The following is a 55,280-nucleotide window of genomic DNA, read 5'->3' on the forward strand; positions in this document are numbered from 1 at the left end:
ATCCATTACTTTTATAAACAGTAAAATTGTTTTAAAACCCTTGTGTTTTATGGAATTTAAGCATATAAACCTTGATTACCTGAAGGAAATGTCAGGTGGTGACAGGAATATGATAAAGGAGATGATTGATATCTACGCAAGTGAGATTCCTGGCTATCTGGAAAGGATGAACCGATATCTTGAGACAGGCGATGCGGAAGCACTTGGAAGACTTGCCCATAAAGCAAAAGCTTCGGCCCAGATAATGGGTGCAAAAAAGATTGCAGAAGACCTCAGGGAGCTGGAAAATATTGCCAGTGAGGGACGAAACAAGGATCTTTACGCCGGTATTGTTGAAAGCATCACCAGGCAGTTCACACTTTCCATAGATGAACTAAAGAAAGTCGCCGAAACGTTATAAACCCCTATATACTATATTTCTCAGGATATAATTCAGCAGGGTGCTCAGGATAAATGGCCGTTAAAACACTTTTTAATCAGACATTATGCTTAAACCTGAGTTAACAGGCGGGGTAATTGTTTACTCCTTTGAGCCGGAAGGAAAGCTCAATGCCGAAATCGCAGAAAATGTCAGGACCGAACTTAGCGCCCGTTTTGATGAACCGGGAACATTGATGATACTTGACCTTGGCAACATATCATATGTTGACAGCCTGGGCTTCAGTTCCCTTCTCTCAGTTATGAGAAAGGCGCGCAGCAGTTCGGGTGTATTCAGGCTCTGTAACATCAAACCCGATGTCATGAGAATATTCAGGTTGCTCCGGCTTCAGAATGTTTTTTATATCTGCGACACCCGTGATGAATGCCTGAAAAGCTTTGAACAGTCACAATAACCCCTTATTTATTTTGCATGTCGGCAACAGGGTTACCTGTCGCCGCTGTTCATGAAAAGCAGTTTATCCTCCTCAGCATCGATTATAAGCTTCTGGTCCCTGTCAATTTTCCCTGCAACTATCTGCCGTGACAATTCATTGAGTATCTGTTTCTGCATCACCCTTCTGACAGGCCTTGCCCCATACTGGGGATCATAACCGAGCCGGGTAAGAAGATCAACAGCCCTTTCTGTAATTTCAGCTTCCACATTGTTTGTCCGCAGCATATTTTTTACGTTTTCGAACTGAAGCTGCACTATCTGTCGGACCTCATCCTGCGAAAGTTGCTTAAACATGATTATATCGTCAACGCGGTTCAGGAACTCGGGCCTTATAGTCCGCCGCAACAGCGCAAACACCTCTTTCCTTGTTTTCTCGAACATCTCCTCCCTGTCCATGCCATTCAGTTTGTCGTAATTGGCCTGAATGATCTCCGATCCGGCATTTGAGGTCATTATTATTATGGTGTTCCTGAAATTAACCACTCTGCCCTTATTATCTGTCAGCCTTCCATCATCAAGCACCTGGAGAAGAATATTGAACACATCAGGGTGCGCCTTTTCGATCTCATCGAGCAGCACTACCGAATAAGGCTTTCTCCTGACTGCTTCCGTCAGCTGTCCCCCCTCATCATAACCTACATATCCTGGTGGTGCGCCGATGAGCCTTGATACGGAATGTCTCTCCTGGTATTCAGACATATCTATCCGGGTCATCAGGTTCTCATCATCAAAAAGAAATTCGGCCAACGCTCTTGCCAGCTCCGTTTTACCCACGCCCGTAGACCCAAGGAATATAAACGAACCTACTGGTCTTTTTGAATCCTGTAACCCTGCCCTGCTTCTCCTGACAGCATCGGAAACTGCCTGAATAGCCTCATCCTGACCCACAACACGCTTGTGAAGCTCTGTTTCGAGTGAGAGCAGTTTTTCCCTTTCACTTTGCAACATACGGCTGACCGGTATGCCGGTCCATCTTGCCACTATCTCGGCTATATCCTCCGAATCAACCTCCTCCCTGATCAGGGCATCCTCCCCCTGCAATTTCCTCAGTTCGCTGTTCAGCTCAGCAATATTTTCCTCAGCTTCCTTGATCCGGCCATATCTCAGCTCGGCCACTTTTCCGTAATCGCCCTGTCTTTCAGCCTGGACCGCTTCCAGTTTCATATTCTCTATGGCTTCCTTGTATTTCTGGATCCCGCTTATCAGCTTTCGTTCATTCTCCCATGCCGCCCTGAGTCGATTTCTCTCTTCACTCAGATTGGCGAGCGTAGCAGAAAGCTCCGATGCTTTGGCCTTGTTCCCCTCACGCTTGATTGCTTCCTTTTCAATCTCAACCTGTTTTATACTTCTCTCGATCTCATCTATATTTTCAGGTACTGAATTCATCTCAAGCCGCAGTTTTGATGCAGCTTCATCAATCAGGTCTATTGCCTTATCGGGCAGGAACCTTTCGGTTATATACCTGTGCGAGAGCTCCACGGCCGAAATAATTGCATCATCCCTGATCCTGACCTTGTGGTGCGCCTCATATCTCTCCTTAAGCCCCCTCAAAATAGAAATTGCACTGATAACATCCGGTTCATCTACAATAACTAACTGAAACCTTCTTTCAAGTGCCTTATCCTTTTCAAAATACTTCTGGTACTCATTCAAAGTGGTGGCACCAATCGCCCGGAGTTCACCTCGCGCGAGTGCAGGTTTGAGGATATTCGCCGCATCCATTGCACCCTCGCTCTTCCCGGCACCTACAAGGGTATGGATCTCATCAATGAACATGACAATTTCACCCGCCGCTGCAACAACTTCCTTAACCACTGACTTAAGCCGCTCTTCAAACTCTCCCTTGTATTTTGCTCCAGCTATCAGGGCTCCCATGTCAAGTGAGTAGACCTGCTTGGTTTTCAGGTTGTCGGGCACATCACCATCCACGATCCTGTGGGCAAGTCCTTCTGCAATTGCTGTTTTACCTACACCTGGTTCACCTATAAGGATTGGATTGTTTTTGGTCCGCCTGGACAATATCTGCAATATTCGCCTAATCTCATCATCCCTTCCAATAACAGGGTCGAGTCTGCCGGCACGTGCCATCTCATTAAGATTAATAGCAAAACGGTTAAGAGCGTTGAAGCTGTTTTCGGCGGACTGGCTGGTGGCTTTGGCACCCTTTCTGAGTTCATCGATGGCCTTCTTAAGATCAGCTGCAGTTATTCCGCTGTCCTTCATCAGCTGAGAAACCTGGTCGCCGGTCATAAATAACCCCATAAGCAAATGCTCAATCGAAACATATTCATCACCGGCATCCCGGGACCCGGCCATTGCTTTCTGCAAAGCAGAAGATGCTCCGGAAGACAGGTACTGATCACCGCCTGAAACTTTAGGATAAGATTCAATGATGCTGTCTACTACCCTCGCAAAATTTGCCGTATTTACGTTTAGTTTCTTGAGTATGAATCCGGTTACATGCTCATCTGCATTTAACAGGGCCTTCATTATATGCCCCGTCTCAACCGCCTGATGACTGTACCCGGCAGCAATAGAGAATGCCTGCTGAAGGGCTTCCTGCGATTTTATCGTGAATTTGTTCAAGTCCATATCTGCTCCGGTAATTTGATAATATTTGTACTTTATTAACCTGCTTTATGGTCCATCAAAATCATTGCCGGTCTATAAAACAGATCAACATCATGTCATTATGACGCCCTGCGCCCCTCCTGCTATGTCAATATGTCACCTTTAGGTGCGTATTTGAAGCGGGGTGAAACCCGGTGATCCTGCCCGGACAGTATATTCCTGTTAAACAATCAGTCGTTCTGCCCTGGCCAGATCAGATCAGGTCAGATCGGATCAGGTCAGGTCAGGCCTAAAGCTGGAGAGGGTTTTCACGCCATCTGCCATAGCGAAGATAGATCCACGACAGGACAAATATCAGCCCGGCATAAATAAACTCAACGGTCCAGACCACTGCAACAGGGAACCTGAATACATTTGAGAAGGCATAAGCTGCAACCAGGTATACCCCTATAACAGCCATTTCGATAACCAGGGCCACCCTCGTCCGGCCCGTACCTGAAACAGCATTGACAAATACCATGGCAAATGCAAAACAGATCACTGTTCCGCATACAACGTAAAGAGCAGGGAGGGAGTTGGCTATAAGAATCTGATCATCTGTATAGATACTGAGGATACTTTCAGGCAGCAATACGATTACCACAACAAACAGCAAGACCATCATGAAACAAAGTCCGGATATACGGAAGACCAGACGCAGTACCTCATCCTCCTGCCCCCGGCCGATCAGAAAACTCACCATGGTATTTGATGCAGCAGAGAAACCCCATATTGGTATCATAAGTATGACATAAACACTTCTGATAATGTTTGAGACCGCCAGTTCGGTTTCCCCCATCTTCTCGACAAAAACAAAAAACGCAAACCAGACTGCAAGAGAAATGACATTCTGGACCATTACCGGAAATGAGATTCCGGTAAGCCGCAGCCACAGGTGCCTGTTAAACCCCTTGAAGCTAAATAGTCCGTACCTTCGGGTGTCTGAAAAAGCAACCGTATATATGATCATGAAACCTAAAACCGACACCTCTGAAAGCACAGATGCCAGTGCTGCCCCTTTTATGCCCATTGCCGGGAAGCCCATGTTCCCGAAGATCAGCAACCAGTCCAGAATAATGTTTACAACTGCCATAAAGGTAGTTGACCAGGTGATCACACGGGTTCGTGCGGTACCAATAAAAAACGCATTGAGCCCCATGTTTATGAAAGCAAAAAAGATCCCCCATGAACGAATCTGGACATAATCTTCAGTCAACACCTGGATCCTGGGCGAAATGATGATAGCCGAAAAAAAGGAGGGTGCCAGAGACTTTATCAGACCAAAAACAAGAACTGACAGAATAAAAAGTGTGACTATGGAGTGCTCAACAACAATCCCCGTGCGGCTTTCCCTGTGCTCTCCCGCCCTTCTGGCTATCATGATCTGGGTACCAAGACCCAGACCATATCCGAACATTATGATAACAAGATAAAATACGCCACCTATTGCAGCAGCACCCAGTTCTGCTTCACCAAGCCGTCCAAGGAATGCAGTATCAATGACATTTATGAAATTCTGCGCGACACTTCCGAGGATAATCGGATAGGCTATATTCCAGATCTTCCTGTTTGAGATCAGTTCAGCCAACGCCTTTCACGAGTTATCTGAATCCCTTTTCAACCCTGTCATAAAACTCATTCTGAAGCTCAAGGGTTTTTTCATCATTTTTTATAACCCTCAGATTTCTTACAATGGTTTCAACCTGGTGATCTGTAATGAGCTTACCCAGCTCATAGGATCCGGCAGACCCTTCCCCGGCGTAATGATTTGGATAGCTGGCATACCACCATATCCCTGTATACAGGTCAGGCAGGTTCAGTCTTGCCTGGTTCTTACCCGATTCATCATCAGCACGTTCCTGCAGCACAAGATCAGGACGAAGGTAGAGAAGCGTTGAAGTCTCACGCTCCCCTGCATGTCCGTCATATGAGGGGTCTGATTTGCGCATCTGCCTTATCTTTTCATTGATTTCAGGATCAGCAGAGGGTGTGTGCAGGTAAACAGCAAAATCGCGTCTTTTTTCAAGCTGGGCCTGCAAAAAGTACCTTATAAAATTATTATTGCCTCCGTGACCGTTAAGTATCAGGATCCTCTTAAACCCGTTCCGGGCTATCTCGTCGACCGTTGCCTGGAGAAGCGACCACATAAGATCGCTTGGAATGGTGAATGTTCCGGGCTGATGCATGGCCTCATAGACCTGTCCGTAAATGAACTCGGGGAATACGACGGCATATTCGATATTTGCAGCACGTTCGGCCCATTCACGAGCGTGAATTATGTCAGAGCCCATAGGTGCATGCGGACCGTGCTTCTCGAGTACTCCCATCGGCAGGATACATGTATACCCTGATTTTTTAAGAGCTTCATCCCAGTCACTGGTAACAAGCTCCTCCCATTTTACAGGCAGGTTCTGGGCTCCTGCTGAAAATACAGCCAGAAGCAGTAAAAACGCTGATAGTCTCATGATAAAAGAATTTGGTTAGTATTAAACTTCGCTGGAACCTGCAATATAATAATTGGACAGGGATCATCCAAGAGGTATGCAACAACAATTAAACTGTACTGAGAATAACTGCATTATTCACAGGCACGTTGGATTTAAAGAATTTATTATCTATTTTTATTGCCATATGGCAGAATATTGAATAAACCAATAATCCACCTCCATCCTCAATTATGAGTCAGCAAATTCTGAGAGCTTTAATGCAGCTTTTCGCTATCATTGCCCGTCCTGAAAGCAACAAGAAGGAAAGGATATCTGTGGTTGAGTCTTTTTTGAAAAGACAGCTCAGCAAAGAACTTGTTGATGAATACCTGACGGTGTTTGAAAACTACTATGAAATCCATCAGGAAAAGGCTGGGGGAGAGATTAAAAAGAAAAAACGCACCTCATCAAGCTCGGTAAGGGTTCTGGTCATATGCACAAAGATCAACGAAGAGCTTAATCAGCGCCAGAAGATAATCGTATTTGTAAATCTCCTGGAATTTGTCAAAAGCGACAGCGAAGTAATTAGTGACCAGGAGTTTGAATTTCTTGATACGGTAGCTCTCTCATTCAATATCTCAGGCGATGAGTACGAAAACATAAAGAATTTCGTACTCAAGCCTTTCGAGGATATACCAAGATCCGGCAGTATACTGGTAGTTGACGGGAACAGGGATTTTTCCTGCGGGGAGACCCGGCACATATACCGGGAGGCAATTGAAGGGCAGATAAGGGTGCTTTCGGTTGCTGAGGTCAGCATGTACCTGGTAAGGTATATCGGTGAAAGCGAAATGTACCTCAATTCGCAACTGATCCAGCAGGACAAAGTCTATGTATTTGACAGCGGCACTTCTATCCGTAACCCAAGGATAAAACCGGTATACTTCAGCGACGTGGTGAGCACATTCAGCCCCCATCTCACCGAAAGCAAACTAATTTTTGAGGCCCGGAATATCGAGTACCGTTTCAGGGGCGGCAATATTGGCCTGCAAAGACTTTCATTCACTGAAGAGTCGGGACGAATGATAGGCATAATGGGATCAAGCGGCTCAGGAAAATCGACGCTGTTAAACGTCCTGAACGGCAGCCTGATGCCATACAGGGGCGAAGTACTGGTCAACAATATCGATATTCACCGTGAAAAGGGGGAGATAGAGGGGCTTATCGGACATGTGTCCCAGGATGACCTCCTTATCGAAGAACTTACCGTATACCAGAATCTTTATTATAATGCAAAGCTTTGTTTCGACCATTATACCGAAGAAGAAACTGTAACAGCGGTAAACAGCCTGCTTCAGCAACTGGGACTGTACGAGGCACGACACATCCAGGTAGGCAGTCCGCTTAACAAGAAAATAAGCGGGGGACAAAGGAAGCGCCTGAACATAGCTCTTGAGCTTATCCGTGAACCGGCAATCCTGTTCCTTGACGAACCGACCTCAGGCCTCTCCTCAAGGGATTCAGAGAACATACTTGACCTTTTAAAGGAGCTTGCACTTAAAGGCAAGCTGATATTCGTTGTGCTTCATCAGCCCTCTTCGGATATTTTCAAGATGTTCGATAATCTCCTGATACTTGATACCGGCGGATTTCTAATATATAACGGCGACCCTGTTGATGCAATAATCTATTTCAAATCGCACGTGCAGCATGCAAACTGGAATGAAAGTGAGTGCCATGCCTGCGGAAATGTAAATCCTGAACAACTCTTCAATATCATTGAAACCAATGTGCTGGATGAATTCGGCAAGCAGACACATTCACGGAAGATTTCTCCATGGGAATGGGCCTATTACCAGCTTCAGTACAGCCTGAAAAATGAAAAAACACTGCCGTCCCATATTGGGCTGCCGGAGGTGTCATTCAGGATACCGGACAAGTTCCGGCAATTTCTTGTATTTGTAAAAAGGGATCTGTTATCCAAGATAGCGAACCGGCAATACATGTTCATCAATTTTCTGGAAGCACCGGTTCTCGCTTTCCTGCTCTCTTTTATCATTAAGTACCGTGATGTTAATGTGGCAACAACATCCGGCTACACATTTGCAGGCAACCTCAATGTGCCGGTGTACATCTTCATGTCGGTCATCGTTGCCATTTTCATAGGACTTACAGTAAGTGCCGAGGAGATTATCAAAGACAGGAAGATTTTGAAAAGGGAGGCTTTCCTCAACCTGAGCTGGTCAAGCTACCTCTCCTCCAAAATAGTCGTCCTGTTTGGCATATCTGCAATTCAGGCCCTTTTGTTTGTACTTGTCGGCAACTCGATAATAGAGATACGGGGCATGTATTTTGAATACTGGCTTGTCCTTTTCAGTGCCTGGTGCTTCTCCAACGTCATGGGACTGATCATATCAGACAGTTTCAAAACAGTTGTGACCATTTATATACTTATACCGTTTTTGGTAATCCCCCAGCTCATTCTGAGCGGTATTATAGTGAAATTTGAGGAGCTGAACCCATCCATTTCTTCACCCAGCCAAATTCCCCTTTACGGTGAGATAATTACAGCAAGATGGGCATATGAGGCACTTGCTGTCCACCAGTTCACGAACAACCCATTTGAATATGAGTTCTATCCTTACAACAAGGCGATGAGCAGGGCCGAATACATGAACAATTTCTGGCTGAGGAACCTGCAGAACAAGCTCGATTTCTGCAAAAGAAACCTTGGTAACCCGTCAGCAAGCGAAAGGATGGAAGCGAACTTCAGGTTGCTGGTAAACGAACTGAGCCGGGAACAGGAAAGAAACCGGCAGATCGAAGCTGGAGCAGATTTCAGAAACTATCCCGGTACGATCCCCGACAAAGAGTTTATTGAAAAGGCAGATGAATACCTTGCACTTCTCAACCGATATTATATACACCTTTATAACAGTGCCAATAACGAAAAGGACAGGATAATCACAGAGTATCACCAGACTGATGAAGGCAGGGAACAGTTCCTGGAAAGAAGGAACAGGTATCATAACGAGACGCTGAGTGACCTGGTAAGAAATTCACGGGAAGTTACCCGTATCATCGAATACAATTACAGGCTTCACCAGCGGATCGATCCCGTATACAGGGACCCGGAAGGGCGCTTTATAAAGGCACACTTCTATTCACCGGAAAAACGTGTTTTCGGCAACACATATGGAACACTGTGGGTAAACACTGCTGTTATATGGATCATGACTGTAATTCTGTTCCTGGCACTCTATTTCAGGTTGCTGAAGAAAATGCTGGAATGGTTTGAGGATCAACCCGGGATAATGAAAAAACTGAAGGGGGTAAAAGCCTGACTTATAGTATAAAAAAACCGGCTCCTCCGGGAACCGGTCAACAATATCGATGCAGTAAAAGATAGTTCGTGCTGAAATCAGTCCTCTACCTCGATCATCTTGAAAGGTATTCTTATTATAGATTCATAATCTTCACCTGCTTCAAGCATATCTTCATCATCCTCCTCGTAATACCAGTTAACCAAAACCTCATTTTTGGCCTTGTGTATTGCCTCAAGCTTCTTGAATACATCCAGTATGCATTTGGATGAACTGGTGTTGAAATATTCAAGGTGGATATTAACCTGTGTCTTTTCAGCCGGGACTCCAGCATATTGCTCAAGCCAATCCACAAGAGGCTTGTAAAACTCGACCGAGTTTTCCGGTATTGACCTTCCTTTAATTTCTACCAGTCCCTGTTTTGCATCAAATCTTACCGATGGAGTTTTCGGCGTACCTTCAATAATAATGGGTTCCATTCTCTATTCTAATTTAAATATTAGTTTTTACTTTCGGAAATAAAGACGTTGAGATTAAAAAAATCAAACTCATCATTATAATTATGGAAAATATATTCCAGTTTATTTCCTGTTTTCTTGGCAATATCTATCAGTCCGAGTCCCCCTCCACCCTTGGCTGAAAGTTTCTGGTGGTTCAGAACAAACTTGTACATATCCTTCAACTCCTCCTTTGAAAGGGAATTAATCTTATCTATTTTCTCCTTAAGTTGCTTGACCTTAGCGGTGCGGACAAAATTGCCGGTTGAAATCCTGTACATTCCCTTTTCCTTAGCAACAACCAGAACACCAAACCTGGCATCAAATTCATCCCTGATCTTGTCTGGTATATCATCAATATGGTGAAAAAGGTTCTGAAGACTCTCGACAAGTACGTTGTAAATCTTCTTCTTAACTGCAGAAGCAGTGTTTACATCATCCAGCTTTGACTCTATAACCTCAAGCACATTGGTAATCAGCTCAGTGGTAATGCTCCCCTTATATGCGAGAAGCACATCGCCTTCATTCATTTTTTTATAACTTTCCTGTAAATTGAAACTCATAAAAGGCTTATGCTTTGAAAGTCAATAACTGAAAATCCTTTGGCCGAACAAATATAACAAAACTACAGCTTTTATTTCAAAAAATAGAGACATTAAAAATATATAATTATTCTCAATAACCAAGTTATTTTTTCCCCTGCATGCAAAAAATCACTTTTGCTTTTTACTGCCTTCATAAAGTGAATATTTAACGAACCTGCATTCCAGGGGGCCATTGAAGAGGATTATCCTGCGTTCGGGCCTGAGGCCAACATGCTTCAATGCTTCAAGGTTGCTGCTCAATATCCATGCTTCATAACCTGCAAACCTCTTCTTCAGTGTATCTCCGACAACCATGTGAAAGGCCTTTGCATTTTCCTGCATTATCCTTTCTCCGTAAGGGGGATTGGTAATGATAACACCGCCGCCGGCCGGAGGCTCGAGGTCTTCGAATGCCGAGATCCTGAAAATGGTCTTTCTTCCCAGAAACGCATTTTTGGCATTATCCCTGGCTATAGCTAATGATGTAGCAGAATAATCTGAGCCTATGATAACAGGAGGAACATCAGGTTCGGCCCGGTCTTCGTTGTATATTTTTTCAAACAATTCCCTTTCAAAACCGGGCCATTTTTCAAATGCAAATTTCTTCCGATAGACCCCGGGAGGAATATTCCAGGCTATCATTGCCGCCTCTATGGGTATGGTGCCGGAGCCGCACATCGGGTCAATAAAGTTTGATTTACGGTCCCATCCGGAGAGAAGCACAAGTCCGGCCGCCAGGACCTCATTTATCGGGGCAGGACCGGTACCGGTGCGGTAACCCCTTTTATGCAAGGATTCACCCGAAGAGTCGAGCGAAAGGTTGCACCTGTCATCAGAGATATGCAGATTAATTCTTATATCAGGATCATCTGTATCAACATCAGGTCTTTCCCCCGTCCGGTCACGGAACTGATCGACAATGGCGTCTTTTACCCTGAGCGCAATATATTTGGAATGGTTGAACCACCTGGAAGAAAGAGTGCCATCAATTGCAAAGGTACTCCCCCTGGGAATAATGAGAGACCAGTCTGTCCTGCCAGCTTCCCGGTAAAGCTCATCTTCGTTCCTTGCCGTGAATGAGGCGAAAGGTTTAAGCACCCTCAGAGCTGTTCGTGCCAGGAAGTTGGCCCGGTAAAGGGTTTCCAAATTACCCCGGAACATGACCACGCGGGTGCCTTTCCTTACAGATATGCCGCCAAGACCCTTTATTTCATCTGCCAGCACATCTTCGAGGCCCCTGAAAGTCTTGGCAATAATTTCAAAACAGCCATTTCCGGCAGGAGGGAAGACCCCCTCATTGTTACTCATATTTACCACTTATTTTTATTTATATAATCGCTGATAATCTGAACAGCCATCTCAAGCCTCTGCTCATTCTTCCCTGACACAAGTCGCCATGGAGCTCCAATAGCCTCAATTTCTAAGATATACCTCTCAAGAAGATGTTTCCTCATCTCTCCCCCGTTTTCCCTGACTCCGTCAGGCACCCAGGGAATATCGGTATTGCATACCAGGAACAGGTCCGCGCCTGAATTCTTTATTGCATCATCGAGCCAGTCCGGGTATCTATTATAAACCACCATAAACCATACCTTGGTAACCTCAAGGTGGGTGTCATAGAAAAGAATTTGATCAGCCCGGCCTGCATATTCCTTTTCGCGCCTGATCTGCTCTCTGGCTATATGCACGACATCTTCATATGTGTATTGCCTCTGCAGGCTCATAACATATTCGCGTGCATATTCAGGTATCCAGCAGGTATTGAAAAATGAGGCAAGGCCTTCAGCAAGTATTGTCTTTCCGGTGGATTCGGGACCGGTAATAATTATTTTGAGAACCGGTTTCACAAATATCAGTTATCAGCCGACTGGAGTCCGTTACGAATGATCGTCTGGTAAGAACGGCGATTGGTAATTATATCAACAGCCTTAAGAAAAACATTGTCTCTCGAATTGGATATCTCAAAATACTCACTCATAGTCCATAGATCCCTGGCAATGAGAGCCTTGATTTGATTGGAAATAAGTTCATACGACTTTTCAAGATCCTTTTCATTCAGTGCAACACCCTCCTTTTCTCCATATTCTACAAACTTCACCATCAGCGGGCCTGCAGCATCAAAATTCTCTTTGTAACTTCTGAAATCGGGATAATCTGCCCTTAACTGATCCCTGTTACGGTCTACATATTCCAGTATGAATCTGTTGAAGATACCACTGCGAACCAGGTCACGATAATAGGCTGTATTTGATGTAGTGTCAAAAGGAACGAAAACATCCGGCATAATCCCCCCACCACCATAGACCGGTCTTTTGTTCAACTTTGTATAGAATCTGAGTGAATCCGGCAGCATTATACTGTCCCTGGAGAAAAACTCACCATTAATATAACGCCTGTAAGCATCCAGCGAATATTCGTCAACCCCCTGGTCATAAGGCTTTTGTATAAGTCTCCCGGTTGGGGTGTAGTACCTTGCAACCGTAAGCCTGATCATTGATCCGTCGGGAAGGTTTATAGGCCTCTGCACCAACCCCTTGCCAAATGACCTTCTGCCTACCACAACGCCCCGGTCCCAGTCCTGTACCGCGCCTGCAACAATCTCGCTGGCTGATGCCGAACCCTCATTAAGAAGTATAACAAGCCTCCCGTCACGGAAATTGCCGGCCCTTGTTGAGAGGTAATCCATCTTGGAGATGTTGAGCCCCTCGGTATAAACTATCATCCTGTCGCTGTCAAGAAAATGATCAGACAAGGTGATGGATTCCTGCAGATATCCACCCCCGTTCTCACGAAGGTCAAGTATCAGGTCCTTCATGCCCTGCAACTTCAGTTTTTCCAGAGCCTCCTCAAATTCCCTTACGGTAGTGAATGAAAAACGGTTCAGCCTGATGTAGCCGGTTTCGTCGTCAACAAGGTAAGCTGCATCAAGACTGTAAATCGGTATCCTGTCCCGCGTAATAGTAAAATCCAGCAGTTCTCGTTCGTTCCGCCGTTTGATCGTAACCGTAACCTTAGTACCTTTTTCACCCATAAGTTTCTCACGAACCCTTGTGTTGGTTATCCCTGTACCTGCCACAACCTCGGAGTTGATTTTCACAATTCTGTCACCGGCAAGGATCCCGACCCGCTCAGAGGGTCCGCCGGATATTGGCGATATTATGAAAATGGTGTCATTCAGCAGGTTAAACTGCACCCCAATACCTTCAAAATTACCCTGCAGGGGTTCATTCATGGCCTTCACTTCATCTTTGTTCACGTATACGGAATGAGGGTCAAGCTCCTTCAGCATCTCGATTATCGCATGCTCAACAAGCTGGTCCTGATCAACAGAATCAACATAAAAGCTGGCTATCGAACCCAGAGCCTTACTGAATTTGTATATCTGGTCATTGAATAACTGCGACTCTGCTTTTTGCGGCAGAATCGTCAGTAAAATCAAGGGAATTAATAAAATTGAACGTCTCATTATCAAAATGTTTTAAATCTCATGTATAGGAAACATGGCAAATGCCATACCAAATAAACGGCGCTTATGATGATTTTGTTGAACCGGGTTTATCTTTTAACAATTGTTAGTATTAGAGCGGGGGTAATATCCGCCACAACCTTCCGGAACTCAAAAGCAGGAGTACCTTTAACATCAAAGGTAATGATTTTTGCTTTAATATCAAGATATTGCAAGTCACGCAGAACGTTTGGAGGCGACCTTTTCTATTCCCATTCTATGGTGGCGGGGGGTTTTGAGCTTATGTCGTAAACTACCCTGTTCACACCCTTGACACGGTTGATGATCTCACTCGATATTCTGCTCAGAAACTCATATGGCAGATGCACCCAGTCCGCCGTCATCCCGTCCGTAGAGGTAACCGCCCTCAGGGCAACCACATTTTCATAGGTCCTCTCATCGCCCATTACGCCGACCGACCTGACAGGCAGGAGAATCGCAGCAGCCTGCCACACCTGTTCATACAGCCCGTTTTCAGCAAGACCGTTCACATAGATATCATCAACCTCCTGGAGGATGGCAATCCGTTCCGGGGTTACCTCTCCAACCACCCTTATACCAAGTCCCGGGCCGGGAAAAGGATGACGGCCCAAAAGCTTTCTGTCAATCCCAAGAGTGCTTCCCACCCTTCTTACCTCATCTTTGAACAGCAGTTTCAGGGGTTCAATCACCTTCAGGTTCATTATCTCGGGAAGTCCTCCAACATTATGGTGCGACTTTATAGTAGCACTGGGGCCGTTTACCGACACCGATTCGATTATATCGGGATAAATGGTACCCTGGGCCAGCCACCTTACATCAGTCAGCTTACTAGCCTCCTCTTCGAACACCTCTATAAAGCATCTGCCAATAACCTTCCTTTTCTGCTCCGGGTCATTTACACCGGAAAGAGCATCAAGGAATCTTTTTCCGGCATCCACTCCCAGAACATTCAGTCCCATATCCCGGTAAGAAGCGATGACCTTTCCAAACTCATCCTTCCTGAGCAGTCCGTTATCCACAAATATGCAGGTCAGGTTGTCACCCACCGCCCGGTTCAGCAGTACGGCCGTTACGGAAGAATCTACCCCACCCGATAATCCCAGGATCACCTTATCATCGCCAAGCTCTGATCTGAGCATAGCAATTGCCTCATCGACGAATGAAGCCGGTGTCCAGTCCGCCCTGCAACCACAGATATCATCGATAAAATTTTTCAGGATCAACTTACCTTCTGTTGTATGGTATACTTCCGGGTGAAACTGAATACCGTAGGTTTTTTCATCCTCAACCTGGTATGCCGCCACAGGCACGTCGGCAGTACCGCCGATTACCCTGTAGTTACCCGGCAGCTTTAGTATGCTGTCGCCATGCGACATCCACACCTGGGTACCCTCGCTAACACCTGAAAACAAGTCAGAATTCACATCAATTGTATCCAGTCTGGCTCTACCGTATTCCCTGGTGGTCGACGGAGCAACATCTCCCCCGTCATTGAATGCCATGAACTGCGCACCATAGCAGATACCAAGAACCGGCAATTTCCCCCTGATCATATCAAGATCCGGTACCGGTGCACCGATGTCCCTTACCGAGGACGGGCTGCCTGAAAGTATGACGCCCCTGACGGTTCGGTCGGGAACCGGAAATTTGTTGTACGGGTATATCTCGCAATAAACGTGAAGTTCACGGACCTTCCTTGCAATAAGCTGGGTATACTGGGATCCGAAATCAAGAATGAGTATTTTTTCCTGCATATGGTTTTGGTTATGTTAATTGACCGGGGCGGATATCCTGGCCGCTAAGTTACATTTTTTCTGATACACTAAATTGAATTATATTTGTAAAACCAAACCGGATAATCATTTAAACATTTACCTGCGGTCCGTAAAAATAAGAATACACAATATCAGTTACATTTATAACCAGTAAATCAACCTTAAATCCAAAAAAAATGCAAAAAGATAGTTTTCTGATCCTGATTGCGATTGTCTTCGCCCTGTCAAACCTTACAGGATGCGGCCCAAGAACTGAAAAGGCTGCAGATGAGCCCGAAGTGGTTCACAACGTACTTACCGAAGAGGAGATTGCCGAAGGATGGGAGCTGCTGTTTGATGGCAGAACAACCAACGGCTGGAGAGGATTCCAGAAAGATGACCTCACCATTGATGAAGGGTGGTATGCCCACCAGGGAATGCTTGTTGCCCAGGGTATCGGAAGCGACCTTACCGGTGACATAGTAACCGAAAGGCAGTTTGAAAATTTCATCCTGAAAGCCGACTGGAGGATAAGTGAGGGCGGTAATTCGGGAATACTTTACCTTGTGGGAGAGAATGGCTATCCGGCTGTTTATGCAACAGGACCCGAGTACCAGATACTCGATGACCTTGGCTACCCGGTTGAGCTGGATGCTACCTGGTACACTGCTGCGAATTATGACCTTCATGCGCCGGAAGAACCGCCCGTTAAGACGGCCGGTGAATGGAACACTTCAAAAATAGTAGTTGACAACGGACACGTTGAGCACTGGCTTAACGGAAAAAAAGTGGTTGAATACCAGCTTTGGACCGATGAGTGGGAAGAGCTTGTTGCCAACAGTAAATGGGCTGAATTTCCGGGTTACGGAAGATATCGCAGGGGCCATATTGCATTGCAGGACCACGGCGACCAGGTATGGTTCAGGAACATCAAAATCAGGGAACTGGATTAATGCCAAACAGGCATTGGTATCTTTTTGCCTGTTGAACTCAGTTTCCCGGAGCCGGGCGGGAGCTGGTGTTTCCTTTACCTGTACTCCACCTCCATCCTGTATCTCCATTGGTCGAAATAGAGGTTGCCTCCCCTCCATTCAAGCTCCCCCCTCTGGAAATCGAGAGGCTCGCTGCGCACATGGCCCTTTGGAGGATAAAACTGCCGGCCATAGTCGTTGTTGACCGTCATCCTGTAACTGTCCATGCCGGTAATGTAGAACCCTGACACAATGGGATCAGGTGAGGGCTGAAGTTTGAAGGAGACATCAACCGGCACCCAGCCGGCAGGCTCCAGCCACACCTCGGCCCAGTCATGAAGGTTGACATGACCCGGGTGCATCATCCAGCCGCTCTGCCATCTGGCCGGTATGCCTGCATAGCGGCACAGTGAAATGAAAAGAAGAGTCTGCATCCCGCAATCGCCACGACGGTTTTCAAGAACGTATGAAGGTATGTCAGACATCAGCCCGTACTCAATTGCCGAAGTCCATATTATATTGTCGTTGATCCAGTGGTAAAATGCCCTTACCTTTTCATACTGGGTCATCCCTTCTGCAACCAGCGAACCGGCAAGCTCAATGATCTCACTGCTGAACCTTATATGGGGCGGCCTTTCACCGGTATGGGCCGTCACGTATGCAGGAAGTGCACTTCCTGCCTGTTCAGCACCGGCAGGGCCATCACCCGGGTCGCGGCCCCGGAAAAGTGCCGGCGGGAAATACTGGCTCCATGACCTGAACTCTGCCTCCATGCTGAAGACTGCCGGCTCGCCGCTGACAGCAACCTGTTCAAAATAGATGGAGCGCTGGGGAGTGTCAGGTGGTGATAAAATATATTCCTCAGGGGAGGAAGACAGCAGCCGCACCATGTCCTGGCGTGCTATGTCTTCACGGGGCCAGGGCATCCAGCACCTTATTGTCTCGCCGGGCGGCACGGCACCGGCGTCGACAGTAATGGTGTACCGTATAACCATTGTTTCGGGATTAATAGGTATGCCGGGGCCTGCTATGGATGTTTTCCCGAGTATCTGTCCGATCTGCTCCATGCACACTGCGGCCAGAGAACTGTCCCTCTCCCTGTCGATCTGCATTTTCTGCCGCAATTCATCGTTTATCCTGTATAGGTTTCGGTGTGCCCACCTGAAATAACGACGCTCTCCGTCAATCATAATATACTCAAGCTCCCCGGCATCCTCCCATCTCCTGAGGTCGTCCTCACCGGCATCAACAGAATCGGCCCTGAGCCTCTCAAGCACATCATCAGATGTGAGGGGAAAATCGATCATGAAGCGCCTGGCCCTGTCAGCCAGGCTGTCAAGCGAACGCCTTAGCGGACCGTCAGAATCGATTCCTGGATCCTCATCGGCGGCCAGTTCTATAAGCCGGCTGAATTCACCGGACATTAAAAGCTCACGGGCATCGTCCATAATACTCTTCCGTTTTGACAGGTTGCTACAAGTGGCAACCATGGCGGCCATGCATATAACCGCAAAAATACAGATAAAGCCTCTCATAGCTGCAGGTATTGACGCACACTTTTTTTACTTTTACAATATTATTAAATTCTAAGCTAATTAACCTTAACTACCACCATGAGATTATTCATTGCTTTTATTATTCTTTCATCAAACCTGCTCCATTCGCAGGTGAAGACCGGTATAGAGGTGCTGGAAGAAAATGGTTTTGAGCCCCTGCTGAACAAGAGAGTGGGACTCATAACGAACCCCACCGGGGTGGACAGCAGGCTCAGATCAACCGCAGATATACTTTTTAACGCCCCGGAAGTGAACCTGGTGGCACTGTTTGGTCCTGAACACGGCATCAGGGGAGACTTTGCTGCAGGCGAGAAAGTGGAGACCGCAGCCGATGCCGTAACCGGACTGCCTCTATTCAGCCTTTATGGAGCCACCCGAAAGCCAACGGCTACGATGCTCAAAGATATTGATATTCTTGTCTACGACATTCAGGATATAGGTTCAAGGTCGTATACCTACATAAGCACAATGGGACTTGCCATGGAAGCTGCCGCTGAGAGCGGCATCGGGTTTATGGTGCTGGACAGGCCCAACCCCCTTGGCGGAAATAAGTTCGAAGGACCGCTGGTCGAAGATGGCTTCATATCTTTTGTAAGCCAGTTCCCCGTCACCTATGTGCACGGCTTCACCACCGGTGAGCTTGCCCATTTCCTGAACGAAGAGGGGCTGCTTGAAAGCGGCCCTGTGAACCTCACAGTGATCAGGATGGAGGGATGGGATCGCGATATGCTTTTTGAGGATACCGGACTTCCATGGGTGCCCACCTCCCCTCACATACCTCATATCCATTCGGCTTACTATTATCCCGTATCAGGCATTCTCGGCGAACTTTACGTGTACAACATCGGAGTGGGCTATACCCTGCCGTTCCAGCTTGTCGGGGCAAACTGGATCGATGCCGGAAGGCTGGCAAACAGGCTCAACAGTCTGGCTCTGCCCGGTGTTATATTCAGGCCCGTCCATTTCAGGCCCTATTACAGTGTGATGAGCGGAACGATGGTAAGCGGGGTGCAGATCCATCTTACCGACGTGCGTAAGGCTGAGCTTTCGCTCATACAGTTCTGGATAATGCAGGAGATGAAGGATCTTAACCCGGACAAGGATCCTTTTGAGCTTTGCGACCCTGCCCGTCACGACATGTTCGACAAGGTGGTGGGCACCGACAAGGTGAGGACAACGTTTTCGGAACGGTTCAGGGTTCAGGATATTCTGGAGATCTGGACCCGGCAGGAGGCCGCTTTCGCCGAAAAGGCGGCAGAATATTTCCTTTACTGAACCCTGGCCGGGAACTTCAGCCATACGTGAAACGCCCATGACCTGAAGCTCGCAAAATACAATGAAACCCGCATCAGCTTGTCAGTCCCCCGCGCTGTCTTCCTCCTTCTTTTTGACTCCGAACTTCGGATCTATCTTCAGGTAGAAGATCATTATGAACCCGGGGATGGTACATATGACCACCCATATGAAGAAATTTACGTAACCCACGATCTCCTGAATCCATCCTGAGATCATTCCGGGCAGCATCATACCCAGGGCCATGAACCCGGTACAGAAGGCATAATGGGCAGTCTTGTGACTTCCTTCTGAAAAGTGTATCATAAACAGCATGTATGCAGTAAATCCAAAACCGTAACCAAACTGTTCAAATGCAACCCCGCCCGAAATGACCCACATACTCTGTGGCGAATAAACCGACAGCAGCACATACACGATATTGGGAACATTCATGGCGATGGCCATTGGAAAGACCCAGTACTTAAGTCCCTTCCTGGAAGCAACAATACCGCCCAGTATGCCGCCCATCGTTAGTGCTGCAATTCCAATTGTGCCGTATATCAAACCCACATCACCCGTACTTAGACCCAGTCCCCCCACCTCTCTCGGATCAAGCATGAAAGGTGAGGCAAGCTTCACTATCTGGGCCTCTCCAAGCCGGTACAGGAGCATGAATGCAAGGGCCGGACCGATATTCTCCTTCCTGAAAAAAGCGCTGAATGTCTTGATGAAACCTGCAAGCACGCTTATTCCCCTTTCATTCACCGCTGGTTTGTCAGTTGCAGGGAACGGCAGGAAGAAGCGATGGTATACCATAAACACTACGAACAGAACAGCCAGGAAGAAAAAGGTCACCGTCCAGGCAAACGGGATGTTGCCGGAAAGCCCTTCAAAATGTGCCTCGGCAGGCCGGTCAAGTGCCGGGTCAAGCTGGATGGCCATCCATGCTGTCCGGTCCCAGTTAGCAGAAGTGAACACAAGTCTCTCGCCGATGACAAGCCCTATACTGGCGTCCCCCCTCTGCAGTCCGGTATTCAGCACCACCTCTTCACCGGGGCCGGGAGGAGATGACAATGAAACACCCACAAGGGCAATATTACCCTGCATTGCCTGAACTGACAGATCTATATCGTCTGTAACACCGAACCTTTCCCTGAGCCACATCCCGAGAGGCCCGGATACAGAACGGGCAAACCATGATACCGATGGCTCAATTTCAGGTTCAGGTTCCACAAATCCATTGAGTATATTCTGTTCCTCTGCAAAGGCAAGCATTTCCCGGGCCGTTTCACGATCTATACCGGCGGTGGAAAGCTCTATTTCTTCGGTGCCGGCAATGAAGTTCCGCCTCCCTTCAACCTGTTCACCTGTAGTGGGGTACTTATGCACCCCCGCAGGAATATCAGGACCGGCAGTCACCGTGATACTGACCGGTTCAAGTCCGGTCCGCGTCTCGATAAAGCCTGCCAGAATAATCAGAAGTCCCTGACCGGTAATCATGGCAAACCTGTAAAATGTGCTTCTTATACCGACAAAATAGGCCTGCTCATGTTCCTTGAGCCCCAGCATGTAGAACCCGTCGGCAGCAATATCATGAGTGGCCGAGCTGAATGCCAGCAGCCAGAAAAATGCAAGTGTGGCCTGGAAAAAGCCCGGAACGGGTATGGTAAAAGCCACACCCGCAAGTCCGGCACCCACCAGCAGTTGCATAAGCACGATCCACCACCTTTTGGTTTTAAGCAGGTCAACTACAGGGCTCCAGAATGGTTTGATGACCCAGGGCAGGTAAAGCCAGCTTGTATAGAGGGCTATATCGGCATTGGAAATACCCAGACGTTTGTACATTATAACCGATACGGTCATTACGACTACATAGGGAATACCCTGTGCAAAATAAAGTGAGGGCACCCATGCCCATGCTGAACGGTGACTGGCTTTTTTCATTTTTATTCCGTATTAATTTTTCAATATCTTTTTTCGAGCTCAGAGCCGGGAAAATAGTGTGTCAGTATGTCCCGGTACGAATAGCCACCCGAGCCCATCACGGCAGCACCAATCTGGCAGAGGCCCACACCGTGTCCCCAGCCGGCGCCCTTCAATGTAAAGGCCGACGGTACGCCTTCAACCTTCTCTCCCTCTTCAACTACAAAAGCCGAGCTGTAAAGGTGTGATGGAGAAAGGGCCTTCCGTATCTCCAGCTCCTTGCCTATAACAACCGAGCCGCCGGTTCCCCTGATCCTGAGCTTTAACAGCCTGCCCGACACACCCCTCTCAACAGGCTCGAGAGCTATGATGTCGCCAAGTTCCAGGCCCACTTTCCTTTTCAGAAGCTCTTTTATCTCATTCTGTTCCAGGGTAACCGACCATCTGAAAAAGTTGACAGTCTCCTGGTCATAATCATTCAGTACCTGGCTGAGGACATATGTACTCCTGGTATTGCAGAATGCTTCGGGACTACCAAGTATCCACGCCTTTGCAGCTTCCTCGGTCGACAGGACGGTGTCGAACCCTGGCGGATCAACGGGGTTGTCTATGACCTTTGTCAGATAGGGATGCACCACCGGCTCCCACACATTTTCAAATTTCTCGCTTATGCCCCCGCAGCACTTGGAATATCTTGCATCGCATATTTTGCCTTCATAGGCAAGCACCATGCCTGAAGTCGAGTTTACCGCCTCCTCCACAGCGGGCGTTCCTGCCCTGGTTATACCCTGGTAACGCTGGCAGTGGTCGTCGGCACAGACATCAAAATTTTTATGATCCTCCCTGTCATACCACCGGATGATTTCCCCTTCCTTTTCGACAGAGGTTACATACTCACCTGTACCCTTCAGCCTGGCTTCCTTCTCCTTCTGCGCCAGCAGCCAGCTGCGCGATATCACCGCATGCGCCCTCAGCAATTCAGACGATGAGGTGGCGCTCATCTCCGACGAGATGACGCTGATCAGGTATTCTTCGAGGGGCAGGACATTGACGGCCGTTAGCAGTCCGTTCTCCCCGATAACCCGCAATCCTCCCCTGAACCGCTGGTCCTCCTTTCTCTCCCAGTGGAAATTGATCCCGATGGTAACCTCTTTGAGGTCAAAACTGCAATCCTCGCAGTCAACCGGCTCGAGCTCAACGGGAAAAGAAGCAGCTACGGGGCTGCTGCCAATGGAAAAGCTCAGTTTCCCGTCCTCCAGCACGACGCTTCCCGGACCCTCAAACTCGACACCGCTCTCCAGGTGCCGGTACCGTCCGTTCAGATGGAAGACAATTCGTGGTGAAAACATAATTCCTACATTGATCTTTGGTTGCATATCGCTTATTTTTAGTTAATCCCTTTTTCCGGTAGCATTCTGGCAATCAAACGCGGCCAGACCGCAAAGAGCCTGAACAATTATTTACCCCAGCCGTTCAGGCAGTTGTGCCCACGCAGCCTCCCCGAGGCTTACCTGGCTGAAAATATCACTGATCACAGCCTGGTCGATCTTTTCATAATCTTCCTGCCTGGGTGTTATCCATACCCCGCCGAAATCGACAGAGGCCGGACTGAGCAGTATCTGCTTTTCACCCTCCGCTTCGAACTGCCATGGCCTGTGTCTCTCCCGGGGGAACACAACAACCCTCCATATCCCCCCGTAATAACCCGCCAGGATATTCAGCATAGGTTCATTCTCTCCGGGCTGCATATCCTGCAATATATCATATATTTTTGTAAACCAGCGATCAAGCTCTCCGGGTGAATCTCCCTCCATAACGAGGGTCTTCCTGTGACACCCCTCCAGGGCATCTATAACAACCGCACCCTCTTTTTTTATACGCTTCCGCGGAAGCGTACGCGCCTCCTTTTCTACCGGCATGAATCCCCTGATTCCCGCCTGGAAGTGGAAATGGTCGGGCGCGCTGGCACCGCAGCGCGGTCCGTTATAGAAGAGGGTGTAATCCTCAAGTGCCCGGGCAAGCGTGAGCATATCGACGAACCTGCCCCTGATGAGCTGGTCCTTATGACCGGTCAGCGCAATGGTAAGGTGGCGCCTGAATATCGGGAAAGGATTGACAAGCACCATGTAGGAGTCTCCGAACATTATCTTTTTCTGCTCCGGGGGCAGGTTGCCGGCACACAGGAAACACGGCCTTTCGCTGATGCTTTTTTTATCCACCCTGGCTGCAGATGAGCGCATCCTGGCAGGGTTGAACTGCACCCTTACAAGAGAGTTGCCTGGCATCGCAACATCCCTGATCAAAACCCGGTCAAGGTCATCATAGTTCTTTTTCGCCAGCGGCCACTGATTCAGCTGACACCTGAAAAAATCATCCATGCCGGTTATCCTGTCATTCCCGCTCTTCTCCATAAATCGGTTTTCGTTAATTACACCCGTTACGCCGGGAGCAATTATTTATATGTCATTCGCTGTTGTTCGCTGTTGTTACACCGGCGGGTAGTCTTTGCCACCAGGCTCCCGCCGGAGAAATAGTCATGTCATTAGCTGGCGGACTCATTCCTGTTCAGGGCGATCCTTGCGAGCAGCTCAATGGTCCTTATCCTGTCCTTGTAGGTGTTATGGGCATTCAGCTTCTGTACGTCGAGCGATGCATCAGTATTCTCTTCCCACCTCCGGCACAGGTACAACGGGTCATAGATCCTGCCTATCTGGTAATGCCTCGAAATTGCCAGTCCAAGGGCATAATCCTCCCCGTAACTCACATTCGGGAGCCTTATCTCCCTCAGCACCGGGGTGAAGAAAGCCCTGGGAGCCCCAAGCCCGTTAATCCTCAAGGCATTGTTCCTCCCGTTGCCGGGTGTCCACTCCCGGTGGTCAATAAGTCCGGGAGGTATCTCCTCAAGTCCGAAGTTGACCATCCTGTAACTGCCCACTATCATGACACACTGCTGGGCATAGAACTCATCAACGATCCTCTGAACAACATTTTCGTCAATATACAGGTCATCGCTGTCAAGCTGAATCGCGAACCTTCCGCACTGCTCATGGAAGGCCCCTTCGTTCCAGCAGCCTCCTATTCCAAGATCATTCCTTACCGGCACCACATGTATCAAACGGTTGTCAGAAGCTGCAAACTCTTTTAGCAGCTCAGTCGTGCCGTCTGACGAATGGTTGTCCACCACTATCAGGTTGAAAGGGAAGCCGGTTTTCTGGTTAAGGACCGATTTGACAGCGTCGGCAATGGTTTTAACCCTGTTCCTGACAGGTATGATTACCGATGCCTCAACGGGAAAGGAGCCCTTTGCAAGGTCTGCATCCTTGAATTCCGGCTTCAGCCATCCTCCAATGGATTTGAGATGCCCGGTGCATGCCCGCTCCATTTCGATCTGCATCTGCCTGTTGCGCGGATCGACGTAGTCGAACATCTTCTGTCCCGACTTCCGGGTGTCGGTCTCCATCTCGGTATAAAGGTACTCGGGTATCCTGAAAAGGCGCTGCTTCTCTGAAACCCTCAGCCGCAGGTAGTAAATGCCTGCGAACTGGTATTCGTCGGGGATTTTTGCAACAGCCCTTTTGAGTGCCGCGGTGCGGTAGAGCATGACCGACCCGAAGTTGAAATCATCACGAAGGCTGCCCTGCTGGTAATCGATAACCGGGCATGGCCTTACCTCACCCTCCTTCACCTCGAAATAGTCAGAGTACACCATTCCTGCACCCGTGTCATCGGCTACCTGAATCATGCGACGCAGGGCATGCTCTCCCAGCTTAAGCGGAAGGGATTTTGTATATATGAGCACATAGTCGGTATCGGCCAGGGAGGCCATCTTCTTAACAGCTGCCGTTGAAAGCATTGAAAGGATATCAAGCATTTCGGCCGATTCTGGAAGAGAGGACTGCACATCATCGGCTTTTCCGAATATAAACGACCGCTTTGTCACGCCTGATAGTTCAAGTTGCCTTAGTGTTTCAAGCAGGTTGCCGGTATGACCGGCCTGGAGGAAACATGTAATCCGTTGTTCCATGGTCTTAAAGTTTTTTATGTTTGGTTTTGGTTTCACTTGCATTATCAAATTCTCAAAATAAAGTCCGCTACCTTCAAAGATCCCGGGAAACGGGGATGTCCGTCCGGGAATTCGCATTATCAGCCCCCATACCAACCCCGCCCTTAAGGAACCGCATTACAGCATCCATCATATGAAGCTTCTGCTCATCGCAGATGATGGACTCAAAAGGGAAGCCGAATGCCGCCACCCTCCGGTCGCCGTACTTCAGTACTGCCGCACTTGTTTTTGTAGCCGAGTACCTGTAGAGTCGCATACTCTTCTCACCGGCAGGTTCAATTGCATCAGGGGCTTCAACAGTATAGATATCAGGGTCATACCCGGCGTTGAAGCTAATCTCCCCGGGAAATCCATAAGGGGTGCGTCCTGTCAGGTAAACAGCGCCGCTGTTGCATGCATGGTTGGTGCGCCACGTGTAGCCCAGCACATCCCGCGCAAAATTTACAGCCAGTGTATCATTGCTCTCTATCATGTCGGTTCCGATATAGGCGCCTGTAACCATTATCCCCGTGCCATGGTCTGCAAACCTCCTCACCTCATCCATCATGCCGGGAGTGAAGACCCGGAAAGACACCAGTTCAGGATCATTCCACCCTTTAACGCCGCGCTGCTCAGCGAAGATCAGTATGAGCGCCGCATAATCGGCCGGTTCATACAAACCCTGCTCAAAAGCCTCCCTGCCGGCTGAAATGAAGGTATACCCTGCCTCCCTGAGCACCCTGCCGTAGAGCGCCGGGTAATCAAAACTGTTGCCGGGTATTACCCTGCCCTCCATATCGGCATAGCTGGCGCCCCAGCCAGGGGAATCATCATCCAGCCAGTCGCTCGATCTCCTGAAATCATACTGCGCGCCGGTATGGCTGAAATCATACCTGTGTCCTACCCCCGCATCATCCCACTGAGCCAGTCCCCCGAGCTCTCCCTCATCAAATACTGCCGGTCCTGAAACACGCGTAAAGCCGTTCACAACCAGCACGGGCTTCACCTCATCTGCTCCTTCCTGAGCAGACCCTGTCCGCTCCCGTTCACCGGGCAGCATAACCGAAAGTATCTCTCCGGGCAGGCTCTCTCCGCCGCTGTTAACGGCTGTCACCCTGAAACCATAGATCGTTCCGCTCTCCGGAAGGTCAATATCCATGAATGTCTCCGTAGCCCTTCTTCCGTTATCGAACCCGCCATTCTCTCTCCGCGTATGGACAATATAGCCTTCAGCCACGGCGGTGGGCTCAAGCGGGTCCTCCTGTTCCCTCCAGCCGAGCCTGATGGCAGAGCCACCCAAATAGCGTATATACATACCTTCGGGCGGAAGCGGCTGAACCACCGGTTCCCTTCCCTGCTCCCATGCCAGGTACCTGAGCATCCCCTTGTATATTGACCGGCTTACCAGGAACCTGAACCGCGGATCCAGTCCGTACCTCATGTCGGCCAGGTTCTGGTGCGACAGCAGCTCAAGAAGGAGTGCCGGGGCATGAGGCCTCCATGCCTCCGAGTACTGCCTGTCCCATAACCCCCTCCTGGTCCACCTGCTGTCAGCCTGCAGCCTTATATCCTCCACTATAGACGTCTGTACGATATCTGAAAGGTCACGTGAGGCCATCCGGGAGCGTCCGTCATGGAACACCCCGCCTGTACGCTGGCTGCTGTATATTGCCAGCGTTCCTATGACCGAATCGGATGGTGTCACGCCGGCATCGGTATGAAAGGCAAGCACCATGTCAACGGGGATAAGGGGACTCCCGGAATCGGGTTCACCGGTCATGGTAAGCGGCGCACCCATCAGGTAGTTAACCCACTCCCCCCGTGACATGAAGTCGTCGTTGTAGTCGTTGCGGCCCCGGTTAAGGCTGTACACCGATGAGTCCGGCATTCCCGCATACTGGAGCCAGTAACGCGCCCCTTCCATATAGCGGGGCCTGCCGCTCAGCTTCCATTCCTGCTGCAGGGCCGGGTCAGCAGAATCTCTTTTCTCCGCCGGGGTGCCGTCATCGTGCAATGACCATAGCGACTGCACAAATTCACCGGCCGCCCTCCTGGCAACATTGCCCGTCCCGCCCCCGAAACGCACGGCATCAGTTGTAATGTATCCGCCGGCCCCGGGCGGGGCGTAAATGGTCACGCTGCCTGCCTTCTTATCGGTTCCCTCTTTGAACATAAATGTTCCCAGGTATATCCAGGTGCCGTAGCCCATGCCCTGATCCGCCACAAAACGTGTTATTCCTCCTGTATGGTTTACGGCATATATCACATCCTGCACATTTTCCGGTGCCTTCGCCCATGAGACGTAGACAGCATATTCTCCGCAATCCGGTATAGCGGGTATATAGGTTACAGACGCACCGGCACCGCCTTCCGTGCGCAACCTGAGATGCGTCCCTTTCCTGAAAGGGTTGTCCCCTTCAAACAGGGTGTCGGACAGCGCAAAGCCCCCCGGTACCGTATCCCATCCGTTTCTTTCACCGCCGGTTATTACAATTTCAGAAGAGCCGTGTGAACCGTCATTATCAACCACCACCTCGTGATGCATGATATCCCTCTCCCTGGGCAGCAGCACTGTGGCACCGGCATTTTCAAGCATCGGCAACAGGTATGCACGTATATAGGCAAAAGGATACAGGTCCTCTATGGTACCGTAAAGCCGGGCCCTCTGCCACTCCCACCGGTCGCGGGAAGCTTCATAATAATAACCGTGGCTTGGCCAGAGCGCAATGTGCGCCCCCGACAGTCCCCCGCCATAATACTCCCTGTCCTGCCTGCGCACAAGCTGCCGGGGCGGGGCTTCCGTTCCGGCCACCCCTTTGCCGGGCCCGCGAAGATCTCCGGTATATCCGGAACCTGCAGCCCCTGGAGATCGGTCTGCCAAGGCTACAGCCATCCTTGAAGAATCCTGGTCGATGTATGGCTCCCTGTAGTAATTTGGTATGTATTCCTCAAGCCTCCTTCCGGCCGACCAGAGATGTATTTCATAGTTCCTGAACCGGAATCCGAGCCGGTTGAGCAGACCTGCACGCAAGGCCTCAAGCCATGGATAGCGGATGGGAATGTGGGTAACCGGACTGCTCAGCCAGACGAATACATTGTTATCTGCTATATCAACAGCCACACTGTCAACCCCCATCTGCCCCAGGTGATGCCAGCCCGTGAAAAGATCTGAGACATCCTCAAGGCGGTTCATGGCCCTCCCGGAAAGGCGCAGTTCCCGGGGGGACTGTGAGGTTGCCGGGATGGCAGTAACAAGCAACAGGAATACTGTCAGCAGCCACCTTGCAGTTATTCGTACCGGCACACTGCCCGTATAATTGCTTCTGCCATGATGTCCTTCCGGCAGTGATACCGGTCCGGTTAACGGGTGAAAAGCCAGGACTGGGGAAAGCGAGCTCATATACAGGCGTTTATTGATTACCGGTTCAATGTGATAGGTTTCACTGTGCGCTAAAATAACCATTTTTTGATGAGTAAAAAATGTCAAAAGTATGTTGGCGGACAGTTGCCGGTTCCGGCATCCTCCTTTTTATTATATTTGCAGAAAACCGGTGCCGGCTTCCCGGCTTAAAAGTCCCCCCTCAATTCGCCCCCGGAGGCAAAACCGGCAATACCAAAAACAACTGAACATGATTCTGGTAGCAGACAGCGGATCGACAAAAACAACATGGTGCATAACCGTCGAAACAGATACCGAAGAGATGTGTTGCACAACGGCAGGGATCAACCCCTTCCTGCAAAGTCCGGGTGAGATATCACAAACCCTTGAAGCTGAATTCACACTGCAGCGTGGACCCTACAGTGCGATATTCTTTTACGGTGCGGGATGTGCCAATCCGCAAAAGAACGAAGAGGTCAGAAGGCCTCTCGACCAGTTCTTTCAGGCAGACGCCATCCATGTCGACTCGGACCTTATGGCGGCTGCACGCTCACTTTGCGGCAGCCGGCCGGGTATAGCGGCCATAATGGGCACCGGTTCCAATTCATGTTACTATGACGGCAGCAGAATAGCAAGGCACGTATCTCCGCTGGGCTATATACTTGGTGATGAAGGCAGCGGCACGGTACTTGGCAGGAAACTGCTGTCTGATGTACTTAAAAACCAGCTCCCGGAACAGGTGCGCGAGGCTTTCTACAAAAAATACAGGCTCGGGCCGGCAGAGATTCTGGAGAATGTCTACCGGAAGCCTTTCCCGAACAGGTTCATGGCCCGGTTCACCCATTTCCTGGCAGAGCACAAAGAAGACCCGGCAGTGTACCGGCTCATCATCGAAAGTTTTACTGAGTTTTTCAACCGCAACATCAGGCAGTACCCCGAGGCAGAAACCATGGCGGTCAACGTTACGGGCAGCATAGGATGGCACTTCAGGGATATCCTGGCCCGGGCGGCAGGTGAAGCCGGTTTTTCAACCGGCATTATCACGAGGGAGCCGATGGAGGGCCTGCTGGATTACCATAAAGGAAACAAAACCTGATACAGTTATTATGACGCAACGTATGGACGAAAGAGAGGACGAGGATCTCAGAAAAATCATTACCGAACAGCCCTCCAGGTACCAGAACCTGGAAAAGATGTCGGTCCGGGAACTTGTCGAGGGTATCAACCGGGAGGATGGACTGGTGCATAAAGCTGTCAGAAAAGCTCTTCCCCAGATAGAGAGGCTTATCGGCGAGATACTGCCCAGGATGGAACAGGGAGGCAGGGTATTCTATATAGGATCGGGAACCAGCGGCAGGCTGGGAGTGCTTGATGCCTCAGAGCTGCCTCCTACATTCGGGGTGCCCGGCAACATGGTTATAGGGCTTATCTCGGGTGGCGACGTTGCCCTGCGAAAAGCAGTGGAAAAGGCAGAGGATGATCCCGAACAGGCATGGGAAGACATGAAAAGGTTCGAGATAAACCGGCACGACACGGTTATTGGTATTGCCGCTTCGGGTACCACTCCCTATGTGGTTGGTGGACTTCAACGGGCAAGGCATGAAGGACTTCTTACCGGTTGCATAACATGCAATCCCGGTTCTCCCGTAACGGAGGCGGCTGAAATAGCTGTTGAGGCTGTCGTGGGTCCTGAATTCCTTACCGGCAGCACCAGAATGAAAGCAGGTACAGCCCAGAAGATGATACTGAATATGATAACCACCTCACTCATGATCAAGCTTGGTAAGGTTAAAGGGAACAGGATGATCAACATGCAGCTTACAAACAACAAGCTGGTCCGGCGCGGCACAAGGATGATCATGGAAGAGATCAATCTGGATGCCGACCAGGCCAGGGATTTGCTTCTGAAGCACGGAAGCGTTAGGCTGGCAATAGAAGCATGGAACAGGGAAAACGGTTGATTTTTAAGTTAACTGTCACTCTGTTCTTCTCTTCCGCAGTTTATCTGCACTCCTCAGCACCAGCTCACGGGTCTCATCAAAACCAAGACAGGCATCGGTAATGGAAACCCCGTATTTGAGAGTTGACCTGTCAAAGCCGGTAAGATCCTTCCGGAGGGACTGCCGGCCTCCGGCCAGGTTTGTCTCCGTCATTATTCCCGCTATCTTCTCGTTGCCACTGCATATCTGTTCAATTACATCATCAAAGACCAGGTGCTGCTTACGGTAATCCCCTCCAGTGTTTCCGTGACTGCAGTCTATCACCAACCCGTTGGACAGGCCTCTCTCTTTCATAACCTCAAGAGCATGCATAACACTATCCTTCCGGTAATTAGGCCTGGCGCCTCCCCGCAAAACAAGGTGACCCGTATCATTTCCCGTGGTGGCCACGATACTGGCATTACCGTCCTGATCTATCCCTATGAAGCAGGTTTCATTCCTCAGTGCAATAAGTGAGTTTACAGCGGTGTCTATATCACCACGGGTGCTGTTCTTGTAGCCAACCGGCATCGAGAGTCCCGACATCATCTCCCTGTAGAGCTGTGTCTCACTGGTACGCGCCCCCACAGCCGTCCAGGAGGCAAGGTCCGAATAGTACTGAGGGGTGAAGGGGTTCAGAAATTCAGTCGCTGCAGGGAGCCCGCACTCAGAAACGGCATGTATAAGAACCTTCCTGGCAAGTTCGAGACCCTTCTCTATGTCCCAGGAATTATTTATGTGCGGATCATAGACCAGTCCTTTCCAGCCATCCACGGTCCGGGGCTTTTCAAAGTAAAAACGGCCTACAACAAGGAACTGGTCGCTTACCTCCTTTGCCATTTCCGCTATCCTGCAGCCAAGCTCACCTGCCTGGCCGGCATCATGAATCGAACAGGGGCCTGTGATAAGCAGTTTTCTTTTATCCTCTCCCTTTATAATGGCAGTGATCTCCTGCCTTGATCTTTCAACAACCTTTCTACCGGTATCGCCCAATGGCATGGCTCTTACAAATTCAGCCGGTCTGGGCAGCATCCTGTAATACCTGACCCGCTTGTCGGTTATTCCGTTCAGCTTTGGCATATGGCGGTAAAATGTATATTATGAAACGGACGGGACCTTCGAAGACAACTGTCCTCTGCCCTGAAGCCGGCAGCAATGCCGGCCTGATAATTATGCAAAGATAGTAACCAAATATTTAATTGCCGACCCCGGAGGTTGATTTCCTGAATTGCATATAAAATCTGCTCCCTTCGCCTTCACGGCTTTCGACCCTGATTGTGCCGCCCTGGCGACTCATAAACTCATGGCAGAGTATAAGTCCCAGTCCGGTACTGGGCTCACCTTCAGTACCTTTTCTTGAAGTTTTCACATCCAGCCTGAAGAGATTGGCCGACATCTCCTTCTCCATGCCTATACCCGTATCACTGAAGCATATTTCGACGTAACCCTCACCGGTGTTTGAGGCAGAAATACCCACCGAACCATGACGGGGAGTAAACTTGACGGCATTGGTAAAAAGGTTCCTGGCCACGGTATCAAACATCTTACGGTCTCCTGTAACTGCAATATCAACGGGCAGGTCATAGCTCACATCAATTGCTTTACTGTTGGCAAACGAGAGGAGAGGCTCCACGCAGTCCAGTATCCTCTCCCTTACGTTAAGATTCTCCGGATAATAATCGGTCAACCCCTGCTGGATGCGTGACCACTGTAACAGGTTTTCAAGCAGGCCGTAAAGATTGTTGGCAGACTCCTTCATGCTTGAGACTATAGTTTGAAGCATATCGGCCGACATGGTGCCGATACTGTCATGCAATATGTCGGTGTAACCGAGGAACGAGCTGAAGGGGCTGCGAAGATCATGTGCAAGTATGGAAAAGAACCTGTCCTTTTCGGCGTTTATCTTTTTAAGCTCCCTGTTGGCTTTCTTTATTTTGCCCTCTGCCACCTTCCGTTCTGTAATATCCTCAACTATGCACATACCTCCCTCTACCCTGCCCTTATCTGAAAATACCGGCTCGAATATGGCCCGTACGTACACTGTCCGTCCCCCCGTTACCGAAGTGTACCGGCCCTGGAAAACAGCCCGTTTTCCATCGAGTGATTTCTTAACGGCAGCAACAATTCTTTTATCCGGCAATTTTTTAATGTTCAGCCCTGTCAGCCTCTCCTGGCTCGAGCCCATCAGGCTGACAAAATAATCATTGCATACTTCAAGAAGCCCGTCAATATCATAGTACATCAGTCCGAGCGGCGCATTTTCAAATATGATCCCGAACTTATCCTCACTCTCCTGCCTTTCAATCTCAGCCTTTTTCCGTGCCGACACATCATGCAGAATTAGCATATCGCCTCTTCCTGCGCCCCTGTCATCCTTCAGCGGTATAAGTCTGCAACTCAGAAACAGGGCCCTTTCCCGGGTTATCCTGGATACTTCGAAATCCAGATCCCCGGCAGATAAGCGTGCTTCTATTTCGGGCCAGCCAGAAAATACGGTGCCTCTCGATTTCCCTACATGTTCCGGTTCAATTTGAAGCAATGCAGCAGCTGACCTGTTGTAATCCACCAACCTTCCATCCTTGTCAATCACAACAACGCCATCGGGAATATTATCAAACAGTATATTCCTTGCAATCGGGGTGAGGTTAAACAGCCGGAACCGGAAAATACCGGCAAATATCACCATCCCGGTCATTGCAAACGAAAAAGGCATAGGATCTAGTCCGCGGGGTGTCAACTCCAGCATATATGCTATAAAAACTGCAAAAGGCAGGAGGATCCCCAGCAACACAATGCTCACCTGCTTCCTGAAAGCGGGAGCAGATAAAAACCACATCCTGGCCATCAGCAATATTGACGTTATGATAGCAGTCAGCGCATACCCCTGGTGAACCCAGTACCAAATCCCCGGCTGGAATACAAATACCGGGAAAAGGGCCGAATGGTCAATCTCCCCGCCGGTTATGAACAGATCGTGATACCCGTGTGTAAATGCTAGAAGGAATGTAACAGAGGGAATACCCAGTATGGGCAACAACAGGTAGAGTTCCCTGACCTCCTCTTTGCGGGTAAAGCTCAGCGAAAACAGAATAAGCATTGCAGGCACGAAAGGTATCCCTGCATACTCCAGCCTGTAAAACCAACGCGCAAATTCAGCTTCATACGAGCAAAGCTCGAGAGCATAGAAAAGGGAATAAACTGTACCTGCCAGCATCAGCCGGACAAACCATCTTTCAGAAGGGGTATTTACATGGTTCCTTATAAGCAGTGCAAGTGACAACATTATCAATGCTGCCGCGAACACAGGTATAGAATACAGGTTAAAATACATATCCGGAAAATATTTCCATTGAAGCTTGGTACCTGTTTTAGAAAACCTTAGTAAATAAACCCAGCCAGCTAATGGTATCTTCTCTTGTAATTAAAACTCGATCATTGCCTTCATGACCCCGTCTGCGTATTCTGAAACCAGCCTGAATGCCCCGGGGGTTTCCTTAAACTTAAACCTGTGGGTTACCATCGGAGCTGCATGCAATCCATCTCCTGAGATCATATCCAGTGTCTCTTCAAGCGAGTGGTTCTGTCTCCTGATGTTAATAAGAGTTATCTCCCGGCGCCTTATCTCATCGGCACTGAATGACCACCTGTCAAATTCGGGTATTCCTACAATGACTATCGTGCCGCCGGGCTTTACAATCTGAACCGCCTGATCCATTGCCTCCTGTTTCCCGCAACACTCAAAAACAATGTCCAGCCCCCTCTTCTCTTCGTCCAGGATCATTCCCGCAATATCATCTCTGTCAGGATTACCCGTAAGCGAAGCGCCTGTTTCCTTCGCTATCCTCAGCCTTGAATCGATCCTGTCGGTCACAAATATCCTCCCGGCTCCCTTTGCTGCGGCTGCAAGCATCACACTCATGCCAATGGGGCCGTAACCCAGTATTCCGCATAGGGAACCGGCAACAGGCATTACCCTCCTTACCGAATAGAGACCTATGGCCAGGGGCTCAGAGAGGGCAGCCTCATCAAGGCTCATGCTTTCAGGCACAGGAAAGCAGCTTGTTTCAGGCATCACCAGGTAATCGGACAGGCATCCCTCCGCCTGACCCGGACAACCAAGGAATTTCAGGTTGCGGCACGTATGATGACGCCCTGCCAGGCACTGGTCGCATGAGTGGCAAGGCATGGCCGGCTCGACGGCAACCCTGTCGCCAGGCTTAACCCTTGTTACATCCGGCCCGACCTCGACAACCTCAGCCGCACATTCATGACCTACCGTAAAAGGGTACTCAACCACCTGGCTGCCGATCCTTCCGTTAAGGTAGTAGTGAATGTCGGATCCGCAGACACCCACGACCTTAATTCCGAGAAGCACATCGGTGCTGCATGTTATTAAGGGATCGGGCACCTCCATGAGTTCAAGGTTCCGTATCCCGGTCAATTTGAAAGATCTCATCCCGCAACTGTTAGCAGGGGTAAAAATAAAAAAATATGTGGTGCCGCAGAAATAAACTTTCCGGTTTGCTGTCAGCAAAAAGGCAGTGGTTTCTTAATACCGCATGGATGCGGACTTTCAGCGTAAAAAAGAACCGGGAAAAATGATTTTAACACAGGCTGCCAATGATTTTTAAACAATATCAAGTAATTTTGATCCTGCAGCATCCGGAAAACAATACTGTCATGAGCAAAAGAACTCTCTTTTTACTGGCATCCCTGGCGGCAACAATGCTGGTTTTAAGTTCAGCATGTAAAAAAGAGCCCGGCATTGATGAAATAATTGAAAGTATAAGGCAGGTCCATGCACCCGATGCACGCGAAAACATCTTTGAAATAAAAGCTGAATGGCAGGGCGGGATGAAGGTGAACATTTCAGGAGAGGTTGACAACGAAGCATTAAAGCGCGCCATCATAGATTCGCTGTCCGCTGCCGGATTTGAAATATCAGAACAAATAGACGTTCTGCCTGTTAACGTTCCCTGGACGTGGGCCCTGGTCAACATCAGCGTTGCAAACATCAGGGCCACCCCCTCCCACCGGTCCGAGCTTGTAACACAGGCAATCCTGGGAAACCCGGTCAGGGTATTAAAGGAGCAGGGCTCATGGGTTCTCGTGCAGACCCCCGACCGGTATCTTGGATGGTGCAGCAAATCGTCACTGGAAGGCATGGATGTTGATGAACTGTATAAATGGAAAAGTTCTCCCCGGGTAATCTATTCTGAAATCCACGGTTTTATCAACAGTCTGCATGGCCAAACGGTTTCAGATATTACAGCAGGTGCAATCCTTGTAAAAGAAGGCAGCGAAGGAGATCTTCTGAAAGTAAGACTGCCTGACGGCCGGAACGGAACAGTAGCAAGGCATATGGCATATTGTCTTGAAGAATGGAGCAGAGAAGCCATTCCTTCAGCTGACAGGATAGCAGAAACAGCAATGGCTATGCATGGCTTTCCCTACCTTTGGGGGGGAACCTCACCTAAAGGGATGGACTGCAGCGGATATACCAGGATCGTATGGTTCATGAACGGAATGGTCATTGCAAGAGATGCATCTCTCCAGGCACGGCATGGTAACCCGGTAGACCTGGCCGGCCGGCAATATCTTGAAACCGGCGACCTGCTTTTTTTCCGGACAAACCCCGGCGACGCTGACGGATCCCCTGTAACACACGTAGCGATATATTTGGGAGATTCTGAGTATATTCATGCAGCAGGGATGGTGACTGTCAATAGTCTTGACAGTTTAAGGGACAACTACAGCGCCTACAGGGCATCCACCCTGCAAAGCGCCAGGAGGACACCCTCCGGTTCGTCAGAGCCAGGCCTGTTACCCGTTAAGGATCATCCATGGTATTTTAATCAAACCCGATAAGTTATGGTATCCAGAAGAAACTTCATCAAAAAGGCAGGCTTGCTGGCAGGTTCAACACTGGTAACATCCCGGGTGGCCGGGGCAGGCCTGATTGGTAACCGTTCGCCAGTCAAAGAGTCAAAAAAGCTGACTTTCAGCTTCAGGCCCTATGAGGTCAGGCTCAAACACGTATTTACCCTTGCAGCCGGCAGCCGGACCACAACACCTGTCGTTTTTACCGAAATTGGTTGTGACGGCCATATTGGTTACGGTGAGGCATCCATGCCCCCCTACCTCGGAGAGAGTCACGAGACGGTCCTTAACTTCCTGAATAAAGTGGACCTGTCACAGTTCAATGACCCATTCCGGATTGAAGAGATCAACAGTTATATAGAATCTATCGCCCCGGGCAATTACGCGGCAAAGGCCTCGGTTGACATAGCCCTTCACGACCTGACGGGCAAGTTGCTTGGTGAGCCCTGGTATCGCCTGTGGGGTTACAGTCCCGACAAAACACCTTTTACATCTTATACAATAGGGATCGACACTCCCGAAGTGGTAAGGGAAAAGACAAGGGAAGCATCGGAATTCAGGATACTTAAGGTGAAACTGGGTCTTGACACCGACAAGGAGATGATCACGACCATACGCTCGGTAACCGACACTCCGATCTGTGTCGATGTAAATCAGGGATGGAAAGACCGTGAGTTTGCCCTTGAGATGATCCACTGGCTCAATGAGCGTAACGTGGTGTTCGTTGAGCAGCCGATGCCTGTAGAGGCAATTGACGACATGGCCTGGCTCACAGAAAGGAGTCCCCTTCCTACAATCGCAGATGAAGCTTTACAGGGTCCTTCAGATATAGGAAAGGTTTACGGCGCCTATGACGGCATCAACATCAAGCTGATGAAGTGCGGCGGCATGAGGGCGGCCCGCCAGATGGTCAGCACCGCAAGGTCGCTGGGAATGAAGGTTATGATTGGGTGCATGATTGAGAGTTCGTGTGCCGTTACCGCTGCGGCTCAACTGTCGCCGGCGGTGGACTGGGCTGATCTTGACGGCAACCTGCTCATCAATAATGACGTTTTTGAAGGTCTTAAAATAATTGACGGCAGAGTAACGTTACCTGACAGGCCCGGAATTGGAGTTGTACCTCTGTAAGGCACAGATGCATACTTGCATGTCAAATAACTTATAAACAAGGCAATAACCAAATTCTCGGCAAACAAAAAAAGGCTGTATGAAAAGAAAAGCACAAAGAACAAGGCTGGGCATATTTATATTGATCAGCTCTGCACTTCTGCTGATAATTGTGGGATTGTTCACGGCGCGCAGAATATTTGAGCAGAAGGATACCTATTACGTGGCCTACAGCGATATCTCGGTGAGCGGACTCGATGTGGGAAGTCCGGTCAAGTACCTTGGCATCAACGTGGGAACCATCTCAAATATAAGAATTGACCCGGACGATGTAAGCACCATTATCGTCAGACTGTCGCTTGATGCCGGCACACCTGTCAAGAAAGATGCCGTAGCCGATATTGTGGCAATAGGGATTACCGGGCTGAAAACAATCGAGATCAGGGGAGGAACAAAAGAAGCCGAATTTCTTGAGCCGGAAAGCTTCATCGAACCGGGATCAACCATGGCGGCCGATCTGACCGGAAGAGCGGAGAACCTGACCTGGCGGGTAGAGGAGATACTTAATAACCTGCAGCTTTTTACACACCCCGATAATATGGCCGGGTTTACCACTGCAGCATCAGGTATTTCAGAACTGGCTGAGACCACCTCCCGTACAGTTGCCGCCCTTGATGAGATGCTTGCAGAGAACAGGCAGTATATCAGGAATGCCACCCTTGCGCTTGACAATATCAGCAGCCGGATGGACGGATCATCTGAAGAGCTGGCAGCAGCCATCGGAAAGTTTAACGAAATCATGCAGGGTGATGAAATATCCGAGGTGCTTGGAAACCTAAGGGATATCTCACTTTCTGTAAGGGAGGCAAATATGAAGGAACTGATCGAAAGCCTTGCTGCAGCAACAATGCAGACACAGAGCCTGCTTGTAAGGCTGGATGCGGACTTTGAGGAGAGCAGCATGCACCTGAATGAGAACCTGGTTCTTCTGCAATATACCCTTGAAAACCTGAACGAAGCCTCAAGGAAAATAAATATCGACCCTTCGGTACTCATAAGGGGGCCCGGAACCAGGAATATACCTGACAGGAATCTAAGGGGTAACTAATCATAAAACTTATCTGTTATGTCACGAATAATATTTGTACTCCTTGTCCTTGCGGTAATAACAGCCGGATGCCTTACAAGGAAACAGCCGGTGACAAGACACTATGTGCTTGAATACCCGCATACGGAGACCTTGCATGTAAAACAGGAAGCGGCTATCAAAGGCACCTGCATTGTCAGAACGGCAGAGGTCTCGCCTGCCTACGCAACCCACCAGATAGTCCTGAGAGAGAATACACACGAGATCAGGTATTTCACATTTAACACCTGGGCTGTGAGGCCTGAGCAGAGCCTGACCGGCATCATTTTCAGGTTCCTTGAGGAACACAATGTATTTGAAGCAATAAGGGAACCCGGACTACTGCAGGAGGCTGACTACACTCTTGATACAAGGATTGACAACCTGGAAGTGATCAGTGAGAGCAGGGATCATATTGCACGCCTGGTTCTCGAGTTCAGGCTGACAGACAATAATGAGAACAAAGTTGTTAACGTACACAGGGCCGACAAAAGAACGGTTCTTGACGACAGGGACCTGAACTTATTTGCGGCAGCCGTAGTTTCGATGTTCACAGAGGAGCTGGAAAAATTTACCGGCCAGGTAAAAGATATACTGGCTAACCCCATCTAAAAACCTTTTGCAGTGGTTAAAACAGGTAAGATAAAGCAGCCATTGACAGCAACTTTCTGCCATGTCCATCTAAAAACCTTTTGCAGTGGTTAAAAAAGGTAAAATAAAACCTTCCGGTGAGTTACTGAACCCCGGCAATATCAGTTGCCGGCATAAAGATGGTACACTTTTTATCAATGGCAGTATCCTGGCCTCAGGTACCGGAACATTTTACAGGGCGATCGGGAAAGAGATCCCCGCACTTAAGGGCAAGGTCCGGACCATCAACCTTGACGGCATCACGGACATTGACAGTGCCGGTGTTACAGCCTTATACCATGTTAGAAGATTGCTTGGATCGGAAGGTGATATTACCATTGAGACAGAAAAAGCTTCCATAAAAAAGAAGCTGGATCTGTTCAGTCCGAGCGGACTTAAACAGGCATCCCCGCCGCCTGAAGGATCACTTGCAGAAAGGATAGGCGAAAAGGCCCACTGGCTGTTCACAAGCTATCTTTACGGTTTCATCAACCTTGCGGCAAACATCTTTTACTGGTCGGTGTCTGACATTTTTAAAAGACGGACATTCCGCGAAGGTGAGTTTATAAACCAGTCTGTCAAAATCGGGGTTAACGCCTCCATGATAATTGTATTCATGTCGTTTGCCATAGGGCTTGTGCTGGCTGTGCACTCCGGGTCCCAACTGAGCACCTTCGGCGCCAATATTTACATTGTAGACCTTACCGTCATTGCGGTAATGAGCCAGATGGGGCCGCTGATAACTGCAATCCTTGTCGCCGGAAGAAGCAGTTCATCTATCGCCGCAGAGATAGCCACCATGAAGGTCACCTCCGAACTGGATGCCCTGAATACAATGGGACTGGACCCTGTGCGTTTCGTTGTAGTACCGAAACTTTACGCATGTCTTTTCACCATGCCATTCCTTATAATACTCGCTAATGTATCGGGTATTGCAGGCGGAGCAACAGCTGCCTACCTAACCCTTGATATAACACCCGAGATATTCATCAACCGTATGGGGCGGATAATGCAGAACAAGGATCTGCTGACCGGATTTGTCAAGAGCCAGGTGTATGCCGCACTCATTGTGCTCACAGGCAGTTTTTACGGTTTCAGCGTGGAAAGAGGGGCCGAGGGCGTCGGAAGAGTTACCACTCTTGCAGTGGTGGTGTCCATTTCCCTTGTAATACTGGCAGACAGTGTAATGGGTCTTTTGTTCTATTAAAAATATTAAACCCGGTTCATGGATAAGATAATAGATGTACAGAGGCTTTATGCAGAGATCGACGGCAATGAGATACTCAGTGATGTATCATTTTGTGCCCTGGAAGGCGAGGTCACAGCTATTATCGGTGGCAGCGGCTCAGGTAAAACCACTGTCCTGAAGCATCTTCTGGGTCTATACCCTGTAAGTCGCGGATACGTATCCGTTCTTGGCCGCAGTCTTGCCGAACTGACAGAAAAGGAGCAGCGCGACCTCTACCTTGAGATGGGAGTCCTTTATCAGGACGGGGCGTTGCTGAATTCGATGACTGTGGCAGAAAATATAGCCCTTCCTCTCAGGCACCAGGGTAATATTCCCGAAGCGCTTACCGCCGACATTGTACGCATGAAACTCAGACTGGTGAACCTTGAAGACACATATTACCTCTATCCATCGCAGCTCAGTGGGGGTATGCTTAAAAGAGCCGCACTGGCCAGGGCCATTGCCATGGATCCGCCACTGCTTTTCTGCGACGAGCCTGGTGCCGGACTGGACCCGGCATCGCTCGAATCACTCGATAACCTTATCCTAAACCTCAAAAACCTGCTTGGCATTTCTGTGATACTTGTTACCCACGAGGTCTCCAGCATTGTCCGTACTGCAAACCGGATAGTGTACCTTGATAACGGCAGGGTTCTTTTTGAGGGCTCCACCGACCAGGCACTCAAATCTGAAATTCCCCAACTGGCAGATTTCTTCTCGGTTATCAGGAAGAAACAGAGCTGACACCGGAAAGCGGGTGAACCCGGTGCAGCCGGCTAAAACTACTTGGTAAAATATCCTGCCTGCAGGGGAGCTCCCTTACGGTTAATTTTTATTATATTGCTCCGGTTATTGTTGCTGCCGGCTGATTAAAACATCGCTCCATAAATAACGCACAAATGATTTTTTAAACCTGCAACAAACCCCTTATATGACACTCAACTATATCTGGATAGGTTTCTTTATCGTCGCCATGCTGGTGGCACTGCTTAGGGTGCTGGGATATCTTTTCGGGAGCACCCTTGAGCCACTCCTTGGATATGTCTTTTCAGAAGCTGACAGGGATGTGTTTATTGCTATCGTCGAAAGCACTTTTGAAATGGCAAAGATCAGCGTCGATATAGCGATATACCTGATCGGCGTAATGGCACTTTGGCTTGGAATAATGAGAATCGGAGAAAAGGGTGGTGCGGTGAGCGGACTCACACGGATGGTCATGCCTTTTTTCAGGAGGATATTCCCTGAGCTTCCCGACAGGCATCCCGCCTTCGGTTCGATGACCATGAATATCTGTGCAAATATGCTGGGACTGGACAATGCAGCTACACCACTGGGCATAAAGGCAATGCAGGAACTTCAGGAGGCCAGCACCGACAAGACCAGGGCCTCCAACTCGCAGATAATGTTCATAGTGCTTAATACCAGCGGACTGACCCTTATACCGGTATCGGTGATGGCCATCAGGGCAGCCATGGGAGCCGCCAATCCGGCTGACATTTTCCTGCCGATAATGCTCACTACTTTTTTTTCCACTATTGCAGGATTGCTTATAGTGTCAGCAATACAGCGCATCAATCTTTTTAACAGGGTAGTGCTGGCATACCTGGGAGGATTGTCACTTATCATCGGACTTATAATCTGGATATTCAGCAACATGGCCTCGGCCACGATAGCCGTGGTCTCAACCTTTGCAGGCAATATGATGCTTTTCCTGGTTATTATACTCTTCATCCTGCTGGCCTGGAGAAAAAAGGTAAATGTCTATGAACAGTTCATCGAAGGAGCAAAGGAAGGTTTCCAGGTTGCAGTCAGAATTATCCCGTACCTGGTGGCTATGCTTGTTGCTATCGGTGTGCTCAGGGCATCAGGGGCGCTCGATATGGTGGTCTCTGCAATAGGCTGGCTCGTGGGGCTTACCGGTGCCGATACCGAGTTTGTCGGGGCGCTGCCTACAGCTTTCATGAAGCCCCTGAGTGGCAGCGGGGCAAGGGGCATGATGATCGAGGCGTTCAATCACTACGGCGTTGACTCATTTGTTGGACGGATGGCAGCTACCTTCCAGGGATCAACGGAAACAACCTTTTATACGATAGCCGTTTACTTTGGCGCGATAGGTGTACGTAATATCAGATATACCGTGGGTTGCGGACTTTTTGCAGATCTTACCGCGGTGGTTGCCGGGATCTTTATCGCAACACTCTTTTTCGGCTGATACTGGAATCAATATAATTGGGACAGTCCCCACAACAGATAACAATTTAAACTTATACTACAAGCAGATATTGTCAAAAATTTGATGTGAACAAAAACCAAAATCTACCTAAATCCTGACTGTTATGGTCAAAAAAAAACTTTTTTTACTGGTATGTGCGGTAATGATCGGATCATCACTCACTGCGCAGGAAACAACTAACCAGGTTAAACCTGATTTTTTCCCTTTTTCCGTATGGTACAGCGGAGGCACAGCTCGTGCCCCTATGCTTTCTGAAATAACACCTTACTCCGAGGAGGAGTGGCGCCGGGACCTTAAACAGATCAGGTCGCTTGGGTTTAACACAGTACGCACCTGGGTCGAGTGGGCAAAGTGTGAGCCCGTAAGAGGTGAATACAACTTCGAAAACCTGCATCTGCTTATGAGGCTGGCAGAGGAGGCTGGGTTGCGCGTATTTATACAGATGTATGTCGATTCGGCGCCGGACTGGGTGGCCGATGCTTTTCCCCATGCACTTTTCGAGACCCAGAGCGGGATAAAGGTCTATCCGCAGTCCGCTCCGGGAGCCTGCACCGACAATGCTGATGTTGAGGAGGCAGTGCTGAATTTCTATACCGAGACCGCAAAAGTGGCATCATCCTATCCCAATTTTTTCGGATGGGACCTCTGGAGCGAGCCCCACATCATCAACTGGGCACACCTTGACTATGTGCCCAACGTTCAGTTCTGCTTCTGCCCCGGCACAAGGGCCAGGTTCAGGGAGTGGCTCATGGAAAAATACGGAGAAATAGATGAGCTTAACAGGGCCTGGTACCGTAACTTCACCTCATGGGAGCAGGTTGACCCGCCACGCTTCAGCACCATTCTGAGCTATACCGATTTTATCGACTGGAAGACGTTCATCTACGAAAAACTGGTTGAGGATATGCGCGCCCGCTATAATGCTATCCGCAAAGGCGATCCGCACAACCTGATAACCGCACATGCGGTAGGAGCATCCCTCTTCCAGTCCCCCTACGTAGGGGCAGGCGCAACAGACGATTTCATGATGGCAGAACCCCTCGATTTTTACGGTGTCTCCATATATCCAAAACATAACCACCCCGACCGCCACTGGTCGGTTACCACCCTCCGTACGGTAATGGACTTCACCCGCAGCGCCAACAGGGAAAAGGGAGGATGGTACGTAGGTGAACTTCAGGCCGGGCACGGGACTATCGCCCTGCTGATAAGCGACCCGGTGGTGCCTGACGACCACCGCATATGGGCATGGTCAGCCATCGCAAAGGGAGCAAAGGGAGTAAATATATATGCATATTATCCCATGTCGTCAGGATATGAGGCCGGCGGTTACGGGCTTATCAACCTTGACGGCACACTTACAGAAAGAGCCGTTCATGCAGGAGAGATCGCATCAATAGTGGATAATAACCAGGAACTGTTCCTGTCATCCACTCCGGTAAAAGCTGAGATAGGTATCGTTTACAACCCCCTCTCCCAAATGGTTGGCGGGATGCAGCGCCGGGACTATCCAGGAGCCCACACCAATTCACTTATAGGTTATTTCAGGGCCTATGCCGATAATAATGTGCCGGTGGATTTCATTCACCGTGAGCACCTTGAGAAGCAGGAGCTTTCGCAATACAAGCTGGTCATCATACCCTGGCCGATAATGATCACCAGGGAGGCTGCCGAAGGGATAAGGGCATTCGTCGAAAACGGCGGATATGTTCTTGCCGAGGCGCGTATCGGCTGGAATGACGACCGCGGCTATGCATCTGAAATAATTCCGGGGCTGGGGCTGCACGAGGTGTTCGGTGTGCGCGAGCACGAGGTAAGGCTTCGGGAGAATACCCCGATAGAGCTGGAAATTGTCAATAACCTTCACCCGGCAACATCGGATCTTGAAACCGGACATATCCTGAACGGATCTCTTTATAAGAAATCCGTCCTGCCCCTGGAAAACCGGAATGTTGAGATCCTTGCAAGGCTCGATGACGGACACCCCGCGCTTGTAAGCGCAAAATACGGAGAAGGTGAAGCGATGCTCGTTGGTACATACCTTGGTATGGCTAACCATCCCAATCCGGTTCCGGGCAACGAGCAGTTCTTCATGAACCTTATCAACTGGGCAGGCATAGAAAGGCCTTTCACCAGCTCACATGACGGAAATACTGAAAGTTACGTAGAGGTACGCCTCCAGGAGAATGAGAGCGGGTTTGTCCTTTTCCTTATAAACCACAGCAACTCGGTAGAAGATGTATCGGTCGATCTCATAACTCACCAAAACGGCAATCACCGGATAAGGGATGTAATTGCCGGGACCGAACGTCGTATCAGGGCCCGTAACAACACCCTCAGTCTTGAAACAAGGATTGACGCCAGACAGGTAAAAATTTGGGATATAAGATTCTGAAAAGTTAAAACATAATGGCTGTAATAGGAATGGATCTGGGCGGCACTAAACTGTCGGCCGCCATATTCAGTAACGATGGCGTCATCCTGAAAGAGCGCAACACACTTCTGCAGGGTAAAAGCGGTGAACAGGCAGGTGACCTGATAACCGGAGAAGCACTGAAACTTTTTGAAACATACAGTGACATCCGTGATGTCATCATCTCAATTGGTATCTGTGTTCCCGGAATATACCACGCATCTACCGGGAGGGTATGGGCCCCCAACATACCGGGCTGGGAGGACTTTCCCCTCAGACATAAGCTAAGGGAGGTGTTCGACCGAAAAAACATCGAAATAAGCATTGACAGCGACAGGGCATGCTACATACTCGGCGAGACCTGGAAGGGAACTGCCAGGAATTGCAGGAATGCCATTTTCCTGTCGGTGGGAACAGGAATTGGGGCGGGTATACTCTGTGATGGCAGGATAATCCGCGGACATTCAGATATTGCCGGGGCCGTGGGCTGGCTTGCCATGAAACCGGAATTCAATTTGAAGTATAGCAGCTGCGGTTTCTTTGAGTATCACACCTCGGGTGAAGGACTCATAAAAATGGCAAACCAATATGCAGCATCTGAAAACCCCGGCAGTACAACAGTAACAGGTGACAAACAACCATCAGGCAAACCGTTCAGCACCACCAGAGAGGTTTTTGGGGCCTACGAAAAGGGAAACACGGCCTCCGTCAGAGCCATTGACGAGGCAATTGTTTACTGGGGCATGACAGCAGCCAACCTTGTGAGCATTTTCAACCCCGAGGTGATAGTGTTCGGCGGGGGAGTATTCGGACCTGCCTCGCGTTTCCTGAAAAGGATCAGGGAAGAGGCCGAAAAGTGGGCACAGCCGATAAGCATAAGCCAGGTAAGGTTCGAAACCACATCCCTCGGGGGAGGTGCCGGACTTGCAGGTGCCGGCAGACTGGCACTGATGGCTGGCGAAAGCTGAATCGCACAGCAGAGGCATCCCGCAGCTTCAGGTTTTTCTATCAACCATTTAAGAATAAATATCTATGATCACCAAAAAACAATACAGCAACAGGTCACTGTTTATTGCAGGCTGCATGGGAATGCTCATCTTCGGCATAGTGATGGCCGTTCTGGGATCAGTCCTTCCGTCGGTAATTGAAAAATACGGAATTGACATGGTAGATGCCGGTACTCTGTTCCTGGTGCTGAACCTTGGCATGCTCATAGGTTCTGTTATATTCGGCCCTTTGGTCGACCGCTACGGGTACAAGGGCCTCCTGGTAATGTGTGCCGCACTGGTCTTTGCGAGCATTGAGGGTATAGCACTTGCCCCCGGTGTCAATATCCTTCGTATCTCCCTTTTCTTTGTGGGGTTTGCGGGAGGAGCAATAAACGGGGGTACAAATGCCCTTGTCTCAGACATATCAGACGGGCAGAGAGGTGCAAGGCTCAGCCTGCTGGGAGTTTTCTTCGGTATAGGCGCCCTCGGGGTGCCACTTCTCCTTGGATCGTTGCTTGACAGGTTTGCCTACGAAAGCCTTATCGGGTTCGTGGGTGCACTGATCCTCATCCCTCTGCTCTTTTTTATTTTTCTAAAGTTTCCTGCTCCCAAGCATGCGCAGGGTTTCCCGGTTTCGGAAGGCCTGAAGCTGACCAGGGAGGCCCCCCTCCTGCTGTTCGGACTGATCCTGTTCATACAGAGCGGCATGGAGATGACTGTAAGCGGATGGTCGGCAACCTACATGAATGAGTACCTGGCAATATCGGCGAGGCAGGCAGTTCTGTTCCTCTCATTTTACTGGACAGGTATGATTTTTACCAGGATAGCGATCACGTCACTACTTCAGAAGGCTGAAAGAAGAAAGGTGGTCCTGGTATCACTTCTTGTATCAGTTGCAGGCACCACGATCATCCTTATGTCAAACAGCGTTGTGATGGTTGTAGCCGGACTTCTGCTCACGGGGATAGGATTTGCAGCTATATTCCCGCTGGTATTCTCATACGTTGGCGATCTCTACCCCAGGCTGTCGGGTACCGCTTTCAGTGTCATTCTGGCCATTGCCCTGCTTGGAGGGATGACATACCCGTCGGTTGTAGGTATCCTGGCCGAAAACCTTGATCTCAGGTCAGCGTTTATGGTCGCCCCGGTAAGCCTGGTCATCTCGGCAGTAATCTTCATGGTGCTCTCGAAGAGAATAGCCTCTTTAAAATAGATATCACAAAGCCCCATAAGACTTCGTCAGACAAAATAACATGTACAAAGCATTACAATAACGCAAATACATTAATAAATTAATTACCAACACATAAAAAAGGAGGTAAAAATGCTTGCAAAACAATGGCTCTCCAATGCCCGTGGAATAATCGACAAAATCGAACAGACACAGACAGAAAACATCAAAAAGGCCGCCGGTGTGATGGCCGGCTCAATTGCCGCCGGACGGTGGGTTCACACATTCGGATGCGGACACGCTACCCTGCCGATCGAAGAGATGTACCCCCGCATAGGCGGTTTCGTGGGCTTCCACCCCATGATCGAACTGCCGCTCTCCTTCTTTACCCATATTGTCGGGGAGATGGGGGTTCACCAGTTCGTCTTCCTTGAAAGGGTCGAGGGATACGGTAACCAGATCATGAAAAGCTACAATTTCGACAAGCGCGACACCATGTGGCTCTTCTCCCATTCGGGCATCAACAACGTGAATATCGACATAGCCCTTGAGGCCCGTAAACTGGGAATGAAGATTGTTGTGCTTGGATCGGCCGGCGAATTCTCCGGAGTTAAGTCAAGGCACTCAACCGGAAAGCAGATATTTGAGCTTGCCGACATAGTGGTCGACACCTGTGTCCCCGCCGGAGATGCCTCGGTCGACCTGAAGGGCCATGTTGACAAAATAGGTCCCGTATCTACCATGGGATTTGTTACCGCCGTATGGATGATAATATGCACCGTTGCCGAAAACCTGGTTGAAAGAGGTGAAAAACTGTACATCCATCCCTCCCATAATGTCCCGGGCGACACTACTGCACGCGAAAGGCTTGATGCCGCGCTGGCAGAATACAAGCGCCGCATAGCAGGGGTGTAGCGTAAGATATCGGTTAAGATCGACTGAACAATTGGTGAAAATGTTTGTTTAGGTGTAAACTTTAAACAATAAACAAGTTTTCAGAGAACCATCCAATTCAATTGTCAGACGATATGATTGCTTCCAATAAACGGCTTATCCTGGTATTGTTAATATTTGCAATTTCACTGCAGCCGGTCCCGGCCCGGCCAACCCTGCCGGCCGGCAATAACGGAGCTGTCAGTCTTTCCCTGAACCAGGCGGTTGAACATGCCATCACCTACAATGCAGAAATACAGGGCGCCAGGGCAGATGTTGACATAGCAATAAGCCAGATAAGAGAGATCATGGCAACAGGGCTGCCGCAGGTTAATGCATCGGTCGGTTACCAGTACTATTTCGAAATACCCACATCACTTGTACCTGCAGAGTTTTTCGGGGGGCAACCCGGTGAATTTGCAGAAATTCAATTCGGCACCGAACAGTCACTGAACGCGTCAGCCACAATAAGCCAGATGATATTCGACGGCTCCTATATTGTGGGCCTGCGGGCGGCAAGAATCTACCGGGAACTTGCAGAACAGAACACTGAACGATCAGAAATGGAGGTGCGCAACAGCGTTTCAGAAACATACTTTGTTGCACTGCTCAGCCGCGACAATAAAAATATTGTTGCGCTTAACATCGAAAACCTGAGACAGAGGCTTGCCGAAACAGAAAAAACCAGTGAGGCCGGTTTTACCGACCCGATAAATGCCGACCAGCTCAGGCTGTCTGTCTCCAACATGGAAAACACACTCAAAAACCTTGAGCGACAGCATGAACTTACTCTTAACCTTTTGAAATTCCAGTCCGGTATAGATATTGACAGGAACATCGAGCTTTCAGATTCGTTGGGTCCCTTGTTCAACAGGATGATCATTGAATCAGATGCCGGCGAGTTCAGCAATGAAGACCATATCGATTACAGGATAATGCTTTCGCGGAAAAACATGAACATTATGAATCTACGAAGGGAGCAGTCCTTTTACCTGCCCAGCCTCTCATTAACCTACACCTACCAGCAGATGGCCATGAGGAACGAATTCAATTTCCATGACAGCGACAGGCCGTGGTTCCCCTCTTCATTCCTGGCGGTTAATCTAAGCATACCTGTCTTCTCCAGCGGCTTCCGCTCCGCCCGTGTTCAGCAGGCCAGGATCGAGGTTGACAAATCAGAGATCGCTGCCCGGCAGCTTTCCGAATCCCTAAGGCTGCAGACAGAAGAAGCCAGGCTTCAGCTGAATGCAGCCCTTGATCAGTACAGAAGCGAAAGAGAGAACCTTGATCTGGCAGAAAGGATACTGGAGCGTACAGTAATTATGCACAGGGAAGGAATGGCCAGCAGCCTGGAACTTACGCAGGCAAACGATCAGATGCTTACAACCAGGGCAAATTATTACAACGCCATGTTTGAATTCGTAACAGCAAAGAACAATCTTGACAAGGCCAGGGGTTTGTAACACTACATCAAAATAAAATAATAACATTAAAGATAGAATGGCAGCATCAGAAAAGACCAACAGCAGATCAGGCAGAACCAGACACCCTCAAAGCAGAGAAGGGATATCGGCAGACAGGTGGTTCGCAGGCAGAATGCCAGGTACAGGACCATCACCCTTTATCCGGGCATTTCAGCTCAGGCAATTGACGGGTGCAGCAGTATTTATGTTTCTTATCACAATGCTTCTGCAGGCACCCTCATGCAGCTCTCCGGAATCAGCAACACCGGATTCAATCAGAGAAGAGATTGAGGATTACAGGAGGCAGATATCCGAGATAACCAGGAACATACAACTCCTTGAACAGGAGCTTGAGCAGATGGGTGAGGCGCCGCGAAACAACAGGGCATTAAATGTGACTGTCAGCCAGGTGGAGCGTGGACCATTTGAAAATTATATCAGGATAAACGGTTCTGCCGAGGCTGTTAACGATGCGATGATCAGTCCCGAAATAAACGGACAGATCAGAAGGATACTGGTTTCAAGGGGCGACAGGGTAAATAACGGACAGGCCCTGGCAAGGCTTAACACTTCGGTCATTGAAGGCAACATCGAAGAGCTCAAAACCTCAATGAAGCTTGCCCGGACGGTATATGAGAGACAGAGAAGGCTTTGGGATCAGCAAATAGGGAGTGAAATACAGTACCTTGAGGCACGCAACAATGTTGAAAGCATGGAATCCCGGTTAAAAACCCTCGAACACCAACTGGAAATGGCAGTTCTCAAATCGCCGATAAACGGGGTGGTTGATGAGATATTCCTTAAGGAAGGGGAACTTGCCATGCCCGGTGCGCCCGTAATGCAGGTCATAAACCTGGAAAGGCTTTACATCAATACCGATGTTTCTGAAAGATACCTTCCCGATATTGAACCGAATGGCGAAGTCATACTCAGGTTCCCGGCATGGCCCGACTATGAGGCCCGTGTGCCGGTGCACCGTATCGGGAATGTTATAAATCCCGAAAACCGGACCTTCAGGCTGCAACTGATGATAGATAACCCGGATGAGCGGTTCAAGCCGAATATGGTTGCAAGCGTTGGTATAAGGTCCTTTTCGGCAGAAGATGTTGTCACCCTCCCGTCTGTACTGATCAAGCAGGATATCCAGGGCCACTTTGTCTATGTTGCAAGGCAGAACGGCAACGGCACCTGGCAGGCACACAAAAACTATATTGCAAGGGGTGCTGAAAGCGAAGGAAGGACGATTATCGAGAACGGACTCGCTGAGGGTGACCTGGTAATTGTGCGCGGACACAACCAGGTAACCGAAGGAATTGCAATTGCTATAACAGGAAGCACATCATGAGCACTGAAAAACCAGATAACGGCAGAACAAGGGAGTTCAGGCCAACCACAATTGCCCTGAAAAACAAAAGCACAATCTTTCTGCTGACCCTCATAATTGCGGTGGCCGGTGTTTTTTCCTACCGTTCTTTGCCCAAGGAGCTTTTCCCCGATGTTGTCATTCCCACCATAATGGTAAAGACCATCTACCCGGGCAATCCACCCCTCGACATGGAGAACCTTATCACCAGGCCACTGGAAAATGAGATCAACACCATTTCGGGTATCAGAATTCTCAGTTCTGTTTCCACACAGGATAACTCAGATATATTCGTTGAGTTTCAGACCGATGTAGATATCAAACAGGCACTTCAGGATGTAAAGGATGCAGTAGACCGTGTAAAACCCGACCTTCCGGCTGACCTGCCAGCAGACCCTATCGTACTCGATATTGATTTCTCTGAGTTTCCAATCATAAATATCAACCTTTCCGGCGACTTCAGCATTGATGAACTGAAACGTTACGCCGATTATCTTGCTGATGAGATAGAGGTGATTACCGAGATATCGAAAGTCGAGATTACCGGCATCCCCGAAAGGGAAATACAGGTAAATGTCAACCCCTTGCTGCTTGATGCAAATGAATTGAGCTTCACAGACCTGGAAAACGCTATAATGCAGGAGAACATCTCGATTGCCGGAGGATCGGTCAGATTTGACGACAATACACGCTGGGCAGTCAGGACCCAGGGAGAGTTTACCGATGTGCGCCAGATTGCCGACATCGTTGTAAAGCATGAGATGGGCAGCATTGTACACCTCAGGGATGTTGCCACTGTCGAGGATACCTGGGCCGACCCGGTGAGCTTCGCAAGACTTGATGACCAGCCGGTTGTTTCACTGCAGGTGGTAAAGAAGGCCGGAGAGAACCTGCTTTCGGCAACCGCCGGGATATTTGACCTGATCGACCGGTCAAAAAGCAACGGAAGCCTGCCCCCTGACCTGACAATAACGATCACCAACGACCAGAGTGAGGAGATACGCAACCAGCTCAGCAACCTTGAGAACAGCGTAATACTGGCTGTGATACTGGTGATACTGGTACTTTATCTCTTTCTCGGGCTCAAGAATGCTCTTTTTGTCGGACTGGCCATCCCCCTTTCCATGCTCTCATCTTTCATGGTATTCGGGCTTCTGGGCATACAGATCAACATGATCGTGCTGTTTTCCCTGATCCTTGCACTCGGTTTGCTGGTTGACAATGCCATAGTTGCGGTAGACAACATCTACCGTTACGTGGAGAGAGGTTACACTGTTTTCGAAGCAGCAAAAAGGGCCATCGGCGAGATAGCCCTTCCCATCATTACCTCAACGGCCACCACGCTGTCAGCATTCCTGCCATTGGCATTCTGGTCGGGCATAGTGGGCGAGTTCATGAAGTATATGCCGCTAACGCTTATAATCGTGCTTACTTCATCCCTGTTTGTCGCACTGATTATCATTCCGGTTTTCTCGGAAACATTTTTCAAAGACCCTGACAGTTCAGCAGGCAGATCCGGCACCGGAGGCTTAGCTTCTGACAGGCTGAAGCTTCCCGGCTTCGTCAGACCCGCATATTTGAAGGCCGGACTAATCGGGGTAGCTGCCATTGCCGGCATTATTCTTCATACAGCCTCCAGGACCCTGGCTGGAAACATCTTAATTCTGGCTGCAGTCATAGCCATACTGGGATTTTATGTCCTGGGCAGGCTGCAGCGCTGGTTCAGGAATAAACTGCTTCCCTTTAACGAGAGGCTCTATTCGCTTACACTTTCATACGCGCTCCAGGGCAGGCGTCCATATCTCTTTGTGTCTGGAACGCTGGTATTCCTGGTGGTGTCAATCTCGTTCTTTTCTGCAAGGACCCCCGATGTGCTGTTTTTTCCCGACAACGAACCCAAATTCATCAACATCATGGCCGAACTTCCGGCAGGAACTGATATATATGAAACCGACAGGGTGGTCGGCGAAATAGAAGAGAGGGTCAGGGAGATCATCAGGCCATACCGTCACATCGTCAAGTCGGTGCTTACGACAGTCGGGCAGGGCTCTGTGGGAGAAATGGAGCAATCAGGCGGTGATACGCCAAACAGGGGCCGGATAACGGTAACGTTTACCGAGTATGAGGCCAGGGGAGGGATAAACACCAATGAAATAATGGCTGAGATCAGCAGCTCACTGATAGGAAGTTATCCCGGAGTTGAGTTTAACATTGAAAAGAATACGGCAGGCCCCCCCGCGGGCAGGCCGGTTAACCTGGAGATCAGCGGCCGGGAGTTTGAGCAGCTTATCTCCCTGGCACGCGACATCCGGAACAGGATTGAGGAATCAGGCATCGCGGGGATAGAGGGCCTGTCAATGGACCTCGAAACAGACCTGCCCGAGATAACCATCAACATTGACCGGGACAGGGCAAGACGATATGGCATATCGACCTTTGCCATTGCAAACACTATCCGTACCGCCCTGTTCGGGAACGAAGTTTCATCATTCAAAATTGGCGAGGAGGAGTTCCCGATAATGCTGCGCCTTGACGATGATTACCGGCACAACCTTAACAGCCTGATGAACCAGCGCATCAGTTTTCGGAGCCAGAGCAGCGGCCAGCTCATGCAGGTGCCTGTATCAGCAGTTGCCAGTGCAGAATTCGGCAAGACATATGGCTCGGTAAACCGTATCAATATGGACAGGGTAATTACTTTAAGCTCAAATATTCTTCCAGGCTACAACGCAACCACGGTAAACCGGCAGATAAGGGAACTTATGGAAGCATACGATATGCCGCCCGGATACGGGTATGCCTTCACCGGTGAGCAGCAGGAGCAGGAGGAATCTATGGCATTCCTCATAACGGCGCTTATGATATCGGTTTCACTTATTGCCCTGATCCTGGTTTCCCAGTTCAACTCGGTTTTAAAGCCATTCATCATTATAGGCAGCGTAATATTCAGCACTGCCGGTGTGTTTTTCGGACTTGCCCTTTTCAATATGGAGTTTGTGATAATAATGACCGGGGTGGGCATCATAAGCCTTGCCGGGGTAGTTGTGAACAACGCCATCGTACTGATTGACTACACCGATTACCTGCACGATCAAAAAAGAACCATGTTGAAGGTCTCCGAAAAGCAATTCCTGAATCCAGCCACCTCGCTGGCAATAATCCAGCAGGCAGGAGAAACAAGGTTCAGGCCGGTTGTGCTGACAGCCATAACAACTGTTCTCGGTCTCATACCCCTGGCAATAGGACTCAATATAAATTTCGTAACGCTTATGACCGAGCTCCGCCCGCAGATATACTTCGGGGGCGATAATGCGGCCTTCTGGAGCCCTATGTCGTGGACCGTCATATTCGGCCTCACGGTGGCGACTTTTCTAACCCTGGTAATAGTTCCCTGCATGTACCAGATCATCCTTTCGACACAGAGGAAGGTCATGGTATGGCTCAGGGGAAGTGATACAATATCAGCAGAATAGTTTCCCGGGCCCGGCGATAACAATTTTTTATTACATTTACACAAGTAAATCATCCCGTCCCCGGTGATAGTCCTTGTTGATACATACCATTAAGGCAATTCCCTGCCAGGACATTACCGCGAACTGAGGACGCGGGTATTTACTTATGAACTAAACCCCAATCCAGAAAAAAATACTTACAGATGGAACCAAAACCTGTTTCTGAAAAGCTGGCAGAACTGATGAGGATGCCTCAGAGATGGATGATAATGGACGAAGAGGGCAATTACCATGAACTCAATTCAGGAGTTAAAGGTAAAACCGTCATGGGATCATCAGCAAATGAACTGTACAGGCTCTACTTCGGGAAAGAGGAGGTCACCGAAGCAGAGATGATACTTCTGGATGAGCTGCATACCTCAATGATGCAGTTCATGTGGGACAACCTCAGCGAAGAGCTAAAGCAACAGAGCAGTGAGGTGCTGAAACCCTTGCTGGAAAAATACCAGATCGAACCGCCCTACGATACTGAATAATCCTGCCACAATTAACTTTTTTTTTCATATCTTCATCTCAATAAAAAACAATTCGCAATACATTTATCCGGGAGTT

Annotated in this window: 39 protein-coding genes and 1 pseudogene; 22 read left to right on the plus strand and 18 right to left on the minus strand. The window is 49.2% G+C overall.

Features of this window, described 5'->3' with window-relative positions; genetic code table 11:
* The first annotated feature begins 49 nt into the window (after positions 1-49).
* The gene (locus EA408_01770) at positions 50-400 is read left to right on the plus strand and encodes an Hpt domain-containing protein (protein TVR74797.1); all 351 of its coding nucleotides are present in this window, start codon (positions 50-52) and stop codon (positions 398-400) included.
* Positions 401-485: 85 nt separating this feature from the next.
* Positions 486-833, plus strand: a complete 348-nt coding sequence (locus EA408_01775) for an anti-sigma factor antagonist (protein TVR74798.1) — start codon at positions 486-488, stop codon at positions 831-833.
* Positions 834-865: 32 nt separating this feature from the next.
* On the opposite strand, the gene clpB is transcribed toward EA408_01775, so the two are convergent.
* The 3 genes from clpB to EA408_01790 form a co-directional block, all read right to left on the minus strand.
* A complete protein-coding gene (gene clpB / locus EA408_01780) occupies positions 866-3,466 on the minus strand; it encodes an ATP-dependent chaperone ClpB (GenBank protein ID TVR74799.1) in 2,601 nt (866 codons plus the stop codon).
* A 268-nt stretch (positions 3,467-3,734) separates the two neighbouring features.
* Entirely contained in the window at positions 3,735-5,072 is a 1,338-nt protein-coding gene (locus EA408_01785; GenBank protein TVR74800.1) for an MATE family efflux transporter, read from the minus strand.
* A 13-nt stretch (positions 5,073-5,085) separates the two neighbouring features.
* Positions 5,086-5,949: a creatininase family protein gene (locus EA408_01790; GenBank protein ID TVR74801.1), complete on the minus strand. Its 864-nt coding sequence runs from the start codon at positions 5,947-5,949 to the stop codon at positions 5,086-5,088.
* Positions 5,950-6,161: 212 nt separating this feature from the next.
* Here EA408_01790 and EA408_01795 point away from each other — a divergent pair, with 212 nt between their 5' ends.
* Positions 6,162-9,254, plus strand: a complete 3,093-nt coding sequence (locus EA408_01795) for an ATP-binding cassette domain-containing protein (GenBank protein ID TVR74802.1) — start codon at positions 6,162-6,164, stop codon at positions 9,252-9,254.
* A gap of 77 nt (positions 9,255-9,331) precedes the next feature.
* Here the strand turns inward: EA408_01795 and EA408_01800 are convergent, their stop codons facing one another.
* From EA408_01800 to EA408_01825, 6 genes are all read right to left on the minus strand, one after another.
* Complete coding sequence (locus tag EA408_01800) at positions 9,332-9,712, minus strand: DUF1987 domain-containing protein (protein ID TVR74803.1); 381 nt, start codon at positions 9,710-9,712, stop codon at positions 9,332-9,334.
* Positions 9,713-9,732: 20 nt separating this feature from the next.
* Positions 9,733-10,260, minus strand: coding sequence for a hypothetical protein (locus EA408_01805; protein ID TVR74804.1), 528 nt, complete (start codon positions 10,258-10,260; stop codon positions 9,733-9,735).
* A gap of 183 nt (positions 10,261-10,443) precedes the next feature.
* Positions 10,444-11,622 carry a hypothetical protein gene (locus EA408_01810; GenBank protein TVR74805.1) on the minus strand — a complete coding sequence of 393 codons (1,179 nt, stop codon included), beginning with the start codon at positions 11,620-11,622 and terminating at the stop codon, positions 10,444-10,446.
* 2 nt (positions 11,623-11,624) lie between these two features.
* Positions 11,625-12,170: an ATPase gene (locus EA408_01815; GenBank protein TVR74806.1), complete on the minus strand. Its 546-nt coding sequence runs from the start codon at positions 12,168-12,170 to the stop codon at positions 11,625-11,627.
* The gene (locus EA408_01820; GenBank protein ID TVR74807.1) at positions 12,167-13,780 is read right to left on the minus strand and encodes a S41 family peptidase; all 1,614 of its coding nucleotides are present in this window, start codon (positions 13,778-13,780) and stop codon (positions 12,167-12,169) included. The genes EA408_01815 and EA408_01820 overlap by 4 nt, the downstream gene beginning before the upstream one ends.
* Before the next feature lie 245 nt (positions 13,781-14,025).
* Positions 14,026-15,555, minus strand: a complete 1,530-nt coding sequence (locus EA408_01825) for a glutamine-hydrolyzing GMP synthase (protein ID TVR74808.1) — start codon at positions 15,553-15,555, stop codon at positions 14,026-14,028.
* Positions 15,556-15,752: 197 nt separating this feature from the next.
* On the opposite strand from EA408_01825, the gene EA408_01830 reads away from it, so the two are divergent.
* Complete coding sequence (locus tag EA408_01830) at positions 15,753-16,508, plus strand: DUF1080 domain-containing protein (protein TVR74809.1); 756 nt, start codon at positions 15,753-15,755, stop codon at positions 16,506-16,508.
* 74 nt (positions 16,509-16,582) lie between these two features.
* Here the strand turns inward: EA408_01830 and EA408_01835 are convergent, their stop codons facing one another.
* Entirely contained in the window at positions 16,583-18,061 is a 1,479-nt protein-coding gene (locus EA408_01835) for a transglutaminase domain-containing protein (GenBank protein TVR74810.1), read from the minus strand.
* Between the two features lie 78 nt (positions 18,062-18,139).
* Between EA408_01835 and EA408_01840 the strand changes: the two genes are divergently transcribed.
* Complete coding sequence (locus EA408_01840) at positions 18,140-19,357, plus strand: DUF1343 domain-containing protein (protein TVR74811.1); 1,218 nt, start codon at positions 18,140-18,142, stop codon at positions 19,355-19,357.
* A gap of 81 nt (positions 19,358-19,438) precedes the next feature.
* On the opposite strand, the gene EA408_01845 is transcribed toward EA408_01840, so the two are convergent.
* The 5 genes and pseudogenes from EA408_01845 to EA408_01865 all read right to left on the minus strand — a co-directional run bounded on the left by EA408_01845 (position 19,439) and on the right by EA408_01865 (position 28,566).
* Positions 19,439-21,301: an MFS transporter gene (locus EA408_01845; protein TVR74812.1), complete on the minus strand. Its 1,863-nt coding sequence runs from the start codon at positions 21,299-21,301 to the stop codon at positions 19,439-19,441.
* 20 nt (positions 21,302-21,321) lie between these two features.
* Positions 21,322-22,656 (minus strand): SpoIID/LytB domain-containing protein, encoded by a 1,335-nt coding sequence (locus EA408_01850; protein TVR74813.1) that lies wholly within the window; start codon positions 22,654-22,656, stop codon positions 21,322-21,324.
* Positions 22,657-22,740: 84 nt separating this feature from the next.
* The gene (locus EA408_01855) at positions 22,741-23,691 is read right to left on the minus strand and encodes a DUF4922 domain-containing protein (GenBank protein ID TVR74814.1); all 951 of its coding nucleotides are present in this window, start codon (positions 23,689-23,691) and stop codon (positions 22,741-22,743) included.
* Positions 23,692-23,822: 131 nt separating this feature from the next.
* The gene (locus EA408_01860) at positions 23,823-25,304 is read right to left on the minus strand and encodes a glycosyltransferase family 2 protein (protein ID TVR74841.1); all 1,482 of its coding nucleotides are present in this window, start codon (positions 25,302-25,304) and stop codon (positions 23,823-23,825) included.
* A 142-nt stretch (positions 25,305-25,446) separates the two neighbouring features.
* Positions 25,447-28,566 (minus strand): annotated as a pseudogene (locus tag EA408_01865) (hypothetical protein).
* 385 nt (positions 28,567-28,951) lie between these two features.
* On the opposite strand from EA408_01865, the gene EA408_01870 reads away from it, so the two are divergent.
* Together EA408_01870 and murQ are read left to right on the plus strand one after the other, a co-directional pair.
* Positions 28,952-29,797, plus strand: a complete 846-nt coding sequence (locus EA408_01870; protein ID TVR74815.1) for an ATPase — start codon at positions 28,952-28,954, stop codon at positions 29,795-29,797.
* A 22-nt stretch (positions 29,798-29,819) separates the two neighbouring features.
* Positions 29,820-30,662: an N-acetylmuramic acid 6-phosphate etherase gene (gene murQ / locus EA408_01875; protein ID TVR74816.1), complete on the plus strand. Its 843-nt coding sequence runs from the start codon at positions 29,820-29,822 to the stop codon at positions 30,660-30,662.
* A 15-nt stretch (positions 30,663-30,677) separates the two neighbouring features.
* Here the strand turns inward: murQ and EA408_01880 are convergent, their stop codons facing one another.
* From EA408_01880 to EA408_01890, 3 genes are all read right to left on the minus strand, one after another.
* A complete protein-coding gene (locus EA408_01880; GenBank protein ID TVR74817.1) occupies positions 30,678-31,760 on the minus strand; it encodes a 3-deoxy-7-phosphoheptulonate synthase in 1,083 nt (360 codons plus the stop codon).
* A gap of 115 nt (positions 31,761-31,875) precedes the next feature.
* The gene (locus EA408_01885; protein ID TVR74818.1) at positions 31,876-34,011 is read right to left on the minus strand and encodes a PAS domain S-box protein; all 2,136 of its coding nucleotides are present in this window, start codon (positions 34,009-34,011) and stop codon (positions 31,876-31,878) included.
* A gap of 90 nt (positions 34,012-34,101) precedes the next feature.
* On the minus strand, positions 34,102-35,136 hold the full coding sequence (locus EA408_01890) for a hypothetical protein (GenBank protein TVR74842.1): 1,035 nt from the start codon (positions 35,134-35,136) through the stop codon (positions 34,102-34,104).
* A 164-nt stretch (positions 35,137-35,300) separates the two neighbouring features.
* On the opposite strand from EA408_01890, the gene EA408_01895 reads away from it, so the two are divergent.
* The 15 genes from EA408_01895 (at position 35,301) to EA408_01965 (ending at position 55,204) form a co-directional block, all read left to right on the plus strand.
* Positions 35,301-36,548, plus strand: coding sequence for a glycoside hydrolase (locus tag EA408_01895; protein ID TVR74819.1), 1,248 nt, complete (start codon positions 35,301-35,303; stop codon positions 36,546-36,548).
* 3 nt (positions 36,549-36,551) lie between these two features.
* Positions 36,552-37,688 carry a dipeptide epimerase gene (locus tag EA408_01900; GenBank protein ID TVR74820.1) on the plus strand — a complete coding sequence of 379 codons (1,137 nt, stop codon included), beginning with the start codon at positions 36,552-36,554 and terminating at the stop codon, positions 37,686-37,688.
* Between the two features lie 79 nt (positions 37,689-37,767).
* Positions 37,768-38,775 (plus strand): MCE family protein, encoded by a 1,008-nt coding sequence (locus tag EA408_01905; GenBank protein TVR74821.1) that lies wholly within the window; start codon positions 37,768-37,770, stop codon positions 38,773-38,775.
* An 18-nt stretch (positions 38,776-38,793) separates the two neighbouring features.
* Positions 38,794-39,405 carry a hypothetical protein gene (locus tag EA408_01910; protein ID TVR74822.1) on the plus strand — a complete coding sequence of 204 codons (612 nt, stop codon included), beginning with the start codon at positions 38,794-38,796 and terminating at the stop codon, positions 39,403-39,405.
* A gap of 85 nt (positions 39,406-39,490) precedes the next feature.
* A complete protein-coding gene (locus EA408_01915) occupies positions 39,491-40,630 on the plus strand; it encodes an ABC transporter (GenBank protein TVR74823.1) in 1,140 nt (379 codons plus the stop codon).
* An 18-nt stretch (positions 40,631-40,648) separates the two neighbouring features.
* Positions 40,649-41,395, plus strand: coding sequence for an ATP-binding cassette domain-containing protein (locus tag EA408_01920; protein ID TVR74824.1), 747 nt, complete (start codon positions 40,649-40,651; stop codon positions 41,393-41,395).
* Positions 41,396-41,582: 187 nt separating this feature from the next.
* Positions 41,583-42,863, plus strand: a complete 1,281-nt coding sequence (locus EA408_01925; protein TVR74825.1) for a hypothetical protein — start codon at positions 41,583-41,585, stop codon at positions 42,861-42,863.
* A 124-nt stretch (positions 42,864-42,987) separates the two neighbouring features.
* Positions 42,988-45,279: a hypothetical protein gene (locus tag EA408_01930; protein TVR74826.1), complete on the plus strand. Its 2,292-nt coding sequence runs from the start codon at positions 42,988-42,990 to the stop codon at positions 45,277-45,279.
* 14 nt (positions 45,280-45,293) lie between these two features.
* Positions 45,294-46,265 carry an ROK family protein gene (locus tag EA408_01935; protein TVR74827.1) on the plus strand — a complete coding sequence of 324 codons (972 nt, stop codon included), beginning with the start codon at positions 45,294-45,296 and terminating at the stop codon, positions 46,263-46,265.
* Between the two features lie 64 nt (positions 46,266-46,329).
* Positions 46,330-47,499, plus strand: coding sequence for an MFS transporter (locus EA408_01940; protein TVR74828.1), 1,170 nt, complete (start codon positions 46,330-46,332; stop codon positions 47,497-47,499).
* Positions 47,500-47,610: 111 nt separating this feature from the next.
* Entirely contained in the window at positions 47,611-48,372 is a 762-nt protein-coding gene (locus EA408_01945) for a sugar isomerase domain-containing protein (GenBank protein TVR74829.1), read from the plus strand.
* Positions 48,373-48,485: 113 nt separating this feature from the next.
* A complete protein-coding gene (locus EA408_01950) occupies positions 48,486-49,853 on the plus strand; it encodes a TolC family protein (GenBank protein ID TVR74830.1) in 1,368 nt (455 codons plus the stop codon).
* A gap of 37 nt (positions 49,854-49,890) precedes the next feature.
* Positions 49,891-51,198: an efflux RND transporter periplasmic adaptor subunit gene (locus EA408_01955; GenBank protein ID TVR74831.1), complete on the plus strand. Its 1,308-nt coding sequence runs from the start codon at positions 49,891-49,893 to the stop codon at positions 51,196-51,198.
* The gene (locus EA408_01960) at positions 51,195-54,689 is read left to right on the plus strand and encodes an efflux RND transporter permease subunit (GenBank protein TVR74832.1); all 3,495 of its coding nucleotides are present in this window, start codon (positions 51,195-51,197) and stop codon (positions 54,687-54,689) included. Before EA408_01955 ends, EA408_01960 begins: the two co-directional genes overlap by 4 nt.
* A gap of 182 nt (positions 54,690-54,871) precedes the next feature.
* Positions 54,872-55,204 (plus strand): hypothetical protein, encoded by a 333-nt coding sequence (locus tag EA408_01965; GenBank protein ID TVR74833.1) that lies wholly within the window; start codon positions 54,872-54,874, stop codon positions 55,202-55,204.
* Positions 55,205-55,280 lie beyond the last annotated feature (76 nt).

This window comes from Marinilabiliales bacterium (assembly GCA_007695015.1).
In the GTDB taxonomy this organism is placed as follows: Bacteria; Bacteroidota; Bacteroidia; order Bacteroidales; family PUMT01; genus PXAP01.

What these genes read in the sequence shown, in the direction of transcription:
- EA408_01770 (TVR74797.1), top strand. Translation starts at nt 50, where the DNA reads ATGGAATTTAAGCATATAAACCTTGATTACCTGAAGGAAATGTCAGGT.
- EA408_01775 (TVR74798.1), top strand. Translation starts at nt 486, where the DNA reads ATGCTTAAACCTGAGTTAACAGGCGGGGTAATTGTTTACTCCTTTGAG.
- clpB (TVR74799.1), bottom strand. Translation starts at nt 3,466, where the DNA reads ATGGACTTGAACAAATTCACGATAAAATCGCAGGAAGCCCTTCAGCAG.
- EA408_01790 (TVR74801.1), bottom strand. Translation starts at nt 5,949, where the DNA reads ATGAGACTATCAGCGTTTTTACTGCTTCTGGCTGTATTTTCAGCAGGA.
- EA408_01795 (TVR74802.1), top strand. Translation starts at nt 6,162, where the DNA reads ATGAGTCAGCAAATTCTGAGAGCTTTAATGCAGCTTTTCGCTATCATT.
- EA408_01800 (TVR74803.1), bottom strand. Translation starts at nt 9,712, where the DNA reads ATGGAACCCATTATTATTGAAGGTACGCCGAAAACTCCATCGGTAAGA.
- EA408_01805 (TVR74804.1), bottom strand. Translation starts at nt 10,260, where the DNA reads ATGAATGAAGGCGATGTGCTTCTCGCATATAAGGGGAGCATTACCACT.
- EA408_01810 (TVR74805.1), bottom strand. Translation starts at nt 11,622, where the DNA reads ATGAGTAACAATGAGGGGGTCTTCCCTCCTGCCGGAAATGGCTGTTTT.
- EA408_01820 (TVR74807.1), bottom strand. Translation starts at nt 13,780, where the DNA reads ATGAGACGTTCAATTTTATTAATTCCCTTGATTTTACTGACGATTCTG.
- EA408_01825 (TVR74808.1), bottom strand. Translation starts at nt 15,555, where the DNA reads ATGCAGGAAAAAATACTCATTCTTGATTTCGGATCCCAGTATACCCAG.
- EA408_01830 (TVR74809.1), top strand. Translation starts at nt 15,753, where the DNA reads ATGCAAAAAGATAGTTTTCTGATCCTGATTGCGATTGTCTTCGCCCTG.
- EA408_01835 (TVR74810.1), bottom strand. Translation starts at nt 18,061, where the DNA reads ATGAGAGGCTTTATCTGTATTTTTGCGGTTATATGCATGGCCGCCATG.
- EA408_01840 (TVR74811.1), top strand. Translation starts at nt 18,140, where the DNA reads ATGAGATTATTCATTGCTTTTATTATTCTTTCATCAAACCTGCTCCAT.
- EA408_01845 (TVR74812.1), bottom strand. Translation starts at nt 21,301, where the DNA reads ATGAAAAAAGCCAGTCACCGTTCAGCATGGGCATGGGTGCCCTCACTT.
- EA408_01850 (TVR74813.1), bottom strand. Translation starts at nt 22,656, where the DNA reads ATGCAACCAAAGATCAATGTAGGAATTATGTTTTCACCACGAATTGTC.
- EA408_01855 (TVR74814.1), bottom strand. Translation starts at nt 23,691, where the DNA reads ATGGAGAAGAGCGGGAATGACAGGATAACCGGCATGGATGATTTTTTC.
- EA408_01860 (TVR74841.1), bottom strand. Translation starts at nt 25,304, where the DNA reads ATGGAACAACGGATTACATGTTTCCTCCAGGCCGGTCATACCGGCAAC.
- EA408_01870 (TVR74815.1), top strand. Translation starts at nt 28,952, where the DNA reads ATGATTCTGGTAGCAGACAGCGGATCGACAAAAACAACATGGTGCATA.
- murQ (TVR74816.1), top strand. Translation starts at nt 29,820, where the DNA reads ATGGACGAAAGAGAGGACGAGGATCTCAGAAAAATCATTACCGAACAG.
- EA408_01880 (TVR74817.1), bottom strand. Translation starts at nt 31,760, where the DNA reads ATGCCAAAGCTGAACGGAATAACCGACAAGCGGGTCAGGTATTACAGG.
- EA408_01885 (TVR74818.1), bottom strand. Translation starts at nt 34,011, where the DNA reads ATGTATTTTAACCTGTATTCTATACCTGTGTTCGCGGCAGCATTGATA.
- EA408_01890 (TVR74842.1), bottom strand. Translation starts at nt 35,136, where the DNA reads ATGAGATCTTTCAAATTGACCGGGATACGGAACCTTGAACTCATGGAG.
- EA408_01895 (TVR74819.1), top strand. Translation starts at nt 35,301, where the DNA reads ATGATTTTTAAACAATATCAAGTAATTTTGATCCTGCAGCATCCGGAA.
- EA408_01900 (TVR74820.1), top strand. Translation starts at nt 36,552, where the DNA reads ATGGTATCCAGAAGAAACTTCATCAAAAAGGCAGGCTTGCTGGCAGGT.
- EA408_01905 (TVR74821.1), top strand. Translation starts at nt 37,768, where the DNA reads ATGAAAAGAAAAGCACAAAGAACAAGGCTGGGCATATTTATATTGATC.
- EA408_01910 (TVR74822.1), top strand. Translation starts at nt 38,794, where the DNA reads ATGTCACGAATAATATTTGTACTCCTTGTCCTTGCGGTAATAACAGCC.
- EA408_01920 (TVR74824.1), top strand. Translation starts at nt 40,649, where the DNA reads ATGGATAAGATAATAGATGTACAGAGGCTTTATGCAGAGATCGACGGC.
- EA408_01925 (TVR74825.1), top strand. Translation starts at nt 41,583, where the DNA reads ATGACACTCAACTATATCTGGATAGGTTTCTTTATCGTCGCCATGCTG.
- EA408_01930 (TVR74826.1), top strand. Translation starts at nt 42,988, where the DNA reads ATGGTCAAAAAAAAACTTTTTTTACTGGTATGTGCGGTAATGATCGGA.
- EA408_01935 (TVR74827.1), top strand. Translation starts at nt 45,294, where the DNA reads ATGGCTGTAATAGGAATGGATCTGGGCGGCACTAAACTGTCGGCCGCC.
- EA408_01940 (TVR74828.1), top strand. Translation starts at nt 46,330, where the DNA reads ATGATCACCAAAAAACAATACAGCAACAGGTCACTGTTTATTGCAGGC.
- EA408_01945 (TVR74829.1), top strand. Translation starts at nt 47,611, where the DNA reads ATGCTTGCAAAACAATGGCTCTCCAATGCCCGTGGAATAATCGACAAA.
- EA408_01950 (TVR74830.1), top strand. Translation starts at nt 48,486, where the DNA reads ATGATTGCTTCCAATAAACGGCTTATCCTGGTATTGTTAATATTTGCA.
- EA408_01955 (TVR74831.1), top strand. Translation starts at nt 49,891, where the DNA reads ATGGCAGCATCAGAAAAGACCAACAGCAGATCAGGCAGAACCAGACAC.
- EA408_01960 (TVR74832.1), top strand. Translation starts at nt 51,195, where the DNA reads ATGAGCACTGAAAAACCAGATAACGGCAGAACAAGGGAGTTCAGGCCA.
- EA408_01965 (TVR74833.1), top strand. Translation starts at nt 54,872, where the DNA reads ATGGAACCAAAACCTGTTTCTGAAAAGCTGGCAGAACTGATGAGGATG.